The sequence below is a fragment of the Lysinibacillus sp. COL-1 genome, from assembly GCF_059814265.1.
On sequence record NZ_JCAWSJ010000004.1, the window covers coordinates 1,266,644 to 1,324,314 of the forward strand.

The following is a 57,671-nucleotide window of genomic DNA, read 5'->3' on the forward strand; positions in this document are numbered from 1 at the left end:
TTGTCCACCCAACTTCAGGGTAGGGGAATTTTTTTACAATGTCATCATATGTATTAACGAATGGCTGATAAATTAAAACGGTTGTTTCGTATGCATCTCTTACTAGTTCGGTTGCTTCATTAGCATTATGAGCGGCAATTAAAGCCTGGTCAGTAGCATGATTTGATTCATTAATAGCAATGACCAGCTTTTTTAAGTATTCTTCATAGTTATCTGTTTGATCAATTAGTTCTTGAACTTGTATTTTGCTTCTTTCAATAATTTCATGAAGTGTCTCGGTAGAGTCCGTTCCATCATAATGTACAATTCGTGTAGAAGGATAAAGAATTAAACCTCTTCCTTTGTACACAATTGATAGGGTTTCTGCTTCTTTGGTTGCATGAAAATAAACAAAACCGTTTGTATAGTCTACATAAAATTCATTTTTTTCTAAGTTGTGCTTGATGAACTTTTCGTAGTTAATTTCAAACATACCTGAAATTCTAACCTTATACATTTCGTCTGGAATTTCTAATAAAAAAACACGTTGATTGACAACGCGAGTAATATCAAGCCGATCGATATAAGGGTCATTTGGTGTTCCTTTTCGCCAAACAATATGAATAGGGTTGTTAAACTCTAAATAATTAATAGGTAGTGACAATTTTTCACCTCCTTTCAATCTATGATTAATTGGCAAACACGTTAGAGGAACCTTCTTGTATAGAAGATGTTGTGTTTGCATGTGTTGTAACAGAATCTCCTTTTCTAGCAAGAGGTTTCCCATTCACAAATACGGTGGTACTTCCATTACTAACAGAACCATTCATATTAAAATGGGCACCACTAACATAAGACCATCCACTAGGAAGGCGATAGGAATCATTCTCTTGTGTTTTTGCTCCCGAGAAAGCAACTTCTAGACCATTTACAAAAACATTAGCTATTCCTTCATGAACGGTTCCTTCCACAGTTGCCTCAATATCTTGATAGTCATAAGGTGAGCTAGGTCTTATTTCGATACCATAACAAATACCACCAGACCATGATCCTGAGTAATATTGACCATCTATATAACCAGGAACACATTGAACTTCATTAGGTTTGCTAACTTTAACGTGGTTACTAGCAACAGAGCTACTCATTCTATTTCCTTTCACAGATACACCAGGCATATCTACTCTCCTTAGTTAAGGTCAATACGAGTACCATTTAATTTAATGCCAGCTGTCGACATAGTAATCGTATTGCTACCAAATTTTAATTCTAATTGTGTATTATTCATTATAATACTGCCACCACCTCCTTTTATGGACACTGTTCTAGGTGAGTTAATCTCGATAGATTTTGAGCGATCTGTTGTCAGGTTTAGGGAATGCTTGTCACCATATTCATCAACATATTCTGTAAAGAAGCCCTCCTGTGTTTTATACTGTTTAGCTTTATTGTTGTTTGTATTATTCCCAGATCCACTACCCCAAATAGCAATAGGGTAGGCTTGAGCTCCTGAACCCTCAAAATACATTTCATATTTAACATTTTCCGAGGATCCATTTTTGGTGATAAATCTCAAGAATTTTTGTTTAATATGAACGTAATTATCGGAGTCAGTAGGATCATAAGTTCTTAATCTAGTAACTGTTAAATCAGAGATAAAACTATCATCTTCATCTAATCCTTCAAGAATAGACTCATCTAATTCACCATTCATAATGAAAAGCTTTCGTGCATACAAATGTCCGTCTTTACTTACCCAAAATCTAGGCTCATGATTGACATCAATCGCAATACCTTCATTAGCGTTCAGGCGGATTTCCTCACCGCTATTCCCATTAATAGTGATACCATCCTTTTCATTAAAGATAATTTTTTCACCTAAGAAACCATCCACTATTTTTAGATTGTGAGTAGTAATGTCCTTTGCATAAAGTCTTCCATCAATACCTACGTAAAATTTCTTTTGTTTATTAACATATATGGAGATAGCCTCATTAGCATTTAATCTAATTTCCTCATCATTTTTACCATGAATAGTGATACCATCCTTCCAGTCGAGAGTAATAGCATCGCCTAAGTCCCCATCTACAATTCGAAGATTTTTCGTTACCAATCCTTCAGCATAGAGGGTTCCGTCTTCCCATTTAGAATCTCCTAATGTGGCAAATAATTTACTAACCCATTGATCATTTTCCCACTTTTGTAATGCAAGTCCATTGGTTGCATTTAGATAGGCTCTATATTTACCGTCATGTCGAACAGCGATAAAACCAAAATCATTCATAATGAGATTGTTGTGATATCTGCCCATTGTGATACCCGAATAGAATAGAGAATCCTCAATTTCTTGTCGTAGTCTAGTCGCTTCATCATAGTAATTTTTAATTTTTTGCACAAAAATACCACGATTCTCAATTTGACTCGTGGATTCTGTAATAGGGTCTGTCATATCGATATTTAAGTTTGATGAATCCAGGTAACCATTGTTAATAATCTTGATGTAACTGGACATATAGTTTATCAGTTCTAAATAAGCATTTTTTAATGCATCTGTTGAATATCTATCAGTAGTAGAATGTACAGTAGGGAAGGTTTGTGTTGATGTATTAAAAGCACCTTCAATATCTGTTACATTATCTCTCTCACTTTTTATATATTTTTGTGCTTGTTGAAGGAGTAATTTATAGTCGGAGTGAATTTTATACAATTCTTTAATTAGTTCAAGCTTCTCTATCGTAGTTAATTTACCATCTGCCACAATCTTGTCTAGTAATCCAATATTAAAATAATTATTCTCAGCATCCAGTATGACTTCATCTAGATTATTTACTATCTTAATATTCTCAGCTATCATGTTTCTAGAATAGAGAGTACCGTCTGTATTAGCCCATAACACTTTTTTCCATTCTTCATCATCTTTTTTACTAACAGAAAATCCTTCACAAGTAGTTAGTGCAACTCTTGTTATACGATTCCAAGATACAAGTCCAAAGCATTCATTGGCCTGAGGAATTAAGTTTCCATCATCATCTTTTGTATTCTCAGAAACTAACCCTACATACATTACTTCTTCGCCATGTCGATTATAAATCGTAGTTCTAGATCCTTGCGTTACCCATATACCAGACTCGTCTTCTATAATTAAATTGACTCCGGAAATAATTTTTCCGAAAATACGCTCACCAAATATCCCATCCTTAGAAATAGCATGCTTCCATGATTCGCCATTATCATTGGTAATAGCAAGAAATCCATTTTGAATAACAAGCCAACTTAAAGGGTCTTCCAAATCTTTAACAATAATGCCACGTTCACTTATTTCAATCTTCTGATTATAGCCCGCCATGACAGCATTTTTTAAGGCATCCCATTTATTATTAATAATATCATTGATGGCACCGTTGTTTTCTTCAGACAAATTCCATTTCCACTTATCCATCTGAACAATAGTAGAAGTATTACCCGCTTTATTAAGCTGCTCTAACCAATTATTGTCTTCATCAAATTCATTTTCTATAACAACAGAAATACTTTCATTTTCAAAATCATGCGTAATTTCAGTAATTTTGGCTTTTACATCTACCTGCAATCTATCATACTTAACTCGTACAATATCACCTAAACCTAACTTATCCCAATCATTTTGACATTCGACGATAGATCTAAAATCAATCAAATTCATATCTAACTTGATCTTAGGTTCAAGGTATTGTCTAAATACTTCTTTACCATCTTCAATTAAATCCTCGTCATCAACAATGGAATCGTTAATATACTCTTTTTCTATTTCAAAATCTGATAACTCTGCTAATTGTTCTACCGTAAAATTATTTTCCCTAGCTAATTTTTCTTGTAAATCTTGCAATTCATTTTCAAAATCAGATAGCTGATAGCTTAAATCCCTTATAAAAGCTTCTTGCTTTGATATGTCTAATCGTTTGGCTTCTAAACGTTGAATGATATCTTGATGTTCAAGGGTGGCGGATTGAAAGTTAGCATTGGATAAATCTAGTTCATCTTCAATAATAACTCTTTGTGTATTTAGAGCACTAAGTTTTTGTTCTTCGGTTTGAATAATTGAATTTTGTGTAGTGACCATTTCCGTTAGATGAGTGAATTTCTCTGATAAGGCTTCAACCAATGCTTGATAATCTTCTAACGCGATACACAAGCTATCTGACAAATATTTGGAATGACTAATAATAACTCCATTTTCGCGATTGAAAGGGTAGAGGTAGTATCTGTAATCTTCGAGATATGATTGACCTGTTGGATTCAAACGATGTATTGATAAACCATCTTGACCATATACTTTTAAACGGGTAATTGTATCTATTGTGTTAGTAGCTAAATTGAAAGACTCTAAATACTTACCATCTCGTATGTAGAAACCTTTATCCTTACCAATATTTTCAGGTTTATAGAAATTGATTTCGTATTTTACAGAATCCCATACAATTAGAGCATTCCAAAGGTTTGCTAACTCATAGATTATTTCTAATACATTATTTGAAGCAACCTCGTAACTTCGATAAATCTCCTCAAAGTAGCTATCAACATAACCCAATGTCCATTTCGTATTAACGGAGGATAAAATTTCAGTTGTAATTTGAGACAATGTTTTACTGATAACTTCAAATTGTCTTATATTTTTATCACTTAATTGAACACCTAGAGATAAAGCGGTATAACTAATATATTCATTATCACTATATGATTTACTTGATTCATTCATTAAAAAGTACTCAGTGATTTGTCCATATCTCAATTTAAATAAATATCTATTCTTTATTTTATCAATATTTGTATTATCAAAAGGAATACCATCTTCCATAAGGACAGTTGGTATTTTAAATGAAATCTCATTAAGTACGGAGAGTTTTGTACTGTACGTAATATCATAAGCCTCACTAATCCTGGCAATTGTTTTCTTATCAGGTCTACATAAAAAAATTCTTGCATCATCTGGTTTTAAATTATAGTTTATTTCTCCTAATTTCAATAAAATTCACCTCACTCCTGTATAAATACATATTGATGTCTAATGTCCATATCGAAATCTCCTTTACCTTTTAGGAGATTATGACCGACCACTAATTCTAAGTACTCATCATTATGATCATCGTATCGATAAACGCCCAGATGCTGCCTATCAGAAACAATATCTTCTTTTTGACAATCAATAAACACTTCTTCATGATCAATAAGGTTCTCTATAACTAGTGTTTGATTTGTTAGGATGTTAGTAATTTCAATGCTACCATTTCCATTCTTTTTCCTAATCCATAGTTTAGGTTTAACAACAAAGTCGCCCAAGTTTTCTAAAGATTCACAAGGGTCAAAGGCAATCGAGAAGGATTGGACAAAAGGCTTTTCATTATCTTTTTCAGCATGAAGTACAATTCTATATCTAAAAATTAATCCATTTAAATCGTTTCCGTCTAATAAGTTGTTATCGTTAAAGTTGATCGCTTTCCAATCAGTCCAATGAATGTAGTCATAGGAAAGAGAATAGAAAAACTCTACTCTCTGATTATGTATATTGATGATATTGGCAAGAATTGTTGTTAAATACTTAGATGATATATTGGATATTTCATAACTTTTCGAAACATAAGAGCCAGTCGAATTTATCAAGGAACCCCATTTCATTCTAAAAACCCCTATTCTATTTTTCCAAATGGTCGAAACTCACAATTAGTGCCGACCTTTTTCCAAATTATATTTTTTGCCTTTCGCCATACAACTGAACCGTCAATAAATGCCGTATCATTTTGAAAAGATGACCATTCAGGTTCTATAGGGGAGGAGTAACCGGCTGTTTCACAAATATAATAATAAGTTTTGTTGCTGCTAGTAGGGAAAACTAAATCGCCTACTTCATAATTGAATTCATTGCGCCAGCTTTTTCCTGTAACTTCTTGGAATTCTTGGTTTAATGAAGTGATGAAGGTGGGGGGAGTAGTAGAACTTTTACCATTGACCACACATTCATAAAGGCCGCCATTATCTGTTGGAGGCTTTACTAAATTGCCTATACTGTAATTTTTGTTAGGCAACCATTTTTTTGCTTGAATGCCCTCTCTAGTGACTACCCACCCGATAAACGAGCCTGTGACAGGTGCCTTATTCCATAAAATATGACCAATCGGATAATATTTATTATCACTTAGATCTTCAATTGATGGGGTAGCATCTTTTAGATATTTTTCTAATTTTACAAAGTTACTACCATATTCAATAACGGTTTGTTTTATATCATCATCTTCAAATGAGGATTCAGTGGTGATATTTAATTTAAGTATATTTGTTGTTTCCATAGTTAAAATTCACTCCATTTTTTGATATTGGCATATAGTGCTCCCCAAGAATTATCAATTTTATCAATCGTTAAACCATTAGATGTAATCTTCGTATTAAAAAAACTTCCTTGTTCAAAGCTATTTATGTCATCGATAATTTGATAACCCGTATTAGAATCTCTAAATTCCATATTGTTAAATCTAAATTCGTGAGAATAGGTGTAGGGAGAATCACATCTAATACTTAATTCAACATAACCTTGCTTTAAACCATTATGTAATAAGGTGGAATCGCCTTCTACAAGGGCATATAATACTCTATTTGGGTTATTGTCAAAAATTAAGGGTTTGTAGTATGGCTGGAATAACCAGCGAGCCATTTTTCTTATATCAGGAGCATCGAGCCATTTCTCTAAATAAAAAGATAAGTTAAAAGAGAGTGGCTCATGTTCAACTTTTTGAAAGTACGGTTTCTCATTATTAGCAATTTTTTTCTCCATAATCCTCCGTCTTGGAAGAAAATTCTCTTCGAATAAACCTCCTCTCGACCATGCAATTTGAATACCCATATCTTTCGATGAAATATTGTCATACATAAAATGAATAGATTCCAACATTACTTTCTCATTCCCTTCCTACGCAATAAATCGTCGTCAATCATTTTACTAAATCGATTCAAGTCATTTTTATCACCATTCATTTTATCAATGTGGAAGTTTATCTTGATGTCTCCATAAGTATCTCCATTTGGAGCAGAGGATATTTTTTGGAATGGAGCAAATTTTGATAGGAAAGGGGATAGGTTACTCATTATACTATCCATTATATTGATTGAATTAAACAAACCTTGTGTATCAGCTTTATTCAACATAATTTCTTGTGGGTGAGCAATAATAGCCTTTCCTCCTTTACCATCAATACCAATTCCAGTCCAATTCATGAAACCACCAGTGTCAAGTGAGGCAATTTTTTTCTTCATTAATTCACGTGTTGTTTTATTATCAATCATATCTAATTTGGAATTAAAGAATGATTTTAATTGATTAATTTGTTCAGTAGAGTATTTATTTTTAATGGAATCAAATGTTTCGTTTTCGGTGATTTTCGAATCATTGTCTCTTCCTTTTTGAGCAATAGTATCAGCTTTGCTTTTTAGAGCAGTTTTCGTATTTGCATTTAAGGATGGCTCAGGTACAAGTTTTTCGTAAATGAATTTACCTAACATAACTTGCATATCCCCCTCAGACAATCGACTTCCATTTTCTTGTTTATTACCTGAAACTTCGTTAAAAAACTGCTCAAAGAAGCTATTATATTTCCCACCAAGTATTTTTTTGTTGCTATTAAAATACTCATATAAGGAGTCCATTTCTGCTTGTGTAAGCACCTGTGTAGAATCATTAAAATTAGTACCATTTTTAGTAAATCGTGTATCGGCATTAGCGCGACCCTCTTCAGCTAATTTTTTTGCCATTTCACTAACAGCACTCTGATCCTTCCCTGAAACATTCGGCAAAACTCTGTCATATAAGAACTTACCTAATAGAACTTGTAAGTCGGCATCAGACAAATTACCTTTAGAAGTTGGAGGATTAGAAAGATTGGATTCGAATGAACCATTATCTTTAGATTTTTGACTTTCATTAAACTTATTTATTAATTCTAGAGCCTCTTCTAATTCTAAAATAACATTGTCACGAATTGCCTTACCCACTGTTTCCATAGTACCGCTTAAGTTTTCCCCTATTTCTGGTAGAGAAGCTTTTAATTTATCATGAAACTGATTGAATTCTGCCTCAACATTATTTAAATGACCATTGATGATGTCTTCTCTCAATTTAGCGAATTTACGTTCATCATTTAGTAAATCACTATAATGTGATTCCCAGTATTCTTTTTCAAGATTAATCTTATTAATTAAATTCTCATGCTCTGATTCTTGAAGCTCTATTTTTTCATCTATTTCTTCCTCTTTCTTCTCTAACGCATCATTTAATGACTCTTTGCGTAGTTCAGTTTCTCGATCATGACGTTTATTAGCAATGTTTTTATCGATTTCATCTAATTGTTCTTGAAGATTTTTTCTCTTTGCCTTTGCTTCATGAGAATTATCTAAAGCTAATATATTAAGCTTGCCTTGTATATTGGAACGTTCTTTCTCTAAATCGGAAATCTCCATATCATAGCTTCTTTGAGCTTCTTCTCGGTCAATGAGCCTTAGCTTATCTTCAACACTTTTTCTAAATAAGTCCATTTCTTCTTGAAGATTTTTCATGATTGCTTCATGTTTTTTATTTTCGCGCTCAATTTCCTCATCAAGTTGCTTGATATGTTCATCTCGAAGTTCTTGATAATAATCTTTATAAGCATTTATAGCTTTATCTGCAATTTTTTCAAGTTGCGATTTTTTTGCATCTTCTTTTTGCTTTGTATAATCTTTAATAGCCAAAGTAGCATTTAAATAGCCATTATACTCATCATTTATTAATTTTGTAATTTCTTTGATGCGTTCTGCAGTGATATCACGTTGTTTTAATTCCTCCAGCAAGTTATCTCTGGTCTCCAAATGCTGTTGAGCAATTCTTTCTTGAGCATTAATCATGATATTTGTGTATTTTTCGTAGTCAGCAGAACCTTCATCAAACATTTTCCGAATTAATTCAGCTCGATTCAATTCTGATTCTATAACATTTATTTTGTCATCTGATTGTGTTTTAATATTGATTAAAATGTCATAATCACTGTTTTGAATATCTACTTGTAGCTCTTTCATACCAATCGTTAGCTCTTCAATTCGTTGCTTCGCAGACTGTAATCCATCGCCAAACACTTTATTTCCATTTACTAGATTTTTTAATTGAGTCAGTTCATAAAGATTGGCATTTTGTTTTTCCTTCATCGCGTTATTAATATTCACGAGCGATTTTACATACCTAGCTGAGGAAGTATCTAATTCTTCAAGTCTAGCTTTCTCGTATGCAATAACGTTTTCTTGTATTTGCCGTTGCTGCTCATACTTTGACATGTATGATTCAACTTTTTTTGTACCTACATCCCAAATGGCAAAATCTATCTCACTATTTGCATTGTTCAGTTCATGTAGACGTTGGGTATACTCAGCAACAACCTTCTTCGAGACAGTGCCACTCTTAATAACGCCTTCAAGATAAGTAATTTCATTTTGGTTAATTTTCTTTTTATCATTTAAAGCAGCTTTTTGTTTATCTAATTCCTTACGATAGGACTCTGATGTGACAGTGAGTTTCCTTAATTTGTTATCACTAGTCTCTAATAAGTTATCAATAGTTGTCTTTTTGTTTTCAAACGAGGAAAGGTAACTATCTATAATGCCGCGCTCAAGATCTTCTATTAAATCTTTTTGGTTTAAAATTTGTTGCTGTAAACTAACTAATTCAGATTTAGTTTGATCAATAGCTTGTTGTGTCGTGTCAACTGTAGATGAAGTAGAAGAGGTGACTTTTCCATCTTTTGCTTCAGTATAGTAACTTTTAGGGTCTATACGTTGACCTTTGGCATTTTTCACTTCGTAATGTAAATGTGGACCCGTCACTCTACCAGAAGCACCGATATTACCTATGTGTGTTCCTATCTCAACATAATCACCAATTTTAGCGACAGCTTTATCTAGATGGGCATAAAGATGTTTGAAATTGTTTGCATCTTGCACGATAACAATATTTCCGTATGAAGCATCTTCGCCATTTTTAACAGCATCACCACTTGCTATTATTTTGCCTGCAACATTCGCATCTAAGCGAGTTCCTTTAGAACCTGAAATATCCATCCCTAGATGATAATCTGTTTTTCCTGAAATCGGGTCTTTACGGCTTCCATATGGGCTAGTGATTTTACCAGACCAACCGTTTAAATTCGTAGTTGTAGAGGAAGTAGTGGAATTGCTTGTTACATTACCGGTTTTCTGAATTTGCCCTGAGGCAATCTGATTTTTTAAAGAAGCCTCTTGCTGCTGCATCACATTAAGTTTTTCTTTTTCAAACTTAATTTGAGTTTCTAAAGCACTGCGATACTCACTAGAATGTTCTGGTAGTTTAGACAGTAATCTTTGTTGTTTTTCAATACCGAGATTTAACTCTTCTAGTTTTTGTTTGTATTTATCGGTTATATAAATTGATTGTGTCGTTGTTTTATTGGCATTTTTTTCAGCGTTAGTTAATTTAGTAACAGAGTTATCAACTGTACTTAATTGTTCACCATAATTTATTTTTAATTTTGTTAAATCAATTAATTCAGCTTTTTTTAGTTTTATTTCAGGCTCGTATTTTGCGGCAGCTCTCTGGTAAGTCATTTCATTTTGTAGATTTGCTAGATCAGAAGAAGAAGTAGGTTTATCTATCTTTTCTGCATAATCTGCTAATCTTGTTTCTAATTGTTCAATTTCTTGGTTTCTCATGGTAATACGTTTATTGATTTCTAGTCCTAGTTCAAGAGTAGCCTTTTGTTCCTCAGATAATTTATTTTCACGATTTAACTTAATGGCTTTTAATAATGCGTCATTTGCTTTATTCTCCGCAATCATCATATTGATTTTTTCTGCTGAAATACCTAGTAAAGTAGATTCATCTTTTAATATAACAGGATAGACCGAGGATAAATCATTAATTATCTCACTACGGTTCTTGTAAAGATCTACTATTTTTTGTTCCGCAGCTGTTAATTTTTCTTTGTTTAATAAATCAACTAAATTTTGTTGCGAATAACCTTCTAATTGCTTTGAGATTTCTTGATAAGTAAATAAAGAATCATCTAATGTATTAATGTATGAAGATGAAATTCCGAGAGCCTCTTCAGACGAATCTTTATAATTTCTCATCTTAGATGCCAAATTGTCTAGTTCATTACCAGATGAAGAAGTTTTCGACGTGAAATTTACTAGAGAAAGCCCCGTAACATTCATTACATCGTTGTATTTTTTGTACTCATTTATTATATTATTTAGTTTATTTTTAGTACCTGTTTGAATTGCATCAAGCTGTGATTCATCCATGTCTGGATTAGCAGATTTAATCATATCTTTTAGTTTGTCTATATAATTAGAAACTTCTTTTTCTGTTTCTTTGAATTTTTCTGGTGGTGCGAAATAAAGTTTGTTAAATTGAGACTCCATCTCTTCAAATACGCTAGCAGCATTATTTTCACTCAGTAGCGTTGATAAGGCTAATTGTAGGTTCTTGATGCCATCTGTGTCAGAATTAAATATTAGTTCTGAGCTAATTGTTTGTGCAAATTCTTTTGTACTACCTTTTAAATCTTCATTTTTATTTATGATACTTTCTAATTCTGCTATATATTCATTTTTTAATTTGGAGGTACTATCTATTAAATCGTTATTAGTATTGTTTATTAGTCTACTTACGTTGATTACTTCATTTTCTAATCTTTCATATTCACTTGCTAATTCTCTATCACCTGAATTTACAGCCTCATTACGCTTTCGTTTTAAAACTTCTTTTAATTCTGATAATTTCTCAAGGGAGTCATAAATTAATTCTCCTTTTTCATCCAAAAGAGGCAGTGAGAATTCATTAAAGGTGCTATTATACCTGATGCTAAAGTCCTTGAATCTTTCTTGAATTTGTGTACTATAATCGGTAATATTATCTTCATATATATCGGCTTTTTTAGAACGATTTTCTTCTTCTTTTAGTTTATCCTTCTCTTTTTCTATAGCTAATTGCTCTTTCAATAGTTCGGTTTTAATTTTGACTGATTCTACAGAGCCAATTATTTTTCTGTTATATTCATCTTCATTTGTAATTAAGGAAGGTAAAAGACTGGCTATTTTATTTTGTATATCGTAGTACTCAGAAAGTGTATAGGTATCAGCGTTGCCATTGTTGACAATCTCATTTAATCTCTCATATTTTGGAATTAATTGGTCTATTGTGTCTGCATTTTGTTCATAAGATACGAGTAACTCTTTATTGGCAATCGCTACATCATTTGCAAATTGCTCCGCCTCAGCTTTAGCTTTAGCTTGGCTTTCAAGGATACTTCCATAGATTACTTCTGCCAAAACAATTCCTGTTCCAACGGCAGTTGTTGATAAGAGTCCTTTACCAATGGCTTTGAGACCGCCTACTACTGAAGCCCCGTTGCCAGCCCCCACAGAAGTCCTACTTGTATTTTGAGTTTCTTCATTAGCTGGCAATGCTTTAATTTTACTTAATGTATTATTATATAATTCAGTTAACTCTATTGCTCTTGTAGCCCCATCAATAAATGAGGTAACAATGTTGGTAGAACTTTGACCCGCTGCAGCCGTATTTTTCCCAAATGTTACTATACTTTGATTCATTTTTTCAATTTGGTTTGAAATATCGGAAATGCCTGCTATGTTTAAGCCTTCACCAAGCTGCATATTGCTCAATTGGGTATTTAAATCGGTGATTTGAGATGCTAATTGTTCGAAGTCAGTAGTGTTTGCATAGGCTTTTTGGAGCTCGTAAATATTATATAAATTAGATTCTAGAGCCTGTAAATTTTGCTGTGTTTCTTCGATGCCATAGATTTTAAATTGGTTTGTAGCGATTGTTTCCATGTCTACTTTCATTTGTGTTACAAAATTTTTAAGAGAATGGAGATCGCCAGTAGGGATTTTGGACAGCTGTTTATAAAATGCACTAACATTTATTTTTAACTCATCAAATGTGTCATTAAGAGTATCAATCGATTTTATAGAATCCGAAATTTGCTGCTTGAAATCTTTGAAGATGGAAAGGGGAGCGGCGGTTTCAGTTCCTACATTTTGCAGTTTTAAAGTAAACGCTTCTAATTGCTGCTCCAATGCTTTTATTTGTTTTCCATACTCAATAAACATTTGAGTATTATGACCTTTAACATCTAAGTTGATTGTTAGATTAGGGATGTTTTTTAATTTTTTTATGTATGTAGATATATTTTGTTTCGAAATTTTATCGTTGATTCCTAGAGCGACTAAAAGCTCAGTTGGTTTTTTTTGTTCACCACCAGTACTCAATCGATTTTCCCTCCTAATTAAGACAACTGAAAATTCAGCTACTAATTTAAATTGGCAGCTGGATAATCATTCATTCTTATATTTTTTATAAGGCATAAAATGTTCAAATACCCTCCTAATAAGTAGGGGAGTAGTTCAAAATTCTAACGGTTTTTTAGTATTAAATATTGAAATCAACACTTGGTTATTCACCTTTGAGCTCTTTTTCTAACGCCAAATATTTAATACTTAAATTTAGTCGTTTACTAAGCTCATCTAAAACATTTGAAATTTCATGAGGTGTGAACATTTCTACCAGGAACAACTCATACCAGCCGATATCAACTAGCTCATTCATAGTAGCAAAATGTGTTTCTATTGATTTATCTTTTAATTCAGCTTGTAAGTCAGTGAAGTGTTTAATAATTAAAAATAAAATATAGTTATTTAATTCGCCATCATTTTTGAAAAAATCGAGCTTATGCTGTTCAACATAGGACATCGTATGGGAGAGCTCATTGATTAAAATAGTTATTTTACGCTTACTAAATTTAGGATAGTAATAAATAAATTTTCCTTGATCTTTATCAATGTAAAATTTTTGTTTTTTATTTAGTTCCTCAGCATTTTTTCGTATGTCAGTTAATGTTAATTTCGTCTCACGTTTTGTCATAATTACGCTCCTTTATTGAGATAAAAAAAGAGCAGAAAAAATCTGCTCTTTTTAATTAATTCATTTATATGATATCTACAATAATTTTTTCGCTGTATGTACCATCAGTTACTTCAATAATTGTTTGATCGTTGACTTTTGAAGAAGCTCCTAAAGCAACGACACCATCTGCACTTACAGTTGCAATGGATGAATCCTTTGATGTCCAAGTTAAATCAGTGTTTTGTAGTAAAACATTGCTATAGCCTGCGCCACGAATACCTAATACTGAAATTCGTTGTGAATCTCCAACGACAGTGGAATCGAGAACTACATGAGATGGATTTGCAGCAAGTGCCGTAAATTGTACTTTTTCCTCTGATAAATTACGAAGTTTAATATAAGCATAATTACCTTTTTTATCGGCAAGCGAGCTACCAGCTAGGGAAGAAGAAGCTACACCTTCATGTGTCATTGAAATTTCAACAGCACCATTCGGTTTGAAGTTCGGCACTTCAATAATAACTTCCCCAGTTTTCCCGTTATTTGATCGAATATCTACGTTTAATTCCATACGAACAGCTTTAGGGAATGAGTCAGCAGAAATCTCAATCGTGTCCATCATTTCCTGAACAGCATAAACAACCTGAATTTCTTTCCCAGCTAATGCAGGAACACTAATTTCTTTACCAGTAGGCGTATATTGTGTGAATGTACCGTTTAGCTGCTCTACATGCACCATACCGATAGGTGTTTCAGCTAATGTGCCTTTCCCAGCTACATCAAGTAAAATAATTTCATCTGTATAGTATTCAGCTAGTTGATGATTGATTTCTGTACCATTTTGTAAAGCAATATAAGCAGTATCAAAAGCGGCATCTTCAATGGAGAATGTTAATTCCTTTTGATAGTTAAGTTCGTATACCTTTTTAGAGCCTTTCCCTGCATGAATAGCCTGTGTTTGAATTGCTTGAGTCATAGATGAGTTAAGTAATGTTTTACCATTTAAAATTAATTCATTTGTTAAACGGTCAAATAAACGAACATTTGCTACTGAAGTTAAAAATTGATTTTGTTGTGACATAAAAATTACCATCCTTTTAGTTTATATTTGTATTGGAACTAGGCTCAAGTCCTAGCTTTTTCATTTGTTGATCAAATGCTGATTTTGTTATAATGACATCTTCGTTTTTCTTTGGTTCTTCAATATAACCTAACCAATGGGGGAGATCTTGGTCATTTTTAAATTCGATCATCCCAGAGTAGCGAGCATTTAGAATGGCATCGCTACTTACCATATAGTCCATGCGAATTAAACCTTTATGGAATTGATATAAAGTTAAATGTTCAATTTCATGGTAGGGTAAGCCAGATTTACAATGATAAGCAATTATTTGTTGCTCAAAATCTGCCTGTCTTGTTTTTCTTTTAGCCATAAATGCACGTGCTTCTTGAATGGCCTTTTTTGTACCAGGATCGATAAATTCATCATCTAAATCAATAAGATTTTGTTCACTAATAATGGTTTTGATTTTATCAAAATCACGCTCATTTAAAGTGATACCATCGACAACCATAAATACCATACCTTTTTCATTCATTGAAATTTGAATATCCTCAGTGTTAAAAACTAAACGGTATAATGAAATTAATTTCTCTAATATTTCATGTCCGCCATCGTTCTGAGATATGGAAATTAAAAAAAAGAAGTAAGACATTCTAATTATTTCAGGCTGTTGAAAATCGTTCTTAGGTAAAAGTAAGCACTGCACAGCATCATAAAATTCATCTGCATCCTTCATTTTTACAGGATAAATATTTAAACCTTTATAATAAATGGGTTTTCCGAAAGCCTTTTTAGTAGTAATTTTCATGATCTATAACCTATAGGCTGTTGCCCTGAAGGCATAATGTAAATCCAGCGATAACCTATAAAACCATTTGGTACATTGGTGATGGGGAGTCCGCTATGGAATCTTAAATCTCCAAATTCTTCAATATCCTCTTGAAATAATACTTCATTTAGCACTTCACCAAGCCAATCAAGGCGAAAATCAATATTATTGACAAAATCAGGTGTATACATATCAAAAATATATTGTTGAGTGCTTGAATAAGGGTTATCAGAGAATTGATTGATGTTTTTGATATAGTTTTTTTGAGGCATTCGAGATCCTGTATATAAGCAAATTCTACAAAATTTTGTTTCTAATGATAAATCACTAGTTTTATCACCAATAACGATTAAATTGTTAAGTATATGTTCTTTCTCGGGTAATTGAGAAACATCCATTTTTAATTCGTCAAGTGGATCATCTGAAGGATCCTGTGGTATGTAGTATAGCAAACGAAGCAATTTTTCATTTTTTATCAATGAATGATAAAATTCAGTTATGTTTTTTACAATTTTCATTCTCCTTTATCTGTAGCCTCCTAAGAGTGTAATTTTGAAGGTTTCATCATTAAAAATATTTTACATTAATTCATCCATACAATAGGCATCACCTTCTTTCAATTCATATAGATAGTAGTCATACTAAGCAAATAAATAGATTGCATAAAAGTAGGCTACACTTTTTAAATGAAACCTTCATGATAGGCCTGTATAAAAAATTTTATGTAACAGACAGACCTATTTGAAAAATTCATTTATTTTATGTATTTTAAATTAATTAACTCATTGAATAGACTCTTCATCTATATCTTCAATGCCAAGAGCAAGAGCTTCATAATAGGAAGTATTTGAAAATGTATTATGTCTGCTAGAACCTTTTTTAATTTCTTTCTGTTTATAGTGGGAGAGTACGTAATTATCTTGTAATCGATGCGTTGTGCTTTGATTCTTTAGTAATTTTGTTAGTTCTCTCCGTCTTTTATTACGTTTTTTAGCTTCTTTAATATACTTTAAATTTTCTTCCTCTAAAAAAAGTTCTTCTTTAGTAAAATAACCTTTTGTCATGTAGTAGCTTAGGATATCCAATATAACGATCGTATGATGAACTTGTGAGGTAGCTGTTAAATAGATTTCTAAAGAGACCTCTTCACCTCGATAAACGATTTTCTCATTTTCTAAAATGGACTGTATGTATTGAACTCTCTCTTCAATTGGGAGCTCTAAATTTAATTCAATTATCGTATTTGGTAATTGTATTTTCATATTAATTCTCCTTCTACTTATTAGGGTGACTGGTGTAGATTAAAATCCACGTTTTTCGCCCAAACGTATAATATGATTATTTTTTACATTTTTTACATTGTGAATGAAATAAATCTTTGCTGCTACTATTTAAACTAAAAAACTCATCTGTAGCTGGGAGAACATCATAACACTTACTACATGTTTTTGTTTTTAATTTTAATGTATTGATATAAATTACTTTTCTCCATTGTCTATCATTCTCTTGTTTAATCTTCAGACAAATTGTATTGAATCGACTTCCAACTGTTTTTGCGGGTATTCCTAATATTTTTCCGATAGTATAATAGGTGTAGTCTTTTGAAATATATGTTATTAATTTAATTTGCTCTTCATTTAAGGATTTTTCAATTAATTTATCTAAATCTGCGAACAAAGTAATCACATCTGTGTTCATTTTTAAAGAATCAGTTGCACAAGCTCCTTGATTGATGTTTGTATCGTCAATTGATCCTCTGAAAGTTAACAGTTCTTTAATAACGGCTACATCTGATAATACTAACTGCTTGTATTTTGTATCCTTACTTGTTTGGAAAACCATAATAGCATCCATCTCCTTTTGTATTTCCATATTTATGTTTTTATATTATAATCCTATTATTAGATAAATCAATGATTATTTTAAATTAATTTATCTATAGTTTAATGATGTATTAAGAAAAGCAGTTAAATAAATATTAAATAAATTAATTTAAAATGTTACATTATAAAATAGCGTATGTTACTATTAAAATAAATCTATTTAAAATGGAAAAAAGAGGGAGTGCGGAAAGGTGAAGGTTGGGAAAACAAAAGAATTGTTGATAGAGGATATCAAAGCCAAAATTCCTCTGTTAGTTCAAAATGATCTAATATTAGATGAGATTGCTATACAGCTTCAGAAACATAACATAAGTATAGGAAATATACTTGAATTAATAAATGATGAGGGGAGGTTATACGAAGCGAACATTCAAGAACTACTACTCCTAGCAGAGCAGTTATATTTAAAATTTAATGATAATGATGATGATTGGTCAGCAGAATGGCTAAATCCATCAGAGGTCAAGGAGTTGAGATTGTATAGAAAAGAATCTCCATATGAAGAAATTATTAGATTGCCTTATACCTTTGAGAGTGTGCTAAAAACTGGACACAATGAGTATGTAGCGATAATCCCAAATACAATTATAGGAAAGCTCTGGATGAGTGGTATTACAATGTATAATCCAAATATCCAACGCCAGGCAAAAAAGAAAAGGGTAAAAGACGCAATTATAGAGGTAATGAATTTAAATCCTAAATCTTTACGAGATATTGAAAAACAAACATTGGAAGGAGATTTAATAACTTCTACCTTACGCTACAATGCTAGAGTGGGCTCTGGAGTGAATGGGATTGAATGTATTTATGATGAACGAGAGCAATCACTAACCCTATTAGAAGGAGCGTTATTAGATGTTTTGGATGGTGCGCATCGAACATTTTCTATTTATAATGCCTATATGAAAAAGGTTGATTTAAAAGGAGCTATGATTGTTATTTTTTCAAATATGACGGAGGCTCAATGTAAGCGCGTCCAAGTAGACATGGCAAAAGCTAATCCAATTCCCAAACCTAGATTACAAGAATTAGCAAAAGATAAATTATCCGATGAAGTTGTCATCGAACTAAAAGCTGAAGGTGAATTAAAAGGGAGAATTACATCGAACGCCAACGTTAAATATTCATATGGTGAAGTGGTAACGTTTTCGGAGTTATCCAATGCCATTGATAAAAGCTTTATTATAGAAAATCGCATTGAAATCATTAAAATTGCCAAGATTATTAATGAATATATGATGTATCTTTTTGCGTACTATAAGGAAAATTTAGTTGATAAAGAATCGTTGATGTTTAAGAGTAGAATGTTCATTGGTCACATCGAATTAGCTGCTAAAATGTTTGAAAATAATATCCCATTTGAAGATTTAAATAAGCATTTAGACAAAATTGATTTTACAAAGGATAATCCTATTTGGGAGGAAGTTGGTATTGTTAAATATGGTAGTATGAGCTTACGCAATAGAGCTAAAATTCAAAAGTTATTTCAACAATTAATTTGAAAATGAGGTGTACAAGGTGCTGAAAGAAAATGTATTAAATAAAGATATTAAGGAATGGTATTTGCAATCATTAGATGTACAGGAAAACAGCCTTACTACTTATTTATCGCTATTTAATAAAGCAACATTGCTAGAAAATCAAAAAAATAAAGATATATTTGATATGAATAAAGTAGAATTAGAAGAGTTATTTTACAGTTTAAAATCACCAAGTCCACAATCAATTAGTGCATCTATCGGTTTTATTGGGAGATATATAGATTGGGCTATAATGAATGGCTATACAGATAATCGATCACAAAGACTACCAAGTATTATTGATATGGAATATTGTAGTAAATTTATCTTTAAAGCATCTATAGTTCGATATACAAGAGAGCAATTATTAAGCAATCTGCAATTATTTGATGACCAAAGACATGCAGTATTTCTTCTCTGCTTATTTGAGGGGATTAAAGGAGAGGGCTATAGTGAGATTTTAAATTTAAAAATGGATGATTTAAAGCTTGGAAATGGAGAATGTCAAGTAAAATTACTAAATAATAAGGGCTATACTAGAACAATTGAAATATCCGAAGATTTATACTGGAGGTTAGAAAGGTTAGATAAAGTATCCTCAACAAGTGCACAACCAAAGCAAGGGCAAAAATATTTTTCAGATAGTACGTATATATTTAAAAAAGCAAATGCTAAGGGCGAAGATATACAGCTGAAGGCTTCATTCGGAAATAGAGCTTTGGATTTAGCAAAATCTGTTTTTGACAATGGTAATTTGATAGCAAGTACAATTCAAACCTCGGGGATGATGTGGTACATATGGGAATTGCTCAAACATCAGGAGGTAAAAGTACTTAATAAGGACGTTTTAGAGAAAGTTGCTAGTAAATATGATACAGGATACGTAAATAAAGATAGTAAGTATGTTAGTTATTCCATCCTCCAACATAAGCTTGATTTTGATTTTATTAAAACAAATTACGGTTTTTTCCATATTGAGTTATAGAACTGGTGAATACCAGTTTTTTTATTTGCTAAAAAGTATTTGTTGGCTAAAATTTGTAAATATTCTCAAGTAATTCGCTTGAAAACGAACGTCTGTTCGTGTTAATATAAAAACAATATAATTGTTTAATCTTCGCAATAAGGAGGGATTTAAATGAATAATAAGGAGACAACTGCAATAGTAGAGCTTGTTATTTATAAAGATAGTGATATTTCTTTTGAATTAATGAATAATTTCTATGGCAGCATTTCGAATGTAGTGTTAAATGACGAGGGAGGAAATGCTTTAATGTGTGAATGTATGGATAGTTCTCTTTCTAGTTTAATTCTTATGGATAAATTTAATGATGATGAGGTTGAACTTATTAAGGAGATAGGTGATACAAAATTTATTTATAAAAAATCACAAGAAATGGAAATCCACTACGATAGTTTAGTTCAGTTAGATGATAATAAAGATAATATTTTTTGTGTTGCGGAATTCCAGAGTACTATTTATCTATATAATGGGTTTCAAAGAAAATCTATAATCAATAACCAGATTACAAGTTTGGAGAGTCTTAAAGATTATTTAAAAATAAATTATCCAAATCATAAAATTTTAGAAAGAATGAACTGAGTACATAAAGTAGTGGTGTCACAGCTTTCTAATAGATAGATTAATGCAAAAAATGGGGTGTTTAGATGGACAAATATGTTGTGAAAGAGTTTGCCTCTGAAATAATTGAAACATCAAAAGGTAGAATTAATATGGTAGATGCCGAAGCATTAGCAATCGTTTACATATCAAAAAAGAAAAATGTTAATCCAAGTAATTGTTTAAAGTGGATTATTCAGTGTAGGGGTAAGAGTTGAGAGGTTATGTATTAAATAAGTAGAGTTGCTGGAGGAGGGATGTATATATGGAGAAAATTGTTTTAGGTGAAATAAAAGAAATGATGAGCCATTTTGGAAAAGTTCTTCGCATTATCAATCAGGGTAGAGCGTTTGAAAGTGAAAATAATTTAAATGAATGTATAAATAAATGTAAGAGACTCCAGGTAGAGTTAATGAATTCAATTAAACTTATTGAATGGACATTTATGGAGATCCAAAAAGCTGAACAAACTCAACTTGCATTAAATAGTGAATCAGATGATGAAAAATAGAGACAACTAAAATTGTTGGTAGTTATAAAAAACAAGATTCTATTCATTTAATGAAGGGAATGAGTTAAATGAACTTAGTAAAAAACCAAAGAACACCCTCTTTGAAAATTGATAGTCATGCTATGGCTTTGGCTTATCAAGAAATGGGTGATTTAAATTTACATATTTCAATGGAAATGGATCATTTAGAATGGGAGGCACAGAGAATTATAGACAGTTTACTAGAAAAAATAGATGTATTAGATATTTATTAGTAATCGCAAGTCATAGTGTTGGGTTTCTCAATCAAAAAGTAACATAAAATAAATGATGATAGTATACATAATATTATTGCGGAGTATAGATCAACTATGCTCTGCTCAGACGTTAGACAAGCTCAAAAAATTGAATTGTCTAACGTCTTTTTTCTTTTACAATGAAATAGAGCTAAGTCATTGATTTCCACGAGAGGGGCAAACTGCTTTCCTCGCTTCGCTTTGCTTTCGAACAGGAAGCAAAGCGAAGCCTAGGACCTCGATTTTCCAGTAGGAGTCACCGCTCTTCGTTCCAATCAATTTCTACATAAAATACTCAATACACTTGTTGATGAAAGAAATATTAACGATTGATCAATTAGTACTTTTACTGCCCTAAATTTAAAGAAACTGGTGACTTGCTCCATTTTTGTTTGAAAAATGCGAAAAATTTCGAAACTTTTCCGGGGGTATATCCGTATAGTAGGTAATATGATGAAAGGGGTGAGCAACTTGACGCTATTTGGCTATTCACTCGAACAAATCTTTTTGGTTGTTTTGATTTTTGCTGGTCTTGCCACAATACTCGTTATGTTTTTTGGTGATGCTGTCGAAGGTATTGGTGAAGGACTGCCCATTTTTAATCCGAGTGTCATTCTATCTTTCATTACGTTGATGTCAGCAGCAGGATTTATTTTAGAAAAACTAGCCTGGTTCTCTAGCGTTTGGAACATTATTGCTGCATGTATCATCGGCGTTATTTTAAGTACTTTGTTTTATTTATTCGTCCTTGTTCCGCTGCGATCAGCTGATGTTTCATTGGCTTATACGGAGGAATCACTAGGGGGGCAATTGGGAAAAGTCATTGTACCAATTCCTGTAAATGGTTTTGGTGAGGTTGTTATCGAAACGACAAGTGGTATGATTTCGAAACGGGCAACAGGCTATGATAATGAAGCCATTGACTATGATGAGACCGTGCTTGTTGTAGATGTGAAGGATGGTACACTTTTTGTCAGAACGTATGAGAAAAAATTTGTATAAAGGAGAGATCTATCTATGTCAACCGATATTTTAATTGTTTTAGGAATTGTAGCATTTGTATTAATCGCCCTAGTCGGCTTATATGTGACAAAGTATCGTACGGCGGGTCCTGATGAAGCACTGATTGTGACAGGTAGCTATCTCGGCTCAAAAAATGTACATAAAGATGAGTCGGGGAATCGCATTAAAATAATTCGTGGGGGCGGTACATTTGTATTCCCTATTTTCCAGCAAGCACAGCCATTAAGTTTACTATCTAGTAAATTAGAGGTAACAACGCCTGAAGTTTATACAGAACAAGGTGTACCTGTTATGGCTGATGGTACAGCCATTATTAAAATTGGCGGCTCTATTTCTGAAATTGCAACAGCAGCAGAGCAGTTTTTAGGAAAGCAAAAAACGGAGCGTGAAGCGGAAGCACGCGAAGTTTTAGAAGGCCATTTACGTTCGATTTTAGGCTCCATGACGGTGGAGGAGATTTACAAAAACCGTGATAAATTCTCACAGGAAGTTCAACGTGTTGCTTCTCAGGATTTAGCTAAGATGGGTCTTGTGATCGTATCCTTCACGATCAAAGATGTACGAGATAAAAATGGCTATTTAGATTCACTTGGTAAACCAAGAATTGCACAGGTAAAACGAGATGCAGATATTGCGACGGCAGATGCAGAGAAAGAAACGCGTATCAAACGTGCAGAAGCCTCTAAGGAAGCACAAAAGGCAGAGCTAGAACGTGCGACAGAAATTGCGGAAGCGGAAAAGGAAAATCAATTAAAGGTAGCTGAGTTCCGTCGTGAGCAGGATATTGCAAAAGCCCGTGCTGACCAAGCCTATGAGCTTGAAACAGCTCGTGCTAAGCAGGAAGTGACGGAGCAAGAAATGCAAATTCGCATTATTGAGCGTCAAAAGCAAATTGAATTAGAAGAAAAAGAGATTTTACGTCGTGAGAAGCAATATGACTCTGAAGTGAAGAAAAAGGCTGATGCGGATCGTTATGCAGTGGAACAAAATGCCGCTGCCGAAAAAATGCGAGAGCTAGCGCAGGCAGATGCGGAAAAATATCGTATTGAATCGTTAGCGAAAGCAGAGGCGGAGAAAATTCGTTTGGATGGTCTTGCCAAAGCAGATGCCGAAAGAGCGCAAGGTGAGACAGAAGCAGATATTATTCGCCTACGAGGTCTTGCAGAAGCTGAGGCTAAACGTAAAATTGCCGAAGCCTTTGAATACTATGGTCAAGCAGCTGTGCTGGATATGGTAGTGCGTATGATGCCAGAATATGCAAAAGAGCTTGCGAGTCCTCTTGGTAATATCGATAAAATTACAGTGGTCGATACTGGTGGTGGCGAAGGCAGTGGAGCAAATAAGGTTACGTCTTATGCAACTAATTTAATGTCTACACTACAAGAAACATTAAAAGAAACTTCTGGTATCGATGTGAAGGAACTGATCGAAAGCTATGCTGGTAAGCACACTTTGCGTCCAGAATTAGAGCAAATTGCCCTAGGTTTGGAAAAAAAGCAAGCACCTGTTGAAGCAGTAGAAACAAAAGAAACTGTAGAACAATCCTAATAAAAATATATTTACCCAAAGAAAAATGGCATTTCCAATTGTGATAGGTTCCCTATTAGGTAGACAGATTAAAAAATAAAATCTGTTTATCTAATGGGGATTTTTTTATGACAAAATATTCTTTCACTGAAGAAACAGTTAGCCATTATATCATTCTAGCAGGAGGAGCATTACACATTAAATGAAGTAGCAAAAAATTTAGATGTACACCAAGATACAAAAAAGATTGGCAAAATAATGATCTTTATTTTGGAGAAGGGGTCTGAGCAATTAAACCAATAGAAACCTACTCTAAAGAAATAACATTGAGACAAATATTTCGTTTTACAACAATGAATGCTACCAAGAAAATTTAATAGAATTTAAGGATCAACACTCATAAAGAATTTTTTATTTTCACTGTCTACTTGACTGGGAGCACCACACCCACATTTTTATGCAAAAAAGCCCAATCCTTTCAAATTGCGCTAATTACGTTTCATATTTAGTTTTACATAGTTGTCACATTATTTTTTTCTGAGGAAACCCGTAATTTTTTTGCCAGTTCGGGATGATTTTCAGCTTTGCCAACTGCTTTTGTTTCGTTTCGGCACTGGTTTTCAAATAACGTCTTGTGGTGTCAATGCTTTTATGTCCTAAAATATCCGCTAAATCCGACAGTGGATTGCCACAGTCTAAAAAGCTTCGGGCGAAGTAGTGCCGCAGATTGTGGGGGAAAACCATTGCTGGATCAACTCCGCATTTCTCTGCTACTTCTTTCATTGCACGTGCAATATAGGAACGGCTTATAGGGCTGCCTTTACTGCCCGTAAAAACAATACCGCTTTTCACATTTTTTTCCTTGCAATATAAGGATAAATGACCTTGTAAATCCTTATGTATGACAATCGTGCGTACAGTTCCTTTATTGTTAATAAGAACCTTACCGCTCTTGATAGCCTCAACGGTGATAAACTGCAGTTCCCCTATGCGTATTCCTGTGTAGGCAAGCGTTAGCATAATCATCGCAGTTTTCGTCTTTTTATTCGTGAAGGCGCTTTCAATCAACTTGTCAAATTCCTTTTGGGTAAGCTCATGTTGAGCGGTGGTCTGTTCTTGAATTCTCAGAGCCTTCAGGGTGAAATCATCCATCTCCATAAATTTTAAAAATTTATTGACCGCCGCAATGCTACGGTTGACGCTTGAAGGTTTCAGCCTTATTTCCATTGATTTTTTATACTCTATTAAATATTCCTTTTGCAGTTTCCCATCTTTTCCCTCTAAAAAATCAATCAATTTCAAAATATCTTTTTGATAGCTTCTGATACTATTTTTTGCGTATTCATTGTATGTTAAATGTTTAATGAATTTAGGCAAACCACCCTTTAGCTTGTTTAATAACATAAAAATAATATACTCCTTTTTGACTTTGACAAGAGTATATCAGCAAGTATTACAATTTACAACATAGTTGCGATAAATATAATTATCGCAACTACTAGTTTTATAATAAACTATAATGGGCATAGTAAACCCTACAATTATTTCATTATTTGAACAAATCGTCAAAAAAACTTCAAAGCTTGCAAAGCTCCTTCTTAGAAGGGTTTTGCAAGCTTTTTAAGTTGCGATAATTATATTTATCGCAACTCAAATAAAAAGATATGTAGGCAAAGGAACTGGTGCGGCTGGGGGGAGAAGCATATTAACACATACTTATGCGATCTTTTTGTTAACAGAATACATCACAAAAGTAATACTAATCCAAATTTAAAGTTGTCCAGAAGGAAGTTAGTAACAAATTGGAGGTAATGAAAAAATGAATTATTTTAAAAGAATAACGGGTACTGTAAAAGGAATAGCCAATAAGCGAATGATTTCACTGCTGTTATTTCTGACAATGTTTTTTTCACTCATGCCACAGTTTATGTTGTCGGCAAATGCGGATAGCGAAGTTACCCTGTTTGTATCACCCAGTACAGTTTCCAACGATACTGCTCCTAGAGCGGATGGCGCAACCTATGCCACGCTGCAGGGAGCGATAAATGCAGCCCAGAACAATGATACGATTGCTGTAACAGAAGATATAACGATGTCAACGACAATTTCAATTATGAAAGATATTACGCTAATAGCTAGTGGAGGAAATTACAAAATTACATTGGGTATTAATGCTAGTTTTTGGGTCCAGAATGGCTTTGATTTGACTTTGGGTGGAGGCTCGGATACTGAAGTACTTACGCTTACGGGTTCTCAGAGAACACTTATATCTGTTGCAAATGGCAATATTGTAGTAAACAACGGAGCAAAGCTTTTAGCAACTGGCACTGGGAATATGGTACTGGATTTATACGATCCGAAGGCGTCCGGAAAAATAACTGGCGGACATTTGGAATCTTCCGGATCAATCGCCATTTCGATGACGAATGGTGCTACACTGGAGGAAATCAGTGGCGGAACTATCATTGGTAAAATGCACTCGTTATATATGTATGACGAAGGTACAAAAGTCAATCTAATTTCGGGTGGCACTTTCAAAAATTTGGCTGCTGCTCCAGATAGGTGGGCAAATGTTCAGGTGGACGGTAAGGCACAAATTGGTGAGATTTCCAACGGTGATTTTTTTGCGGAACATGAGATTTCCGCTCTTCGCCTAATTCGAGGTGGAAAAATTGGGGAAATCAGCGGTGGGAGATTTATTTGTGCGTATACTGGACTTACTACTAATAAAGAAGGAAGAGGAGTTGACATTGTAGCATTGGACTATCCGTCAGGTATCGATGAAATATCCGGCGGAACTTTCGATGGAGAGATAGGTGTTCTGCTGATCGAGGCCGGCGCTTATATTAACACGATAAGCGGAGGAACTTTTTCAGGTGGACAATCTGGCCTCCAAAATGATATTGGCGGTACTATTGGTACCATTAACAATGCCGTTATCACTTCAACGAACATTGGTCTTCTGAATGTTGGCACGATTAATGAAATCGGCAGTGGCACAGAAATCACTGGAGATTCTCTTGCCCTTTGGAACTATGCGTCGAATAATCCAAATGCTATTATCAAGCTCATCAGTGGGGGCAAATTTACCACCGTTAGCGCATCTGGGGAAGCTTTTCTAAACGAAACCACAGTAAACTTGATTTCAGGCGGCATTTTCACTGGTGGGTTCTATGCAATCAATTCAACTACATCAAGCAGCACTTCTCCTGCAAAAATCGGCACTATATCGGGAGGCGTTTTTTACGCCCAAACAACAGGTGGTGCAAGCCTTGTAGCTATCAAACTAGCCAATCCGTTAATTTTGGAGCCTGCTTTAATTACTAATAAGGGGGTAGCGCGTTTTTGGGGAAACGGAGGCAGTATTTTTAATGATGAATCCCTTGTAATCTACCCAGCAGGTTATCATATGAGTACTGCTACTGAAGCGGTAAGCAGTATTGCAGGTGTAGAATTTAAATATTTGACAAAGTCACTTTATACGGTAACCTTTAATTCCAACGGTGGTTCTGTAGTGGCAGAAAAAACGGATATACCCCTAGGTAGCCTTATAACCGAGCCAACGTTACCGACCAAAAGTGGCTATACATTCAGCGGTTGGTATAAAGAAGATTCCCTAACCAATGCATGGGACTTTGCTATAGATACTGTTACCGACAACATTACGTTATACGCAAAATGGATAAGTAAAGGTGGAGGTGGTAGTGGTAGTGGTAGTGGTAGCGGTAATGGTAGTGGCGATGGCAGTGGTACACCTACGGCGACATTACTAGTTCAAGGCATAGACAAGCAAACCGGGGAAATTATTTATAGTAAAAGTTCAAGTATTACAGTTGGCAGCACAGAAACTATAAACGCCCCGGCTATTGAGAGTTATCAATTGGATGCAGGCAGTAAAAGGACGGAAACGATAACGATCAAATCAGGTGAAAACAAGGTTGTATTCTACTATAACAAGAACACAGTCGCTATCCCTGAGCTTGAAACCGGTGAGCATATCAAGTATATCAATGGCTACCCTGACGGCAGCGTAAAGCCAGAAAGCTCAATCACAAGAGCGGAAGCAGCAGCAATATTTTTCAGACTGATAAAAGACGAAAATAAGAATACGGCTGTAAGTGGAAAGTTCAGCGATGTCGGTGGCGGCACATGGTATGAACAGTCGGTCAATTACCTTGCAAGTCAAGGTATACTGAAAGGGTATGGGGATGGCACGTTCAAACCTAGACAGACAATCACAAGAGCGGAATTTGCAGCCATAGCCTCAAGATTTGATAACCTGTTAACAAGCGAAAACACTTCGTTCAATGATGTGCCAATCAATCATTGGGCGGCAGAGTATATTGACAGCGCGTATACTAAGGGTTGGATTAATGGCTATCCTGACGGCAGCTTTAGACCGGCAAGTTCAATCACCCGCGCGGAAGTTGTGAAAATTGTAAACACCATGTTAAACCGCAAAATCGAACTTAACGATATTCCATCGGACGCGCCGCAATACAAGGATTTAAATAAAACACATTGGGCATATTGCCACATCATAGAAGCGTCTACAGAGCATACCTACACACGTAAGGAAAACGGCTATGAGCTGTGGAAATAGTAAAGTAAGTATTTTCTATTATTTTACTCTGCATGTTTCGATCTATGTGCCGAAAGAAAAAACAAAATCAGCGGAGGAGACCATAAACTTGAAGAATGATCGTTCTTCCGTTGAATTGTTAAAAGCATAGATAACTAAACCGGTGATAGGTATGCAGCAAGAGTTCCATTAGGGGAGATTGATCTGGCTGATTCTCATATTCGAAAGTGAACTGCGCCCAATTGTTAGATCCACTCTTACAATTAGAGGTGCAGTTTTTCTATGGATAAATTTACTGCTGAGGAAAAATTGGGAGCCGTTTTACGCTATTTAAACGGCAAAGAAGGTTATAGAGAAATGGGGGAAATTATCATCTGCTGATAATACCCTTATTAAATCGTTTCTTCTACATTAAAATCTGAAACGTTCTATTTAGACAATTGAAAGCGTACTATGACGGCAATCGTCAAACAAACTGTCAAAGACTATATAAATTTTGATAATGATATCCGAATACAAGCGACACTAAACAACCAGTCGCCGATTCAGTACCGACAACTGATTGGATAATGCTTTTTGATCCCTGTCTTATATAGGGGCAGTCTCAAATTGATTCATCAGGACGCTACTTTTATTTTTGTTGCTGCCATTCACTTACAAGCATGCCGTATACAACATGATCCACGTAATGGTCATAGAGCCATTCTGCTGAGCGAATCGTACCTTCTTTTATTAGGCCAAGTCGTTCGGGTATTGCACGGCTTTTGTGATTGGCTTCAGCAACACGAATTTCCACTTTATGCAGCTGCAATGTTTCAAAGGCATATTGTAAGAGGGCTTTTACCGTTTTTGTCATAATGCCATGTCCCTGAGCACCTTCACTTAGCCAATAGCCGATCGTACCAATGTTATTATTCGGATTAATGGCATTAAAGCCAGCTATGCCGACGATTTCATGGTTAAAAAGAATAACGAGGGAGAGACTACTTTTTGATTCATGTCCTTTAATACAGCCCTCAATATAAGCTTTCGTGTCTGCCACTTTCTTCGTGTAATCCAACCATGGTAGCCATTCTTTTAGATACTCTCTAGAGGCATCTGTTAAGGTAAAAACCTTTTCTGCATCCTCCAAGGTGATTGTACGTAAAGATAGATCTTGGTCAATGGTTATTTGCATCTTGTGGACCTCCCAATTATTTTAATGCATCGTGCATAAAGCCCTTCATTTCGCGGCTTAGTACAGTCAGCTCTTCAATGATTTCGCTAAAATCCTGTACAAGCTGTGCTTGCTCATTCGTTGCATCATTGATTTGTCCCATATTTTGCTTTAAGTTTTCAAGATTTCTATTAATATTACGTAAGGAAGATTCTATATTTTCGGTAGCACTAGATGTCTCAAAGGATAATTTTCGAACTTCCTGTGCCACAATATTAAAGCCAGCACCATGCTGTCCAGCGCGAGCAGCCTCTATGGATGCATTTAAACCAAGTAAATTGGTTTGGCGGGAAATGCTTTTGATTAAATCCGTTACGGCATTGGTTTTTTCTGAATCTTCTAGGGCATGCTGTGCCTGCTTATTTATTTCCTCACTAGTAGCCGCTAATTCCTCTGAATGGGAAGCGATTGTGTGGACTTTATCTTGTAGGCTATTGACGATATTATCCATAGTACTCATATAATCTTCGAGTTTAAGCTCATTATCTATTGGTAGGCCAAATGCTAAGGCACCTACTACTTGACCATTTTCACGAATGGGGAATGAAAAAGCATTGATTGCTACGCCGTAAACATCCTTTGGTATAACCACATCTGCATTTTGTCCGTTAAAGGCAATGTAAACATTTTGGTCATTAGCATTTACTTTTTGTCCATCATGATAGCCTGAATCTACACGTTTCCCCGCTAAATACTTGATGACTGTTTCACTATCCTTTTCAATAACAGCTACAATGGCTTCTTGCTTTAATGCAAGGTGAATATAAGGTGCTGCAAGGGCTAAAGCTTCAATAATTTTCATAAAAATTCCTCCAAGTCTAGTCAATGAAAAATGGTTGTGTCATCTGTATTCATTGTGACAATGGTTCTAGATGATTACCTTTACTGTAGCATAATATTTGCCAAGTCAAAATAGTAAATTCCTTTTTATAAATAGCTTTTAAAAAGAGAGTTGGCGTGTTTTGAATGTCAATTAAAATTTGCTTTTTCCTGGTGAAAATGGTGATGAATTTGTCTATTATTTGACGGAGGGATCGTGTGTTTTACGAAATATTGTATTAGAATAATAGTAGTATGTTGAAGAGCTGAAGGAGAGAGAGTCATGGAATATATACAAAAAGGCACGAGAGCGTTTCATAAAGCAAACTGGGCCTTATTTTTGGCAGGCTTTATTACTTTTGCAAATCTCTATATAACGCAGCCATTACTACCGACATTTGCAGATGTGTTTCACGTCTCGCCAGCTGTAGCAAGTTTATCTCTTTCTGTCACTACCTTTGCCTTAGCAGTGAGTTTAATTATTGTTAGTTCTTTATCTGAGGCATGGGGAAGAAAATCATTGATGACGATTTCTATTTTTGCAGCCTCTGTATTGACAGTGGCACTAGCGTTTTCACCTAACTTTGAAATGATTTTAGGATTGCGTGTGCTACAAGGCATCGTTTTTGCAGGTTTACCGGCAATTGCCATGGCTTATTTGGGGGAGGAAATGGAACCAGCAAGCTTAGGTGTTGCCATGGGCTTATACATTAGTGGTAATTCTGTGGGAGGGCTTAGTGGACGAGTCATTATCGGAACATTAACGGACCATTATAACTGGCATATAGGGATGATGGTGCTAGGAGGAATTAGCCTTTTTGTCAGTGTGTTGTTTGTCTGGATGCTGCCAAGCTCCAAGCATTTTAGCCCACGTCCTTTACAATTAAAAGCATTAACTAAAACGCTGTTGCAACATCTGAAGGACTCTTCTATGTTGTGTCTATATGGTATAGGATTTGTTCTAATGGGAAGCTTTGTCACACTTTATAACTATATTGGCTTTCAATTAATGGCCCCTCCCTATAATTTGAGCGCGACCATTGTAGGCTGGATATTTGTCATATACCTAGTAGGGACATTTAGTTCAGCATGGTTTGGTAGCCTAGCCGATCGTTACGGACGCCAACAAATGTTATTACTAGCCATTGCCATTATGTTGGCAGGAGCCATAGTAACACTCAATGGGCTCCTTACTTTAAAAATTATCGGCATTACGGTGTTTACCTTTGGCTTTTTTGCAGCTCATTCTATCGCGAGTGGCTGGGTGAGTAGACGGGCAACACATGATAAAGCGCAAGCGTCATCCCTTTATTTATTTTTTTATTATGTTGGTTCGAGTGTTGGCGGGACAGTAGGTGGTGTTTTTTGGATGAAGTATGGCTGGGTAGGTGTGATCGCCATGATTGCTCTATTTTTACTAATTGCTTGCGTGTTATCTTTCTTATTGAAGGAATTAATTGCTAAGCAACATGCAATAACCACTCTATAGTACTAAATGATGTGAGGTGTCGTTTTGCAGGAATTACTTTTGTACTTTTTTATTATACTAACAGCTTCCATTTTGCAAACAAGTACGGGGTTTGGTTTTTCTATCATGGCCACCCCTTTTTTACTGTTGCTTTTTTCTCCGCAAGAGGCAATGCAAATAAATATCGTACTGTCCCTTGTTATTTCATGTTCTCTCATTTGGAAGGTGAGGCATGATATTGATGTCGCTTTGCTGAAGAAGATAATAATTGGTAGTGTTGTGGGCGCTCCTTTTGGCAGTATTTTATTTGCCTTAGTCGATGTCACGACATTTAAACTTATTATCGCCATCCTCTTAATAGGTCTTACGTTTCTCTTGATGAAAAATCTCTCCATTCAACAAACAAGTGGTAGAGATTATGGCGTTGGTTTAATCTCAGGAATGTTTACAACAAGTATTGGTATGGCAGGGCCGCCATTGTTGCTGTATTTTGCGAGCACCCATCGAAATAAGGAAACCATTAGAGCTATTTCACTAGCCTATTATATTTTTATCTATCTTATTAGTTTACTATCTCAAGTCACTGTTGAGGGCACAAGTAAACTGGTTTGGATTTATAGTCTGTATGCCTTGCCTATTGTTTTCATCGGCCTTATTTTAGGACAAATCTTGTTTACTAGGCTCAATCAAAAGCTATTTAAATCATTAATTTATCTTCTTTTAATAGCAGCAGGTATGATTTTATTGATACAAACTATATGGACGATGCTATAAAAAAGAATGGAAGAGAATATTTATCTTCCATTCTCATAGTGTTGAGAAACAAAACCATCCATAGCATTTTTGTGAAAGGTGAAAAAGGATTTCCGTTGGAGGCTACTTGCTTTCCTGTGGGCGAGCGCTGAGCTGTTTCCTACGCTACCGCTCAGAGGCTTGCCTGTCTCGCTATATAGTTAACCCATAATATTGTAGCCAGCGTCGATGTAAATTGTTTCACCAGTTACACCACGTGATAGGTGAGATAGCATAACAATCGTCATATCGGCTACTTCGTCTTGTTGAACATTCCGTTTTAATGGAGCTGTTTCTTCAATTTTGTGTAAAATGGTATTAAAAGAAGGTACACCTTTTGCAGCAAGTGTACGAATAGCTCCAGCTGAAATGGCATTGACACGAATATTATCCTGACCAATATCAGCAGCAAGATAGCGCATGGAAGCCTCTAATGCAGCTTTTGCTACACCCATAACATTATAGCCATCAAGCACACGTTCAGCCCCTAAGTAACTCATCGTGACAATAGAGCCACCTTCTGTCATATACGGATGAGCTGCTTTTGCTGTTGAAATAAGTGAATAAGCACTTGTATCTTGTGCAAATGCATAGCCTTCACGAGTTGTTTCAAGGAAGCGGTTGTGTAAGTCTTCGGCGTGGGCAAAAGCTACTGAATGCACAATACCATGAATAACGCCAACCTTTGAGCCGATTTCATCGAAAGCCGCTTTTGTACTGTCATCACTATTTACATCGCATTGCACGATGAGTGAATCAGAATGGCCAATTGTGTCTAATTGCTTTTGTAATTTCTTTAATGAGCGTTCTTGTCGATAGGTGAAAATAACATTTGCACCTACGTCAAATAAGCGTTTCGCAATGCCCCAAGCAATACTACGATCATTTGCTACACCCATAACTACAATGTTTTTATCTTTTAATTGTAATAAATTATCCATCATTATAAAGAACTCCTTTGCGAGATAATATCTGTTATTAGTACCAACTACTAAAATCTTATCATACATAAAATATCGTTGCAATAACAAGATGAAAAGAGAAGTCGTTTCATAAGCAAAAAAAATTCATCTCTTTCTTATGAGAGACGAATTAAAGGTAGTCCTATTTTATTTGTTACCATGCTGTTCATACAGATATACTGCTCGATTAACAGCACTGCTGACGGTGATTCTAAAGCTATTTTGTGAGCGAATGACTTGAGCTAGTATTTTGATTGCTCTTGTTTGATCTCGGTGGAATGTAGCATTGTCTGTTTGAAAATCATCCTCTAAATGAGCGAGAAAATATGGTTTTAAGTGTTGAGGGAGTAATAAATCAGCTTCAGAGCTTTTTTCAAGCGTATTGTACACCCACAGGTCTATTGCATTTGCTAATTGGAAAGCGACAAAATACTGTAAATCATCATTCTCAAATCCCTTTGTTTTTTGAATTATTTGAATCTTTTTGAGCTCGTCTATTAAAAATGTATTGATGGAATAGTTAATTGCTTTAGAAGGATTGAGAATGAGTTCATCGTTGAACTGAGATTTTAAGAAAACCCAGTTATTTAACACGATGGCCCATGAATCTAGTGTATTCAAACATTTAGCACAAACATCTGGAAAAACTGGTTGCCATTTAGCAGCAAGATTTTTAAATAAATTCATATGGTCTTGATTAATAAGAAATAAACTATGTTCAACTTGTAGCTGCTTAAACATTATCATTCCTCCAATAGATTGGTATGTATAGCAATAGACCATATGATTATCTCTTGATGCAAATATTTAATACACATAAGAAGGCACCCAAAGTAGGATGCCTTTTAGGGTATACATTTACTTGAAGACTATTCGAATTTTAATGAATCGCCATCGAAAGTTTCGTCGGCTACTTTGATGGAGTCTGTTGGACAACCTTCAAAAGCATCTTGCATATCTTCTAATAGATCTTCTGGTACTTCAGCAGTTCCCATGTTATCATCTAAAATAACGAAGGCAATCCCTTCATCATCATAATCATAAATGTCTGGCGCTGCGGCTCCACATGCGCCACAGGCGATGCATGTATCTTTATCAACTATTGTGTATTTAGCCATTTTTTTCTCTCCTTTAACGATGTTCCTACAAAGCTTCATACTCATTTTAAAGATGTTTATCTTACATTTCAACTTAAATACTATTAAATTGGAGGAATTTGCGTCAATGTTTCATCAAATTTTATTGCAAATCTTTCAAAAACTCCATAAGGAGCGGACAATTTCGGCAGCCTATCATGTCCTAAGAGGAAAGCGTTCAGGCCAGACAATTCAAGATATTGGTCTTTTTCAGTTGCATCCATATTTTGGTCTGTTGCCGAAACTACCTCGTGCCACATTTGACGAGGCGGTTACCTTATTTATGCAATATAGTTGGTTAAACGTGCAGGAATCCGGTCATTTTTACATGGAAAAGCTAGGATTGCAGCGTGCACAGCAAACACCGACCTTTTTCTTTGATGGTTGGCATTATCGAGGGAATGAGCATGTTTTTTATGCAAGGCTTTCTCTCCTTGTCCAAAGCTTGTCACATCAAACTGCAACAGTTCGTTCTTTTTCACCAATCAGTAGGGATCCAGTAATTCAAGCATGGGTGCGCTCTTTTTTACAGGAGCATCATTACAAGGAGGGTCATTTGCAGCAACAATTAGTGGTAGAATGTACAAATGTACTCCAAACGATCCCTGTTTCAGATGCCAACAAACAGCTTGTTCTTTACCGCCTCAGTGGTTATCGATTACCAGGCTGGACTTGGCAACAGCTTGCATTTGAACGGAAGGAGAACGTGTTAGATAGTCAATTAGCATTTATAGAAACACTACATATATTATTAAATGAAGTGCAACAAAAATTAAATGATTACCCACTGCTTGGTCGAGTGGCTGAAGGGTTAAAAGTGACAATTTTATTAACTGATTCTGCCCAGCAAACAGCACAGTTATATGAGCAAGGCTATTCAATGGAGGAAATTGTACAAAAGCGAAAATTAAAACAAAGTACAATTGAGGATCATTTTGTAGAATTAGCCATGTATGAACCGAACTTTTCTATTGGACCATTCGTCTCATATGAAGAAGCACAAAAAGTTTGGCAGGTATCCAAGCAATATCAAACAAAAAAATTGAAAATATTACATGGAGCATTAGAGGACATGAGTTATTTTCAATTAAGGCTTGTCCTTGCGAAAGGAGAAGTTTAAATGGAACTTGAACAATTATTGCACAAGCATTTTGGTTATTCATCATTTCGACCAGGGCAGAAAGAAGTCATTGAAGCTTTGCTGCAAGAGCAAGACGTTATTGCCTTATTGCCGACAGGAATGGGGAAATCACTCTGCTACCAGCTTCCAGCCTATATATTAGAAAAGCCTGTCTTAATTGTGTCACCATTGCTTTCATTAATGCAGGATCAGGTAGAAGAGCTGAAGCGTTTTGGAGAAAAGAGAGTGATCGCTTTAAATTCTTTTTTATCCCAAACAGAAAAACGCTATGTACTACATTATCTAGAGCAGTATCGGTTTATCTTTACCTCACCAGAAATGTTATTACAGCAGCAGGTACAAGAGAAATTAGCGCAAATGAAGCTTGGCTTAATCGTAGTGGATGAAGCGCACTGTATATCACAATGGGGCTTTGATTTTCGACCGGATTATTTACGAATTGGTGAATGGTTTTCGAGGGGAAATCGCCCGCCAATATTGGCGCTATCCGCCACAGCAACGGATAAGGTCGTTCGAGATATACGTGAGACCCTATCACTCAAGACGCCATTTGAATTTATGTATAATGTTGACCGCGCAAATATTCATTTAGGTCGTATAATAGTAGAGGATAAGGCTGATAAAGCTAGGTGGCTCATGCAGCATATTAAAGAAACAGCAGGACCAGGTATTTTGTATGTATCTTCACGCAAACGTGCGCAGCAATATAGTGAAGCCCTTTTACAAGCAGGTATTCGCACCGCAGCATACCATGCAGGCTATGGAGCAGAAGACCGTCAGTTTATTCAGCAGCAGTTTATAGATGGTGAACTGGATTGGATAGTCGCCACGAATGCTTTTGGTATGGGCATCAATAAACTTAATATACGTCAGGTTATACATGAATCGATGCCTGCCAACATAGCGAATTATATGCAGGAAATAGGTCGTGCAGGGCGTGATGGTCAGTCTGCACTTGCCATTTTGCTGTATAGTGAAGGGGATGAAGAGCTAGCGAAATTTGTAGTGACAGGTGATTTGCCGACACCACACCATGTTGATCGCTATCAGGAGCTGCTTTCCCAGCAAATACAGCCAACACAGATGCTGAAAAATGGTGAGCTGAGCGAGACAGCTTTTCGTGTGCTGGATTATTGGGTGCAACAAGAATCTAGTGAACAAGTGAAGGCTCGATTAAATCATTTAGCCCTAGAGAAATACAGTGCGGTGAACGAAATGCTAAAAATCATTCAGACAAAAGACTGTATTCGTGAACATTTAGTCGGGTATTTTGGGCAAAAATTGCAGAAAAAGCCGGAAAACTGTTGTGAAAATTGTGGAATCCATTATGATGAAATCAAGAAAACACGCTTACAAGAAGATAAGAAAATTGAAATGGTTTCGTGGGAAAGTCGATTGCAGCAACTTTTAATGGGTATTTAGACTAAAACTGACGGTCATTTACTTTTTTCGTAAAATTCGTCATAATAGACATGATAGAAAGCGTAGTAAGGTTGGGGGAAAGGCGAATGAATAAAGAAGATTATCGCGATAAAATAGAAGAACATCGTCAATCATTTGAAGATGAACAAAATGAACAGCAATCCTTATCAAGAGTTTCCAGAATGAATAAAAATGGCAATAAAAATAAAAAGCCAAAAAATACAAGACGGAAAACACCGTTAATGACGATTTTGTTTGTTATTTTTATCCTAATTCCATTAACAATTCTTATTTATTTTTGGAAATTTTATGAGCCAGGAAAAACGATTGAACAAGCTGAAAAAGATACAGCAGAACAGGTCGTCGAATTAGATCCTTCCGAGTCATCTGCATCTGATAAAGAGAAAGATAAAGGTAAGGGACAAGACGATCAAGGAGATAAAAAAGCACAGGAGCAATCTCAAAAAGATGCAGACAAATTAGCAGCTGAACAAAAGGCTGCGGAAGAAGCGAAAAAAGCTGAAGAAGCAAAAAAAGCTGAGGAAGCGAAAAAAGCCGAAGAAGCTAGAATAGCACAACAACAGGCAGAGGCAGCAAGAAAAGCAGAAGAGGCGAAAAAAGCCGAAGAAGCGAAACAAAATGCTAAAGCCACTACACATACTGTCAAAGCGAATGAGAACTTATACCGAATCGCATTGAATCATTATGGCGATGGTAGTGAGGCGACATTAGCTAAAATTCGTGCTTTCAATGGTATGTCTTCAAATACGGTCAGGGTTGGGCAAGTAATTAGGCTACCTTAATAAGATTTTTTAATGGTTATATAGTTTTTCTAGTATAAAATAACAGACAAACGTTCACACCAAAACGTACGTCTGATTTAGCGAAAAGGCGATTCTTCTTAAGAAATGAATCGCCTTTTTGCTGTCGTAAGGAGAAGTGAGGAAATGCTATATATAGGGCTATTTCTTTTAGTTGTCATCGCCTTTCTACTTTATATGTGGAAGGTAGCGCATGAAAATAATGTATTACATCACCAGCTTTCATTATACGGTGAACAGGAACAGGTACGATTATTTTTTATTTCAGATGTACATTTACGTAAAATAAATAAAAAAATGATTGCACAATTAGAGGGACATTTTGATGCTGTGATTATTGGTGGTGACTTTGCAGATAGCCGCACACCTATTGAACGGATTCATGAAAATTTGACTTTATTAAAGTCTATCGCACCAATCTATTTTGTGTGGGGCAATAATGACAGAGAAATTGGAGAAGAAAGGCTAAAGGACATTTTACAGGCCTATCAGGTTCAAATCATTGTCAATGATGCTGTGCTACTTCCTGTAAAAAATCGTTTTTGGTTAAGTGCAATTGAAGATACAACAGTGAAAGAATATAGCTTTGAAAAGGCCTTTGAAAAGGTAGGAGAGCAGGATTTAGTTGTTTTCATTGCACATAACCCAGGTGTTTTTGCCAAAGTTCGAGCAAAGTTCCGAGCAGATTTAATGATGGGGGGACATTTACATGGGGGGCAGATTCGATTCGGTCCTTATGGTGTTCATCCCAACGGTTCCTATCGACAGCGTGATGGTGTCATGACCTTAGTAAGTAATGGCTATGGCACGACATTAGTGCCTTTTCGACTTGGCGCAAAACCTCAATGTCATATTATTGACATTGATATTTCGAGTAAATAACCAACCAATTCTTGTGAGAAGGCGTATAATAAAAAGGTATCGTCTATTCTATAATTATGTGAAAGCATGAAGCAGCAACTAATGCTGTTCAAATTCGATTGGAGTGTCAAGAAATGCAGCAAGCAGATGCAATTATTGTTGGAGGTGGCCCATGTGGCTTAGCAGCAGCAATAGCTTTGCAAAATATTGGATTACAACCTATTGTGATCGAAAAGGGCAATATCGTGAATGCCATCTATCACTATCCTACACATCAAACTTTTTTCAGTACAAGTGAACGTTTAGCTATTGGTGACGTACCTTTTATTATTGAAGGCCGTAAACCAAAACGAAACCAAGCACTTGTTTACTATCGAGAGGTTGTCCGCTTGAAAAATATACAAGTAAATCGCTTTGAAAAAGTGCAAAGTGTTGTGAAAAATAACGATGTGTTCACTGTCACATCTGATAAAGATACGTATGAAACGCCGTATGTAGTAATTGCAACGGGCTATTACGATCACCCGAATTATATAAATATTAAGGGTGAACAGTTACCCAAAGTATTCCATTACTTTAAAGAGGGACATGAATTTTTTGATACGGATGTACTTGTTATTGGTGGCAAAAATTCAGCTATAGATGCTGCGTTGGAATTAAATAAAGCAGGCGCTCGTGTAACAGTTGTCTATCGTGGTAGTGAATATTCTTCAAGCATCAAACCGTGGGTCTTACCTGAATTTGAAGGGGTAGTCAAAACGGGAGAAGTTGACATGCGTTTTAATACGAATGTGCTAGAAATTCGTGAGCATGAAGTGGTTTTAGAAGTAGCTGGGCAAGAGCAAGTAGTAAAAAATGATTTCGTTTTTGCTATGACTGGCTACCATCCAGATCACACTTTTGTCAAAGCGATGGGCGTTGAGATTGATGAAGAAACAGGGCGTCCTTTTGTTACGCCAGAAACGATGGAAACTAATGTCGAGGGCTTATTCATTGCGGGAGTTATTGCCGCAGGGAATAATGCCAATGAAATTTTTATCGAAAATGGGCGTTTCCATGGTGAATGTATTGCTCGAATTATTGAGCAAAGAAAAAAATAATGACCGAGGCTGTATAGGCATCTAGCTTATACAGCCTTTTTAGTAAGGAGGAATCACATTGATTGGGTTGTATTGGGCCCTTAGCTATTTAATGGGAAACTTCATGACAGCTTATTTCGTTGGTAAGGTGTATGGTGTCAATTTGCAGGCAGAGCGTAGTAAAAACTTGGGCGCACGTAATGCAGGAAGTGTTATTGGAAAAGCGGCCTTTGTTTGGACTTTTCTTGGTGATGCACTGAAAGGAGTACTAGTCGTTTGGTTAGGGTATTTGTGGCAATTAGAAGAATGGGTCATGATTGGTGGAGCTGCATGGGTAATAGCCGGACATTTATTTCCTATCTGGTTGAAATTTAATGGCGGAAAAGGTGTGGCTACTTTTATCGGTGTTGGAATCGCCTTATCACCGAGCCTATTTTTATGGATGATTATTGGTACTATGCTTTCACTTGGCTTTATACGAAGTTTGACACTTAGTATGGTTGGAGGCTTTATTTTCTATATAGGAGCTATTATTCAGGCGGGGAAATTAGAGCCGTATGGACTGCTCATTATAGCAATCATGTGCATGCTCATCAAGCATATGTCTAATATTCAGGAATCGTTAAAAAGAAGGAAGTGAAGAGATGTATTGGTGTAAAATTGCCCAAACAAATGCCGAGTTTGAGGCTATCGCTCGATTGAATTATGAAACATTTGTTGAAGAGATTCCACAGCATGAAGCGAATTCGACAAGAATAAAAGTTGATCGATTTCATCAGGAGAATACATATGTCGTTGTGTATAAGGAAACAGAATTAATTGGAATGGTCGCGTTTAGAGATCAACGACCGTTCTCGATTGATGAAAAAATTGGCGAGATTGAGGGATATTTACCTAAAGAAAATTGTGTGAAACCTTGCGAAATTCGATTACTTTCAGTGAAAAAGGGTTATCGAACGGGGCGGGTACTATTGAAACTTACACAAGCTTTAACTACCTTTGCCTACGAAAAAGGCTATACAGCAGCAGTAATTTCAGGGACAACAAGAGAAGAAAAGCTGTATAAGCAGATGGGCTTTAAACAATTTGCACCAGCTGTAGGAGCAAAAGATGCAATATTTTTACCGATGGTGCTAACAAGACATGAATTTGAACAATCATTACAACATAGACTAGCGACGGAACAGTTTACATTTTATCCAGGACCTGTGAAGCAATTGGAGATGAGTAATTATTCAGATTTATCGCACCGATCGTTACCATTTTATGCACTTTATGAACGAGTGCAAAAAAAGCTACTGCATTTATCGAATGCCAATTATATTGGTGTAATCGTTGGTACGGGAACATTGGCAAATGAAGTGATGCTGGCCCAATTAAAGGCGCAACAATTAGGGAAAGGGCTTATTTTAACAAATGGTGAATTTGGCGAACGTTTACGGAAGCAAGCTACTCGCTGGTCATTATCGTTTGATGTAGTGGAGAAAGACTGGGGGACAGCGTTTGATGGAGATGAGGTGGCGTCACTGCTTGAAACGGGGGCTTATCAGTGGATGCTAGCAGTGCATGGTGAGACTTCCACAGGGACTTGTAATGATTTAGAGCATTTGAGTGAGCTAGCTAAGCAATACCATGTAAAGCTATGTATAGATAGTATCAGTACGTTTGGTGCCATGCCATTTTCTTTACAAGACTGTTATTTGGCTACAGCAGTGAGTGGCAAAGCCATCGGTGCGTTAAGCGGGCTAGCATTTGTGTTTTCACAATCCCTTGTACCACCAGCTGCTACATTACCTGCTTATCTTGATTTAGCAAATTATCAGCAAGGTGCCATACCATTTACACTACCTGCAATGTTATTGGGTAATGTTGAGGTGGCATTACAAGCCTATCCAGCACGCTATGAGCAGCTGCAGCAACGCTTTCAGGCACTGCTGCAGCTTCCCATCATGCAATATCAATACCGAACAGTCCACTATCCAATGCTTGTAACTGTTCGATTGCCAAGTACTTATTCTAACCTACCCATTGATCTAGCATTAAATGGGCTATTGGTTCATGGTGAAAGTCATTATTTACAACAAAGGGGATTCATTCAATTTTCCGTAATACAACCAGATTTCGACGAAGCCTTAGCTCGTCTTCGTGAAATATTGTACTACTATGAACAAGTGATAGCGGCAGAGCAAAGTACCAGCTAAAAATATATTGCCTTTACAGGAAAAAGTCCTTTAAGTTAATAGGCGTGCCTGTAGTGTTTAGACCTATTAACAATTTTAAGCGTGCCTTTTGGCCATTAATACCTGTGGCGAAAATTGCACCTAAGTCTTCCAGCATTTTCCCTCCACCAATGTAGCCATAAACACCCTCTGCAATCCCATTGAAGCAGCGGGATACGAGCACTACTGGAATGTCTCGCTGTAAAAGGCTTTCAATTCCTTTTACTACAGATGGAGGGACATTCCCTTGACCTAGTCCTTCCAGTACGACGCCATCATATTTGCATGCAAGCACGATATCTAGTAAATCTTCCTCCATTCCAGCATACACTTTTAACATCGCCACGCGCTTGGATAAATTGTTAACATCTACATATTGTCGACGAATGGGTGCATGATGGAATAGGATACGTGATTTTGTAATTAATCCAATCGGCCCATACTGTGGAGATTGGAAAGTATTCACTGAGCTCGTGCTTGTTTTAGTTGTGTTAACAGCAAGATGAACCTCATCATTCATGACAACAAGTACCCCTTTATTACGTGCTTCTTCATCGACGGCTACTCGGACTGCTTCCACTAAATTATAAATGCCATCTGCCCCTAGTTCGTTAGAAGAGCGCATGGCACCTGTCAGTACAATGGGGATGTCTAAGTTCGTTGTTAGCTCTAAGAAATAGGCAGTTTCTTCTAAAGTATCCGTACCATGTGTGATGACAACACCATCGATTGGCTGTGCTGTCATTTGCTCCATAATCACGTTGCGCAATTGTAGCATTTCCTTCGGTGTGATATGTGGAGAAGGAAGGTTAAAAGCTTCTATTTCGATGATGCTTGCAAGTGAAGCTAGTTTATTACTTTCCTTCATAAGGGGATTTTCTTCATTCGGCATGACTGCTCCTTCAGCACTCATAGCCATGGAGATTGTGCCGCCAGTATGAATTAATAAAATTGTTTTTTTCATAAAAAATAAAATCTCCTTTTAAAAAGTTTTTTTGTCATTACATGGTATAATAATAGCAGTCTAATTGTTGAAAGGAGCCGGCATCATGATCATTTTATTATCTGCTGCCATTGCTCCCGGTCTAGCGCTTTTTAGTTATTTCTATTTGCGCAATCAGATGGCTACGGAGCCAAGAAGAACTTTACTACAAACGTTTTTATACGGTGCATTCTTAACGTTCCCAATCATGTTTTTACAGTATGTATTAACAGAGGAAGGGGTTTTTCGATATCTTTATCTTCAAGACGTTCTTTTTTCTAGTGTCATTGAAGAGTTTTTTAAATGGTTTGTGCTATTAATTGCAATCTATAATCATGTAGAATTTGATGACCCATACGATGGGATATTATATGGTGCCAGCATATCACTTGGTTTTGCTACGATTGAAAATGTTCTCTATTTACTGTCCTTTGGCTTGGACACGGCATTCATGCGAGCCTTATTACCAGTATCGAGCCATGCATTGTTTGGTGTCGTAATGGGCTATTATTATGGACGGGCTAAGTTTTCAAAGCTTGTTAAGACGAAAGAAATGATTGCTATGGCGCTCTGTGCACCAGTTGTACTTCACATTCTATACAATACAATATTATCATTCAAAGGTCACTGGGTTTATTTAATGATACCTTTTATGTTGTTTTTATGGTGGTTTGGCTTGCGCAAAGTAAAACTTGCTCATTACCATCTGGTACAACATCTCCATATGCAAAAGAAAATTTAAAGCGTAGAAATCGTCAAAGATTTCTACGCTTTATTTCTGTTTTAGCATGTATAAATTACTCCTTTTGTTTCAAGCTATAAAAAAAAGGAGTGATAAAAGTGCGTTTAGTAAGCATACTTTTTGCTTTGATATTAGGAATTAGTATAATTGCGATTCCTCAAAATGATGCCAATGCATTTAGCGATCAGCAAATTACTCGTGGTGCCTATGGAGATGATGTTATTGAATTACAGGCTAGGCTACAATACTTAGGTTTTTATAAGAGTAAAATTGATGGCAAATTTGGCTATAACACATACTGGGCTTTGCGTAATTTCCAAGAGAATTATGGTTTACCAGTAGACGGGATTGCTGGCACTAAGACAAAAAAAGCATTAGCAGGCAATTCTGATTATGATGAAAAATGGGTTAAGGCACAATTAAATGCAGGAAATCAATTTACTTACTATGGCGGTAAGCCACTTGATCAACAAGTGAAAAAAGGCACTGGCGGTGGTAATAGCAGTGGAAGTAGCAATAAGAATGGTACACAGACACAGGTTCCACCAAAATATACGGAACGAGATTTACAATTAATAGCCAATGCCGTTTATGGAGAAGCTAGGGGAGAACCTTATGAGGGGCAAGTAGCAGTAGCGGCCGTTATTTTGAACCGCTTGGAAAGCCCAGATTTCCCGAATACTATTTCAGGTATTATCTTCCAACCGTTAGCGTTTACAGCAGTAGCAGATGGTCAAATTTGGCTAGAACCAAATGAACGTGCAAAAGAAGCTGTTATTGATGCTATGAACGGCTGGGACCCATCTGAAAATGCATTGTATTATTTCAATCCTAAAACAGCAACAAGTAAATGGATTTGGTCACGCCCACAAATTAAACAAATAGGAGAGCATATTTTCTGTTCATAGGAAGGAGGAACATAGATGAAAACTTGGCTCGTGGTCTTAACAATCGCTGTCATTGGATTAGGAGCATATAGTATTAATTTACATGGAGATAAAGAAGATTTACAACGTACCGTGCTCGCACAGTATACAGATAAGTTAACAGATGCTTCTGAAAAACTGTCCCATCTTCAGCGTTCAGTATCGCAATCCCTCTTGTTTCAAGACGAGCAGGCGATTCACAATGAGCTAGACTCAGTTTGGCGTTTAAGCTCAGAAGTTCGTTCTTCTATTGCAAATATTCCTATTGGACAAGAATTATCGAATCAATGGATGAATTACTTAGGGCGACTTGGCGATGAAGCTAAAAGAACAGCAAAAACAGGTGATTATGATGCTTGGCGTGAAAAGATGCCACAGGTGTCAACCAATTTACAGTCTCTTTCTGATGAATGGACAGCTGCAACCGTTGATTTTTATAAGCATGATGGAAAAATGGATATTTGGCTACAGCAAGTAGATAATAAAAATCCAAATACACAATTTGATACTGTGAAAGATACGTTAAAAGGCTACGGTGAAAAGGATTTCCCATTAACTTTATCTGAATCTGATTGGCAGAAAAAAATTGAGTTAAAGGCATTGCAGGATGCCGTTATTACCGAAAAAGAAGCACTAGAAAAAGTGAAATATTTATTCCCAGTCATTAAAGATGCTACATTCACTGTCACAAAAAGTAGTGATACAGCACCATATCCTTTCTATCATATCCAATTCCACCAAGGGATACGTCTAGGGTATGTTGATTTAACAGAAAAGGGTGGCCATTTATTATCCTATTTAGTAGAACGACCTGTTGATGAAGCTAAGCTATCACAAGAAGAAGTTCTTAAAAAGGCACAAGATTATGTTAAGAAATTAGGCATGAAGGATGTAGCCTATGTGGAATCACGTGAAAACCACCAAGCATGGCATGTGACATTTGCCCGTGTAAATCCTGGCGATAATGCGTTAATTTATGCTGACGGTGTGCAATTAAAATTAGCGAAAGATACAGGTGAGCTATTAGGTGCTAATGCGATGGAATATATTCAAGAAGAGAATATCAAACCGCAAACCGCTAAGCCTATTGATTGGAAAACGTTCTTCCAGGACGATATTCAAGTACAAGAAGTAAAAAATATTTATACAGACAATGGACAATTTGAACAACGTCTTTGCTATGAGGTCATTGCATTACGTGACGGAAATACACAAGAAACATTCCGAATCGTTATTGATGCGGAAAATCACAACGTATTAAAAGTAGAATATCTCACTTAGTAATAAGAAAATACTACCAATTTTTATAGCCAAAATAAACATCTCATGAGATAATTAAACTATAATTTTCGTACGGGGAGATGCTCATGGAAATAAAAATTGGTACACAATTACAACTTGAACCTACTTATACTGAGCGTGTGGAGAAATTCCAATGTAAAGTGGTAGAGCAGCAAGACAATATTCTTTATATCGACTATCCAGTTAATACGGCAACGAAGAAAACGGCGTTTTTAATAGATGGCTCAGAATTTAGAGCGACTTTTCGAACCGAAGATAAACATTCCTTTGCTTTTAAAACAGAGGTCATTGGTCGTAAAGCAGGTAATATACCGATGATTATGTTGCATTGTCCAAAGCCGGAGGAATTTATAAAAATTCAACGACGAGAATATGTCCGAGTGGAAACACCAGTGGATGTAGCGGTCCAATTCAAGGATCATAAATATCAACTTGTGTCAGCAGATATTAGCGCAGGAGGCTTGGCAATCATCTTGAAGGGAACAGTAGCTTTCAAAGATGATGATGAGGTAAAATTAACGATCGCATTGCCGTTTACTAATGGAGAAGTCAAATACGTTATTACAGAAGCTACCGTCGTGCGCATTTTTGAAAAAGAGGGTAAACGCATTGCGACAATCCAGCTAACGGATACAGATGACGTCGACCAACAGCATATTGTGCGTTTTTGCTTTGAGCGTCAATTAGTCAATCGTCGTAAGGAATTGAATCCATTTAATGTTTGATGTTCATGATGAATATTTTTATTTAGCCCTCTCCTAGCAGAGGGCTTTTTTTAGGTTATATGGTACAATAAAAAGCGATAGAAAGTAGGGAAGAATATGAAAAAAAACATTCAAATTGCGATAGACGGACCGGCTGGTGCTGGTAAAAGTACAATCGCGAAAATTGTTGCAGAAGCACTTGGATTTACTTATATTGACACAGGTGCAATGTATCGAGCAGTTACGTATAAAGCGATGCAACAAAACATACATTTAAATGATGAAGCAAAATTAGCAGAGATGCTAGCGGCTAGCACAATCGAATTGAAACCATCCCAACAAGGACAGCTAGTCTTTTTAGATGGTCACGATGTGACAGCGGAAATACGCTCAAATGAAGTCACTTCATCCGTTTCTCAAGTTGCTGCCCATGCGAAAGTTCGTGAGCTATTGGTTGCGCAACAGCAAAAGCTGGCAGCTAATGGTGGAGTTGTTATGGATGGTCGTGATATTGCGACACATGTATTAAAACATGCAGAGCTTAAGATTTTTATGTCTGCAACAGTAGAAGAACGTGCTAGACGTCGATTGATTGATAATCAAAAAAGAGGAATTGACTCCTCTCTTGAAAAACTTCAAGAAGAAATTGCGCTCCGTGATAAAAAAGATAGTGAGCGTGAAGCATCGCCACTGATTCAAGCGGAAGATGCCCTATTTTTAGATACGACAGCATTATCCATTGATGATGCAGCACAAGCTATTTTAAAATTAGCAGAAGAAAAAATGCTATAAATCCTAAAATTTCAGACATTTTTAGAATTTAAAGGATTTATTTTTGTCTTTGTCTTCAATATCGAATAAAATAGTAAGGGAAGATGCGAAGGAGGGTTACATATGTCTGAAGAAATGAACTATGCAGAACAAACGTTTAACGAAGGTGATATCGTCAAAGGTATTGCAGCGCAAGTTGATGAAAAGGCAGTATCTGTGTCAATTCCAGGTGCACCGTTTGATGGAATTGTACCGATTAGTGAATTATCAAGCTTACACATTGAGAAAGCTTCTGATGTCATCTCTGTAGGGGATGAATTAGAGTTGATGATTACAAAGGTTGAAGAAGAGAACTTTGTCTTATCAAAACGTAAAGTTGATGCTTTAAAAGCATGGGATACACTTGAGCAGCAATTTGCCGCAGAGGAAATTTTCGAAGCGGAAGTAAAGGATATTGTTAAAGGTGGTCTTGTCGTAGATTTAGGTGTACGTGGCTTTGTACCAGCATCCCTTGTAGAAGACTACTTTGTTGATGATTTTGAAGGCTATAAAGGCAAAACATTAAGCTTCAAAATTGTTGAGCTGGATAAGGACAAAAATCGCCTTATCTTATCACACCGTGCAGTAGTAGAAGCGGAAAAAGCTTCTCAAAAGAAAAATGTCATCAATCAAATTAAAGCTGGCGAGGTATTAGATGGTAAAGTACAGCGTTTAGCATCATTTGGTGCATTTATCGACCTTGGCGGTATTGATGGCCTTGTACACATTTCACAAGTGTCACATGAGCATGTGAATGATGTGAGCGAGGTTTTAGCTGAAGGACAAGACGTCAAAGTAAAAGTTCTGTCAGTGGACCCAGAAAATGAACGTATTTCATTATCCATCAAAGAAACGATGCCAGGACCTTGGTCAAGTATCGAAGAGCGTGCAGCGAAAGGCACTATTTTAGATGGTCGAGTGAAGCGTCTTACTTCATTTGGTGCATTTGTGGAAGTATTCCCAGGTGTGGAAGGCTTAGTGCATATTTCACAAATCGCACATAAGCATATTAACACGCCACATGAAGCGTTAAAAGAGGGACAAGAAGTACAAGTAAAAGTGCTTGATGTCAATGCTGAAGAAGGCCGCTTAGCGCTAAGCATTAAAGAATTACTGGAAAATCCCGAAGCAGAAGAAGTGATCGACTATGAATTACCTGAAGAAAACACAGGTTTCTCATTTGGCGATGTGATTGGCGATCAACTAAAAAACTTTAAATAATAATGTATGGAGCGAGGATGCATAAGCATCCTCGCTTTTTTATGTTGACGATGCGGATAGAATCTTCAGGTTGCGGGATAGTATTTTGAAAGCGGTGGAAAGAATTCTTAGATTGAGGGATAGAATTGAAAAAGCGGTGGATAGAACTTTCAGATCGAGGGATAGAATTGAAAAAGCGGTGGAGAGAATGCTCAAATCGAAGGCTAACTCATAAAGAGGCGGATAAAAACTTCAAATCGAAGGATAGAACTTATAAAGTGTTGGATAAAATCTTTAAATTGAAGGATAGAACAGAGAAAGCGCAGGATAGAAACCTCGAATCGAAGGCTAGTACATAAAGTGGTGGATAGAATTTTCAAATCGAGGGATAGAATTGAAAAAGCAGTGGATAGAACCTTCAAATCGAAGGATAGAACTTATAAAGAGATGGATAGAATCTTCAAATCGAAGGATAAAACTCAAAAATCCGAGGATAGAATCAAATAAAATTAATCAAACGTCTCGTTATTGCCATACATAGCGTTCTACATTATGGATATGATATGATATAATGGCATTTTTCGTGTATAATAGCGAAAGACAAGAAGTTGGAAGGATGAAGTACAGATGACGAAACCAGTAGTAGCCATCGTAGGTCGTCCGAACGTAGGTAAGTCGACGATTTTTAATCGTATCGTTGGAGAGCGTGTTTCGATTGTGGAGGATATCCCAGGCGTAACGCGTGATCGTATTTATAGTTCGGCAGAGTGGTTAACACACGATTTTAATATTATTGATACAGGTGGGATTGAAATTGGAGACGAGCCGTTTTTAGAGCAAATTCGTCAACAAGCTGAAATCGCCATTGATGAAGCGGACGTTATTATTTTTATGACTAATGGTCGTGAAGGGGTAACGGCAGCAGATGAGCAAGTTGCTAAAATTTTATACAAAACAAAAAAACCAGTCGTATTAGCAGTCAATAAAATTGATAATCCTGATATGCGTGAAATGATTTATGATTTTTATGCACTTGGCTTCGGAGAGCCTTGGCCGATTTCTGGTTCGCATGGCTTAGGTTTAGGGGATTTATTAGACGAATGTGCAAAGCATTTCCCGAAAGAAGATGAAGAACAATATGGAGATGATGTGATTAAATTCTCTTTAATTGGTCGTCCGAATGTTGGGAAATCTTCATTAGTAAATGCTTTCTTAGGGCAAGAACGCGTTATCGTTAGTAATATTGCGGGGACAACACGTGATGCTATTGATACGCCATATGAGTATGACGATCAGGAATATGTCATTATTGATACAGCCGGCATGCGTAAAAAAGGGAAAATCTATGAAACCACTGAGAAATACTCGGTTTTACGTGCGCTACGTGCCATTGAACGCTCAGACGTTGTTTTAGTGGTAATGAATGCAGAAGAGGGTATTCAGGAGCAGGATAAAAAAATTGCAGGCTATGCACATGAAGCTGGAAAAGCTGTTGTGATCGTAGTGAATAAATGGGATGCCATTGAAAAAGACGAAAAAACGATGAATGTCTTTACACAGCAAATTCGTGAGCATTTCCTATTTTTAGATTATGCCCCGATTATTTTTGTATCGGCTAATACAAAGCAGCGTGTGCATCAAATTTTACCGATTATTCAACGTGTAAGTGAAAATCATGCGATGCGTATTCAGTCTTCTATCTTAAATGAAGTGATTGAGGATTCCGTGGCACGTAATCCTGCGCCGACGGATAAAGGTCGTCGTTTACGTATTTACTATGCTACTCAGGTTGCGATTAAGCCACCGACATTTGTTGTGTTCGTGAATGAGCCTGAGCTGATGCATTTTTCATACGAACGTTTCTTAGAAAATCGAATTCGTGAAACATTTGACTTTGAAGGAACACCAATTCGTTTAATTACACGTGCTCGTGCTTAAGGTACTAGCTATACACATACAATACGCCAACCCGACATATTTGTTGGGTGGCGTCTTTTTACAAGAACAGAAATTATTATAGACAACCCAACAAAGGGAGGATTTTTTATGGAAAAAGTTTGTGTGTTAGGGGCAGGCTCATGGGGTACTGCACTGGCGATGGTACTAGCGGAAAATGGACATGATACGCTTGTATGGACACATAGAGCTAATCAGGCAGAAGAAATCAACCATCTGCATACGAATAAAAAATATTTACCAGAGACCGTTCTGCCTGCAAATTTACATGCGACGAGTGATATAGCAATGGCAGCTACGCATGCAGAGACTATTGTTGTGGCTGTTCCTACGAAAGCTATTCGAGAAGTTTGTGAGAAATTAACGGCTAAACTAGCTAGAAAAGTGTTATTTGTCCATGTTTCTAAAGGGATTGAGCCAGATTCATTAAAACGAATTTCTGAAATTTTAGCGGAAAGTTTGCCAGCTGAAAATGTGGAAGAAATTGTCGTTCTTTCCGGACCAAGTCATGCCGAGGAAGTTGTGCTGCACCACCCGACAACGGTTACTGCTGCTTGTGCTAACATAGACGCTGCTGAAAAAGTTCAGGATTTATTTATGAATCAATTTTTCCGTGTTTACACAAACGATGATGTGATCGGTGTAGAAATTGGTGGGGCACTGAAAAATGTCATTGCATTAGCTGCAGGTATTACAGATGGCTTGAATTATGGTGATAACGCGAAAGCAGCACTTATTACACGAGGACTTGCGGAGATTACACGTTTAGGTGTAAAAATGGGCGGTAATCCATTTACCTTCTCAGGGCTTACAGGCATGGGAGATTTAATTGTAACCTGTACAAGCGTTCACTCCCGAAACTGGCGAGCTGGGAATATGCTAGGGCAAGGGATGAAGCTACAAGAAGTGTTAGATCAAATGGGCATGGTTGTAGAAGGTGTACGTACCACAAAGGCAGCCTATCAATTAGCAGAAAAGTATGGTGTGGCTATGCCGATTTCCACAGAGCTTTATAGTGTTCTATTTAATGATGTTGAACCGAAAGTGGCGGTTGACGCATTAATGATGCGTATGAAAAAACGAGAAATAGATGATATGAAGCATTAATATTAATTTTTTGATTAAATCTGTCATAAAACGGACATAAATAAGGTGTCTCAACGAATCTGTTGAGACGCCTTATTGTGTGCTATTAGTTGAATAGTGCAAGCACTGTAAAAGAGTTGTCCATTTCTTGATAGTTATGGGACAACTATTTCTTTTTAGCGAAGGCACATAGTATAATATACTTTGATTGTTTCTTGACATTGAACGAAAGGTGGTTATTTGAAATGGGCCCGTTAGCTCATATGCCTGCACTGGATGTAATGTGGGTGTCGTTTTATTGTATAGGCTTTATGATAATATCAGTCGGCTTAATTTATTTAGCTCGGAATAAGATTTCAAATGTATTTTTACGAACAATCGTAAATTTATGTGCATACATACTGTTTGGACTTGGCACATTTTTAATGGTACTAATAGTTGCCACATGGCCAGCATAAAAAATTAATGAGGTGTTCAGTAACATGAAAAAACTAAGTGCTTTTCTGTTGGTATTTGCAACTGCCATACTGTTAGTAGGGTGTGCGTACCCAGAAGACGAAAAAAGGGCAAAGGTCACGCCTGATGTCGACCAGTTAGCTGCAGTTCAACGTGCCGTGAATGAATACCGCGAAGCAACTGGTGGGCTAGTACCAATTAAAAATAGTGAACTTGATACAGACATTTATATCAAATACTTAATCGACTTTGAAAAGCTTATGCCGAAGTATTTGACGACAATTCCTGGTAATGCCTATGAAAAAGGCGGTATATATCAATATATTATTTGGGATCCTGAAGATCAAGCGACGGTCAAATTAGTAGATTTAAATGCGGCTGAGCGTATACGTGAAATAGGTATTCGTAAACTATCTACACAGTATTTGCCAATCAAAGGTTCAATGTCCGATAATGTTTATCAAATTAATTATAAAGATTTGGGCTATAAAACAGATGTGACAGTGAAAAGTCCTTATTCTGGCGTCGAATTACCGCTCTTTATGACAGGTGACGGTGAATTGCATGTGGATTATTCTGTGGATTTAGGACAACTTTTAAAAGAAGACAAGCCTGATGTCAAACCTGGTGATGATATTCGTCAGTTACTTGTCGACAAATATCCTGTAGTGCCTGCTTATTCTGTTCCCTATACAGTGGATGATAATGGTGAGCCAATTTATGATATGGAAACGTATAGTGTAGATGTCCAAAAGGCGAAAGAACGACAAAAACAAGAGGCAGAAGCCGCTGAGAAAAAAGAAGAATAAGAAACAAAGCTCCTTACATTTGTGAGGGGCTTTTTCATATTTGTCTACAAGCTTGCATATAGTGAAAAAGCGTAGATAAAGGAGGCAGAAACCTTGAGTGAAGCAGTATTTAGAGAAATTGCAGAGCGCACAAATGGCGATGTTTATATTGGTGTTGTCGGTCCAGTACGTGTAGGTAAATCAACATTTGTAAAAAAGGTAATGGAATCAGTCGTGTTACCAAATATTGTGGATGAAACAGAAAGAATGCGAGCACAAGATGAGTTGCCACAAAGTTCTCCGGGGCCTGTCATTATGACTGCTGAGCCGAAGTTTGTGCCTGCTCAAGCAACCCGTATTGTGGTCGGCGAAGATGAGATGCCATTCCAAATTCGTTTAGCAGATTGTGTTGGTTATATTATTGATGGGACAAAGGGCTATGAAGATGAAAACGGTCCTAAATATGTTCATACGCCTTGGCATACAGAGCCAATTCCATTTCAGGAAGCCGCTAAAATTGGCACAGATAAGGTGATTCGTGACCATGCGAATATCGGTATTGTTGTTACGACTGATGGTACCGTTAACGGAATCAGTCGCCGTGCCGCAGAGAAGGCAGAAGAGGAAATTGTTGAACAGTTAAAAGAAATCGGCAAGCCTTTTGTCATCCTTCTGAATTGCCAAATGCCAGCGAGAGAGGAAACGGTTCAGCTTCGCAATGAATTGTTTGAACGTTACAATGTGCCTGTTATTGCCATGGCGATTGACCAAATGAGGGAAACGGATATTCAATATATTTTACAAGAGGCGTTATTTGAGTTTCCTATCCGTACAATTGAGGTGGAAAAACCAGATTGGCTGGACGTTTTAGATGCTACACACCCATTAAATGTTGCCTTGATTGATTCCATGGAGGAAGTACTCTCTTCTGTAATGAAAATTCGGGATGTGCAACAGGCGTCAGATGCCTTTAAAGCCATTGATTTTATCGATCAAAGTGAAGTCGTTCATGTAGATGCTGGTGTGGGAACGGCGGTAATTCGTGTATCCCTACAGGGCGAATTGTACAAATCGGTTTGTAATGAATGGCTAGAAGAGCCGATTGAAACGAAAAAGGATTGGCTGCTCTTTATTAAAGAGGCGGCAGAGGCAAAAGAAGCCCAAAAACGCTTCAAAAGTGCGATTCATGATGCTGATACGTCAGGTTATGGTGTGACATTGCCGATGATGCAAGAATTTGAGCCAACAGCACCAGAGCTCATTAAGCAAAATAATTTCTTTGGTGTACGAATGAAAGCAAAGGCGCCATCTTACCATATTATCCGTGTAGATATGGAATCTGAGTTTGCACCGTTAATCGGTTCGGAATTCCATAGTCAGCAACTGCTAAAAGATTTAAATCATGCTTATTTACATGATCGTGATGCATTATGGAATACACAGCTTTTTGGAACGCCACTACACGAAGTATTAAAAGAAGGAATACGCTATAAAATGGATGCAGTTCCATCTACTGCTAAAAAACGTATGCGTCAAACGATTGAACGTATGGTCAACGAAGGTGATCGAGGTTTAGTGACATTTATTTTATAGTGATAAAAATCAAAAAAAAGTACGAAAAATAGGTGAAGGGCTTTTCGTTTTTATGCGAAAAGTCCTTTTATTTTTGTTTTTTGGGTGAAAAACTGATTTTTTGGTTATAATCATGTATGAATACAGTTGCGTAGCGGTTTTCTATGTGTTACTCTTTTTACAGAATTGGTTCATGACCCTTTGAGAGGAGGTGAATGGTGTGAATAAAACAGAATTAGTAAACTCTGTTGCTGAAGCTGCAGGTCTTTCTAAAAAAGACGCTTCTAAAGCAGTTGAAGCTGTATTTGATACAATTCAAGATGCTCTTGCAAAGGGTGACAAAGTACAATTAATTGGTTTTGGTAACTTTGAAGTACGTGAACGTGCGGCTCGTAAAGGTCGTAACCCACAAACTGGTAAAGAAATCGAAATCGCTGCTAGCAAGGTGCCTGCTTTCAAACCAGGTAAAGCGCTTAAAGACGCGGTAAAATAATACACGTCTAGTAGTTACATAGAGCAGTCTTCATGTTAACGAACATGAAGGCTGCTCTTTTTAACGTTAAAATTCATTTTACATAACATTAATACGGGAATTTGCTGAGCTAGAAATGAATTTCTAATGAATCAGGTAAGTCATTTTGCGCTTCCCTTTTGGATGTGCTACGATGCATAGGGAAATGTGTAATGTTTTGATACGCAGGAGGGTTTTTCGGATGTCGAATATTGATTTATTAAAAATAGAAGAAGCAGTAAAAATGATTTTAGAGGCGGTAGGTGAAGACGTAAATCGCGAAGGTTTATTGGATACACCAAAACGTGTAGCAAAAATGTATGCTGAGATGTTTAGCGGCTTGCATGAGGATGCAAAAGATTATTTTAAAACGGTGTTTCATGAGGATCATGAAGAATTAGTGCTTGTCAAAGATATTCCTTTTTATTCGATGTGTGAGCATCATCTAGTACCTTTCTATGGCAAAGCACATGTCGCATACATACCAAATGACGGCGTTGTAGCTGGCCTTAGTAAACTTGGACGAGCAGTGGAAACGATTGCCCGCAGACCGCAATTGCAAGAGCGTATTACCTCTTCAGTAGCGGAAACAATTATGGAGATGCTTGCACCAAAAGGCGTTTATGTGGTCATTGAGGCTGAGCATATGTGCATGACAATGCGAGGACTAAAAAAACCGGGTTCCAAAACGGTAACATCTGTTGCTCGTGGTATTTACGAAGAAGATGAAGTGAAACGAAGAGAAGTACTGTCATTTATTCAAATGTCTTAAATTGCATGTCTAATTATGTTATGATGTACTAAGAATTTGTCGGATTTAAGGAGTGTACAAAGATGTCACAAGATTATATTGTTATTCAAGCAGAAGAAGATGGTGTCCATGTCATTGGTTTAACTCGTGGAACAGATACAAAATTCCATCATTCAGAAAAGCTAGATGCCGGCGAAGTAATGATTGCTCAATTTACAGAACACACATCTGCCATGAAAATACGTGGTAAAGCACAAATTCATACAGCACATGGTGTGATCAATAGCGAAGCAAAAAAATAATAAAGAGTTCTTTCGATAGGTTTTGCCCTGTTTTAAGTATGACAGGCACATAGAAAAACAATCATTGTGAAAAACTGAGTATGAGGTTTCTGGGCAGTTAGTATTCCCGCATCAAATAATGGGAATGCTTTACTGCCTGTCCTATGAAGAAAGCAAATTTTTTTTATTCCACATCGTTGCATATGCTATAATGACTCAGTAAGCAAGCGTTAAGTCTTAGATAGGACTAGCGTATCTGAAAGTGAAATGGAGTAAGGTCTATGAATGCAACATACATTCAAAATTCAATTGCACAGTTAAAAACAGAGATTTTCATGGATGTTCGTCATAGAACTTTGCAAAAATACACAGGAGTTCCTGTGATAGATGAAAATCAATTGTTTTATTTGTTAATCCCTTTTTTGAATGGTGAAGAGTGGCAACAAGAGCAACAAGAGGCTGCAATTACTGTTGGCATTGTATACGCAGCATTAGCGGCTCACGATCATATAAAAGAAATAGATGCAACATCAAAAGAACAGCAGCTTACCGTTTTAGCTGGAGATTTTTATAGTGGTCGTTATTATGAAATATTAGCGATGTCAGGAAATGTCGCATTGATCCGAAATTTGTCACAAGGTATAGTGGCTCGTTGTGAACACCAGATTAAAGTGTATGAAGCAGAGCAACGAACAATCGAGCAATGGTATGCGTCGTTGTGTAATATTGAAGCGGGATTAATTGCTCAATTTTTCGGTCTTTATTCTTTCAGTGACTATATACCGCTTATAGAAAAAAGCTTATTAATCTTGCGTTTAGAAAGAGAATGGGCGGCTTATCAGCGTGGGCAAATGTCTTTAATGGGTAAGGCACTTGAAGCAAGTGTCAGACAAAATGGCGCAAC

53 protein-coding genes and 1 pseudogene (2 of these 54 running past the window's edge) are annotated in these 57,671 nt (G+C 36.3%); 34 read left to right on the plus strand and 20 right to left on the minus strand.

The window, feature by feature from the left end:
- From AC6BKE_RS14460 to AC6BKE_RS14520, 13 genes are all read right to left on the minus strand, one after another.
- Positions 1-643, minus strand: the 5' portion of a protein-coding gene (locus AC6BKE_RS14460; RefSeq protein ID WP_499857057.1) for a hypothetical protein. It extends 506 nt beyond the left edge of the window; only the first 643 of its 1,149 coding nucleotides appear in the window; it begins with the start codon at positions 641-643; its stop codon lies off the left edge, out of view.
- Positions 644-668: 25 nt separating this feature from the next.
- Positions 669-1,154, minus strand: a complete 486-nt coding sequence (locus AC6BKE_RS14465) for a PAAR domain-containing protein (RefSeq protein ID WP_499857058.1) — start codon at positions 1,152-1,154, stop codon at positions 669-671.
- 11 nt (positions 1,155-1,165) lie between these two features.
- Positions 1,166-4,978 (minus strand): phage tail spike protein, encoded by a 3,813-nt coding sequence (locus tag AC6BKE_RS14470; protein WP_499857059.1) that lies wholly within the window; start codon positions 4,976-4,978, stop codon positions 1,166-1,168.
- Positions 4,979-4,989: 11 nt separating this feature from the next.
- Positions 4,990-5,628 (minus strand): hypothetical protein, encoded by a 639-nt coding sequence (locus tag AC6BKE_RS14475; RefSeq protein WP_499857061.1) that lies wholly within the window; start codon positions 5,626-5,628, stop codon positions 4,990-4,992.
- An 11-nt stretch (positions 5,629-5,639) separates the two neighbouring features.
- Positions 5,640-6,296 (minus strand): hypothetical protein, encoded by a 657-nt coding sequence (locus tag AC6BKE_RS14480; protein ID WP_499857062.1) that lies wholly within the window; start codon positions 6,294-6,296, stop codon positions 5,640-5,642.
- Positions 6,297-6,298: 2 nt separating this feature from the next.
- Complete coding sequence (locus AC6BKE_RS14485; protein ID WP_499857063.1) at positions 6,299-6,895, minus strand: distal tail protein Dit; 597 nt, start codon at positions 6,893-6,895, stop codon at positions 6,299-6,301.
- A complete protein-coding gene (locus AC6BKE_RS14490) occupies positions 6,895-13,296 on the minus strand; it encodes a peptidoglycan DD-metalloendopeptidase family protein (RefSeq protein ID WP_499857066.1) in 6,402 nt (2,133 codons plus the stop codon). Before AC6BKE_RS14490 ends, AC6BKE_RS14485 begins: the two co-directional genes overlap by 1 nt.
- A 184-nt stretch (positions 13,297-13,480) precedes the next feature.
- Entirely contained in the window at positions 13,481-13,948 is a 468-nt protein-coding gene (locus AC6BKE_RS14495; protein ID WP_499857067.1) for a YomO family phage-derived protein, read from the minus strand.
- Positions 13,949-14,012: 64 nt separating this feature from the next.
- Complete coding sequence (locus tag AC6BKE_RS14500; protein WP_499857069.1) at positions 14,013-15,011, minus strand: YomU family phage tail tube protein; 999 nt, start codon at positions 15,009-15,011, stop codon at positions 14,013-14,015.
- A gap of 16 nt (positions 15,012-15,027) precedes the next feature.
- A complete protein-coding gene (locus AC6BKE_RS14505) occupies positions 15,028-15,801 on the minus strand; it encodes a hypothetical protein (RefSeq protein ID WP_499857070.1) in 774 nt (257 codons plus the stop codon).
- Positions 15,798-16,340: a YomW family phage-derived protein gene (locus tag AC6BKE_RS14510; RefSeq protein WP_499857071.1), complete on the minus strand. Its 543-nt coding sequence runs from the start codon at positions 16,338-16,340 to the stop codon at positions 15,798-15,800. The genes AC6BKE_RS14505 and AC6BKE_RS14510 overlap by 4 nt, the downstream gene beginning before the upstream one ends.
- Before the next feature lie 264 nt (positions 16,341-16,604).
- A complete protein-coding gene (locus AC6BKE_RS14515) occupies positions 16,605-17,084 on the minus strand; it encodes a hypothetical protein (protein ID WP_499857072.1) in 480 nt (159 codons plus the stop codon).
- A 76-nt stretch (positions 17,085-17,160) separates the two neighbouring features.
- The gene (locus tag AC6BKE_RS14520) at positions 17,161-17,664 is read right to left on the minus strand and encodes a hypothetical protein (protein ID WP_499857074.1); all 504 of its coding nucleotides are present in this window, start codon (positions 17,662-17,664) and stop codon (positions 17,161-17,163) included.
- Positions 17,665-17,896: 232 nt separating this feature from the next.
- On the opposite strand from AC6BKE_RS14520, the gene AC6BKE_RS14525 reads away from it, so the two are divergent.
- The 8 genes from AC6BKE_RS14525 (at position 17,897) to floT (ending at position 24,203) form a co-directional block, all read left to right on the plus strand.
- Positions 17,897-19,207, plus strand: a complete 1,311-nt coding sequence (locus tag AC6BKE_RS14525; RefSeq protein WP_499857076.1) for a ParB N-terminal domain-containing protein — start codon at positions 17,897-17,899, stop codon at positions 19,205-19,207.
- A gap of 16 nt (positions 19,208-19,223) precedes the next feature.
- Positions 19,224-20,210, plus strand: a complete 987-nt coding sequence (locus tag AC6BKE_RS14530) for a phage lytic cycle repressor MrpR family protein (protein WP_141904040.1) — start codon at positions 19,224-19,226, stop codon at positions 20,208-20,210.
- A 153-nt stretch (positions 20,211-20,363) separates the two neighbouring features.
- Positions 20,364-20,828, plus strand: a complete 465-nt coding sequence (locus tag AC6BKE_RS14535; RefSeq protein WP_499857078.1) for a hypothetical protein — start codon at positions 20,364-20,366, stop codon at positions 20,826-20,828.
- Positions 20,829-20,893: 65 nt separating this feature from the next.
- Positions 20,894-21,064, plus strand: a complete 171-nt coding sequence (locus AC6BKE_RS14540) for a hypothetical protein (protein ID WP_499857079.1) — start codon at positions 20,894-20,896, stop codon at positions 21,062-21,064.
- Positions 21,065-21,111: 47 nt separating this feature from the next.
- The gene (locus tag AC6BKE_RS14545; protein ID WP_499857081.1) at positions 21,112-21,357 is read left to right on the plus strand and encodes a hypothetical protein; all 246 of its coding nucleotides are present in this window, start codon (positions 21,112-21,114) and stop codon (positions 21,355-21,357) included.
- 68 nt (positions 21,358-21,425) lie between these two features.
- Complete coding sequence (locus AC6BKE_RS14550) at positions 21,426-21,611, plus strand: hypothetical protein (protein WP_499857082.1); 186 nt, start codon at positions 21,426-21,428, stop codon at positions 21,609-21,611.
- 492 nt (positions 21,612-22,103) lie between these two features.
- Positions 22,104-22,634 (plus strand): NfeD family membrane protein, encoded by a 531-nt coding sequence (locus AC6BKE_RS14555; protein ID WP_082673732.1) that lies wholly within the window; start codon positions 22,104-22,106, stop codon positions 22,632-22,634.
- A 15-nt stretch (positions 22,635-22,649) separates the two neighbouring features.
- A complete protein-coding gene (gene floT, locus AC6BKE_RS14560) occupies positions 22,650-24,203 on the plus strand; it encodes a flotillin lipid rafts scaffold protein FloT (protein WP_058844285.1) in 1,554 nt (517 codons plus the stop codon).
- 501 nt (positions 24,204-24,704) lie between these two features.
- On the opposite strand, the gene AC6BKE_RS14565 is transcribed toward floT, so the two are convergent.
- Positions 24,705-25,586: a tyrosine-type recombinase/integrase gene (locus AC6BKE_RS14565; protein ID WP_342504005.1), complete on the minus strand. Its 882-nt coding sequence runs from the start codon at positions 25,584-25,586 to the stop codon at positions 24,705-24,707.
- 415 nt (positions 25,587-26,001) lie between these two features.
- Here AC6BKE_RS14565 and AC6BKE_RS14570 point away from each other — a divergent pair, with 415 nt between their 5' ends.
- Complete coding sequence (locus AC6BKE_RS14570) at positions 26,002-28,785, plus strand: S-layer homology domain-containing protein (protein WP_499857083.1); 2,784 nt, start codon at positions 26,002-26,004, stop codon at positions 28,783-28,785.
- A 343-nt stretch (positions 28,786-29,128) separates the two neighbouring features.
- Positions 29,129-29,334 (plus strand): annotated as a pseudogene (locus tag AC6BKE_RS14575) (IS3 family transposase); the annotation flags it as partial.
- A gap of 61 nt (positions 29,335-29,395) precedes the next feature.
- On the opposite strand, the gene AC6BKE_RS14580 reads toward AC6BKE_RS14575, so the two are convergent.
- Positions 29,396-29,941, minus strand: coding sequence for a GNAT family N-acetyltransferase (locus tag AC6BKE_RS14580; protein ID WP_499857085.1), 546 nt, complete (start codon positions 29,939-29,941; stop codon positions 29,396-29,398).
- Positions 29,942-29,957: 16 nt separating this feature from the next.
- A complete protein-coding gene (locus tag AC6BKE_RS14585) occupies positions 29,958-30,782 on the minus strand; it encodes a methyl-accepting chemotaxis protein (RefSeq protein ID WP_036126881.1) in 825 nt (274 codons plus the stop codon).
- 300 nt (positions 30,783-31,082) lie between these two features.
- On the opposite strand from AC6BKE_RS14585, the gene AC6BKE_RS14590 reads away from it, so the two are divergent.
- A complete protein-coding gene (locus AC6BKE_RS14590) occupies positions 31,083-32,288 on the plus strand; it encodes an MFS transporter (RefSeq protein WP_499857088.1) in 1,206 nt (401 codons plus the stop codon).
- A 24-nt stretch (positions 32,289-32,312) separates the two neighbouring features.
- Positions 32,313-33,041 carry a sulfite exporter TauE/SafE family protein gene (locus tag AC6BKE_RS14595; RefSeq protein ID WP_271912735.1) on the plus strand — a complete coding sequence of 243 codons (729 nt, stop codon included), beginning with the start codon at positions 32,313-32,315 and terminating at the stop codon, positions 33,039-33,041.
- Between the two features lie 179 nt (positions 33,042-33,220).
- Here AC6BKE_RS14595 and fabI read toward each other — a convergent pair whose 3' ends face one another.
- From fabI to AC6BKE_RS14610, 3 genes are all read right to left on the minus strand, one after another.
- Positions 33,221-34,003 (minus strand): enoyl-ACP reductase FabI, encoded by a 783-nt coding sequence (gene fabI, locus AC6BKE_RS14600; RefSeq protein WP_080717138.1) that lies wholly within the window; start codon positions 34,001-34,003, stop codon positions 33,221-33,223.
- Between the two features lie 165 nt (positions 34,004-34,168).
- Complete coding sequence (locus AC6BKE_RS14605; protein WP_058844234.1) at positions 34,169-34,762, minus strand: hypothetical protein; 594 nt, start codon at positions 34,760-34,762, stop codon at positions 34,169-34,171.
- A gap of 128 nt (positions 34,763-34,890) precedes the next feature.
- Complete coding sequence (locus tag AC6BKE_RS14610; RefSeq protein ID WP_004232564.1) at positions 34,891-35,139, minus strand: ferredoxin; 249 nt, start codon at positions 35,137-35,139, stop codon at positions 34,891-34,893.
- A 106-nt stretch (positions 35,140-35,245) separates the two neighbouring features.
- On the opposite strand from AC6BKE_RS14610, the gene AC6BKE_RS14615 reads away from it, so the two are divergent.
- From AC6BKE_RS14615 to AC6BKE_RS14645, 7 genes are all read left to right on the plus strand, one after another.
- On the plus strand, positions 35,246-36,277 hold the full coding sequence (locus AC6BKE_RS14615) for a YpbB family protein (protein WP_058844235.1): 1,032 nt from the start codon (positions 35,246-35,248) through the stop codon (positions 36,275-36,277).
- Positions 36,278-37,720 carry a RecQ family ATP-dependent DNA helicase gene (locus AC6BKE_RS14620; RefSeq protein WP_499857091.1) on the plus strand — a complete coding sequence of 481 codons (1,443 nt, stop codon included), beginning with the start codon at positions 36,278-36,280 and terminating at the stop codon, positions 37,718-37,720. It begins immediately after the preceding gene.
- 86 nt (positions 37,721-37,806) lie between these two features.
- Positions 37,807-38,523, plus strand: a complete 717-nt coding sequence (locus AC6BKE_RS14625) for a LysM peptidoglycan-binding domain-containing protein (RefSeq protein WP_036126804.1) — start codon at positions 37,807-37,809, stop codon at positions 38,521-38,523.
- A 144-nt stretch (positions 38,524-38,667) separates the two neighbouring features.
- Positions 38,668-39,423: a metallophosphoesterase gene (locus AC6BKE_RS14630; protein ID WP_340810271.1), complete on the plus strand. Its 756-nt coding sequence runs from the start codon at positions 38,668-38,670 to the stop codon at positions 39,421-39,423.
- A 113-nt stretch (positions 39,424-39,536) separates the two neighbouring features.
- Positions 39,537-40,502: a YpdA family putative bacillithiol disulfide reductase gene (locus AC6BKE_RS14635; protein WP_036126799.1), complete on the plus strand. Its 966-nt coding sequence runs from the start codon at positions 39,537-39,539 to the stop codon at positions 40,500-40,502.
- A gap of 58 nt (positions 40,503-40,560) precedes the next feature.
- Complete coding sequence (locus AC6BKE_RS14640; protein ID WP_499857092.1) at positions 40,561-41,121, plus strand: glycerol-3-phosphate acyltransferase; 561 nt, start codon at positions 40,561-40,563, stop codon at positions 41,119-41,121.
- Positions 41,122-41,125: 4 nt separating this feature from the next.
- Positions 41,126-42,682 carry an aminotransferase class V-fold PLP-dependent enzyme gene (locus AC6BKE_RS14645; RefSeq protein WP_499857093.1) on the plus strand — a complete coding sequence of 519 codons (1,557 nt, stop codon included), beginning with the start codon at positions 41,126-41,128 and terminating at the stop codon, positions 42,680-42,682.
- Between the two features lie 13 nt (positions 42,683-42,695).
- Here AC6BKE_RS14645 and AC6BKE_RS14650 read toward each other — a convergent pair whose 3' ends face one another.
- Complete coding sequence (locus tag AC6BKE_RS14650) at positions 42,696-43,664, minus strand: asparaginase (protein ID WP_036126794.1); 969 nt, start codon at positions 43,662-43,664, stop codon at positions 42,696-42,698.
- Between the two features lie 85 nt (positions 43,665-43,749).
- On the opposite strand from AC6BKE_RS14650, the gene prsW reads away from it, so the two are divergent.
- The 15 genes from prsW to AC6BKE_RS14725 all read left to right on the plus strand — a co-directional run.
- A complete protein-coding gene (gene prsW / locus AC6BKE_RS14655; protein WP_036126792.1) occupies positions 43,750-44,424 on the plus strand; it encodes a glutamic-type intramembrane protease PrsW in 675 nt (224 codons plus the stop codon).
- Between the two features lie 98 nt (positions 44,425-44,522).
- Positions 44,523-45,332 carry a spore cortex-lytic enzyme gene (gene sleB, locus AC6BKE_RS14660; RefSeq protein WP_036126789.1) on the plus strand — a complete coding sequence of 270 codons (810 nt, stop codon included), beginning with the start codon at positions 44,523-44,525 and terminating at the stop codon, positions 45,330-45,332.
- A 15-nt stretch (positions 45,333-45,347) separates the two neighbouring features.
- Positions 45,348-46,631, plus strand: coding sequence for a PepSY1/2 domain-containing protein (locus tag AC6BKE_RS14665; RefSeq protein ID WP_036126787.1), 1,284 nt, complete (start codon positions 45,348-45,350; stop codon positions 46,629-46,631).
- Between the two features lie 86 nt (positions 46,632-46,717).
- Positions 46,718-47,377: a flagellar brake protein gene (locus AC6BKE_RS14670; protein ID WP_058844239.1), complete on the plus strand. Its 660-nt coding sequence runs from the start codon at positions 46,718-46,720 to the stop codon at positions 47,375-47,377.
- A gap of 96 nt (positions 47,378-47,473) precedes the next feature.
- The gene (gene cmk / locus AC6BKE_RS14675; protein ID WP_036126782.1) at positions 47,474-48,148 is read left to right on the plus strand and encodes a (d)CMP kinase; all 675 of its coding nucleotides are present in this window, start codon (positions 47,474-47,476) and stop codon (positions 48,146-48,148) included.
- Positions 48,149-48,250: 102 nt separating this feature from the next.
- Positions 48,251-49,387 (plus strand): 30S ribosomal protein S1, encoded by a 1,137-nt coding sequence (rpsA, locus tag AC6BKE_RS14680; RefSeq protein ID WP_058844241.1) that lies wholly within the window; start codon positions 48,251-48,253, stop codon positions 49,385-49,387.
- Positions 49,388-49,993: 606 nt separating this feature from the next.
- Entirely contained in the window at positions 49,994-51,304 is a 1,311-nt protein-coding gene (gene der, locus AC6BKE_RS14685; RefSeq protein ID WP_036126778.1) for a ribosome biogenesis GTPase Der, read from the plus strand.
- A 108-nt stretch (positions 51,305-51,412) separates the two neighbouring features.
- On the plus strand, positions 51,413-52,429 hold the full coding sequence (locus AC6BKE_RS14690; protein ID WP_058844243.1) for an NAD(P)H-dependent glycerol-3-phosphate dehydrogenase: 1,017 nt from the start codon (positions 51,413-51,415) through the stop codon (positions 52,427-52,429).
- A gap of 224 nt (positions 52,430-52,653) precedes the next feature.
- The gene (locus AC6BKE_RS14695; RefSeq protein ID WP_008180416.1) at positions 52,654-52,866 is read left to right on the plus strand and encodes a DUF2768 domain-containing protein; all 213 of its coding nucleotides are present in this window, start codon (positions 52,654-52,656) and stop codon (positions 52,864-52,866) included.
- 24 nt (positions 52,867-52,890) lie between these two features.
- Positions 52,891-53,673 (plus strand): YphF family lipoprotein, encoded by a 783-nt coding sequence (locus tag AC6BKE_RS14700; protein WP_058844244.1) that lies wholly within the window; start codon positions 52,891-52,893, stop codon positions 53,671-53,673.
- A gap of 93 nt (positions 53,674-53,766) precedes the next feature.
- Positions 53,767-55,245: a stage IV sporulation protein A gene (spoIVA, locus tag AC6BKE_RS14705; protein ID WP_036126772.1), complete on the plus strand. Its 1,479-nt coding sequence runs from the start codon at positions 53,767-53,769 to the stop codon at positions 55,243-55,245.
- Between the two features lie 199 nt (positions 55,246-55,444).
- On the plus strand, positions 55,445-55,717 hold the full coding sequence (gene hbs, locus AC6BKE_RS14710; protein ID WP_004232618.1) for a non-specific DNA-binding protein Hbs: 273 nt from the start codon (positions 55,445-55,447) through the stop codon (positions 55,715-55,717).
- A gap of 220 nt (positions 55,718-55,937) precedes the next feature.
- Positions 55,938-56,507, plus strand: a complete 570-nt coding sequence (gene folE / locus AC6BKE_RS14715; RefSeq protein ID WP_036126769.1) for a GTP cyclohydrolase I FolE — start codon at positions 55,938-55,940, stop codon at positions 56,505-56,507.
- Between the two features lie 62 nt (positions 56,508-56,569).
- Positions 56,570-56,788 carry a trp RNA-binding attenuation protein MtrB gene (mtrB, locus tag AC6BKE_RS14720; protein ID WP_004232621.1) on the plus strand — a complete coding sequence of 73 codons (219 nt, stop codon included), beginning with the start codon at positions 56,570-56,572 and terminating at the stop codon, positions 56,786-56,788.
- Between the two features lie 260 nt (positions 56,789-57,048).
- Positions 57,049-57,671: the 5' portion of a heptaprenyl diphosphate synthase component 1 gene (locus AC6BKE_RS14725; RefSeq protein WP_036126766.1), read on the plus strand. Its footprint extends 145 nt past the window's final position; the window shows 623 of its 768 coding nt (coding positions 1-623); it begins with the start codon at positions 57,049-57,051; the stop codon falls past the right edge of the window.

Bases quoted from the DNA above. Each gene is read 5' to 3' on its own strand.
- AC6BKE_RS14465 (WP_499857058.1), bottom strand. From the start codon at position 1,154: ATGCCTGGTGTATCTGTGAAAGGAAATAGAATGAGTAGCTCTGTTGCT.
- AC6BKE_RS14475 (WP_499857061.1), bottom strand. From the start codon at position 5,628: ATGAAATGGGGTTCCTTGATAAATTCGACTGGCTCTTATGTTTCGAAA.
- AC6BKE_RS14480 (WP_499857062.1), bottom strand. From the start codon at position 6,296: ATGGAAACAACAAATATACTTAAATTAAATATCACCACTGAATCCTCA.
- AC6BKE_RS14485 (WP_499857063.1), bottom strand. From the start codon at position 6,895: ATGTTGGAATCTATTCATTTTATGTATGACAATATTTCATCGAAAGAT.
- AC6BKE_RS14495 (WP_499857067.1), bottom strand. From the start codon at position 13,948: ATGACAAAACGTGAGACGAAATTAACATTAACTGACATACGAAAAAAT.
- AC6BKE_RS14500 (WP_499857069.1), bottom strand. From the start codon at position 15,011: ATGTCACAACAAAATCAATTTTTAACTTCAGTAGCAAATGTTCGTTTA.
- AC6BKE_RS14505 (WP_499857070.1), bottom strand. From the start codon at position 15,801: ATGAAAATTACTACTAAAAAGGCTTTCGGAAAACCCATTTATTATAAA.
- AC6BKE_RS14510 (WP_499857071.1), bottom strand. From the start codon at position 16,340: ATGAAAATTGTAAAAAACATAACTGAATTTTATCATTCATTGATAAAA.
- AC6BKE_RS14515 (WP_499857072.1), bottom strand. From the start codon at position 17,084: ATGAAAATACAATTACCAAATACGATAATTGAATTAAATTTAGAGCTC.
- AC6BKE_RS14520 (WP_499857074.1), bottom strand. From the start codon at position 17,664: ATGGTTTTCCAAACAAGTAAGGATACAAAATACAAGCAGTTAGTATTA.
- AC6BKE_RS14535 (WP_499857078.1), top strand. From the start codon at position 20,364: ATGAATAATAAGGAGACAACTGCAATAGTAGAGCTTGTTATTTATAAA.
- AC6BKE_RS14540 (WP_499857079.1), top strand. From the start codon at position 20,894: ATGGACAAATATGTTGTGAAAGAGTTTGCCTCTGAAATAATTGAAACA.
- AC6BKE_RS14545 (WP_499857081.1), top strand. From the start codon at position 21,112: ATGGAGAAAATTGTTTTAGGTGAAATAAAAGAAATGATGAGCCATTTT.
- AC6BKE_RS14550 (WP_499857082.1), top strand. From the start codon at position 21,426: ATGAACTTAGTAAAAAACCAAAGAACACCCTCTTTGAAAATTGATAGT.
- floT (WP_058844285.1), top strand. From the start codon at position 22,650: ATGTCAACCGATATTTTAATTGTTTTAGGAATTGTAGCATTTGTATTA.
- AC6BKE_RS14565 (WP_342504005.1), bottom strand. From the start codon at position 25,586: ATGTTATTAAACAAGCTAAAGGGTGGTTTGCCTAAATTCATTAAACAT.
- AC6BKE_RS14570 (WP_499857083.1), top strand. From the start codon at position 26,002: ATGAATTATTTTAAAAGAATAACGGGTACTGTAAAAGGAATAGCCAAT.
- AC6BKE_RS14580 (WP_499857085.1), bottom strand. From the start codon at position 29,941: ATGCAAATAACCATTGACCAAGATCTATCTTTACGTACAATCACCTTG.
- AC6BKE_RS14585 (WP_036126881.1), bottom strand. From the start codon at position 30,782: ATGAAAATTATTGAAGCTTTAGCCCTTGCAGCACCTTATATTCACCTT.
- AC6BKE_RS14590 (WP_499857088.1), top strand. From the start codon at position 31,083: ATGGAATATATACAAAAAGGCACGAGAGCGTTTCATAAAGCAAACTGG.
- fabI (WP_080717138.1), bottom strand. From the start codon at position 34,003: ATGATGGATAATTTATTACAATTAAAAGATAAAAACATTGTAGTTATG.
- AC6BKE_RS14605 (WP_058844234.1), bottom strand. From the start codon at position 34,762: ATGTTTAAGCAGCTACAAGTTGAACATAGTTTATTTCTTATTAATCAA.
- AC6BKE_RS14610 (WP_004232564.1), bottom strand. From the start codon at position 35,139: ATGGCTAAATACACAATAGTTGATAAAGATACATGCATCGCCTGTGGC.
- AC6BKE_RS14615 (WP_058844235.1), top strand. From the start codon at position 35,246: ATGTTTCATCAAATTTTATTGCAAATCTTTCAAAAACTCCATAAGGAG.
- AC6BKE_RS14620 (WP_499857091.1), top strand. From the start codon at position 36,278: ATGGAACTTGAACAATTATTGCACAAGCATTTTGGTTATTCATCATTT.
- AC6BKE_RS14625 (WP_036126804.1), top strand. From the start codon at position 37,807: ATGAATAAAGAAGATTATCGCGATAAAATAGAAGAACATCGTCAATCA.
- AC6BKE_RS14630 (WP_340810271.1), top strand. From the start codon at position 38,668: ATGCTATATATAGGGCTATTTCTTTTAGTTGTCATCGCCTTTCTACTT.
- AC6BKE_RS14635 (WP_036126799.1), top strand. From the start codon at position 39,537: ATGCAGCAAGCAGATGCAATTATTGTTGGAGGTGGCCCATGTGGCTTA.
- AC6BKE_RS14645 (WP_499857093.1), top strand. From the start codon at position 41,126: ATGTATTGGTGTAAAATTGCCCAAACAAATGCCGAGTTTGAGGCTATC.
- AC6BKE_RS14650 (WP_036126794.1), bottom strand. From the start codon at position 43,664: ATGAAAAAAACAATTTTATTAATTCATACTGGCGGCACAATCTCCATG.
- prsW (WP_036126792.1), top strand. From the start codon at position 43,750: ATGATCATTTTATTATCTGCTGCCATTGCTCCCGGTCTAGCGCTTTTT.
- AC6BKE_RS14665 (WP_036126787.1), top strand. From the start codon at position 45,348: ATGAAAACTTGGCTCGTGGTCTTAACAATCGCTGTCATTGGATTAGGA.
- AC6BKE_RS14670 (WP_058844239.1), top strand. From the start codon at position 46,718: ATGGAAATAAAAATTGGTACACAATTACAACTTGAACCTACTTATACT.
- cmk (WP_036126782.1), top strand. From the start codon at position 47,474: ATGAAAAAAAACATTCAAATTGCGATAGACGGACCGGCTGGTGCTGGT.
- rpsA (WP_058844241.1), top strand. From the start codon at position 48,251: ATGTCTGAAGAAATGAACTATGCAGAACAAACGTTTAACGAAGGTGAT.
- der (WP_036126778.1), top strand. From the start codon at position 49,994: ATGACGAAACCAGTAGTAGCCATCGTAGGTCGTCCGAACGTAGGTAAG.
- AC6BKE_RS14690 (WP_058844243.1), top strand. From the start codon at position 51,413: ATGGAAAAAGTTTGTGTGTTAGGGGCAGGCTCATGGGGTACTGCACTG.
- AC6BKE_RS14695 (WP_008180416.1), top strand. From the start codon at position 52,654: ATGGGCCCGTTAGCTCATATGCCTGCACTGGATGTAATGTGGGTGTCG.
- AC6BKE_RS14700 (WP_058844244.1), top strand. From the start codon at position 52,891: ATGAAAAAACTAAGTGCTTTTCTGTTGGTATTTGCAACTGCCATACTG.
- folE (WP_036126769.1), top strand. From the start codon at position 55,938: ATGTCGAATATTGATTTATTAAAAATAGAAGAAGCAGTAAAAATGATT.
- mtrB (WP_004232621.1), top strand. From the start codon at position 56,570: ATGTCACAAGATTATATTGTTATTCAAGCAGAAGAAGATGGTGTCCAT.